General features: G+C 48.0%; 29 protein-coding genes, 1 rRNA gene and 1 pseudogene (2 of these 31 running past the window's edge). 1 reads left to right on the top strand and 30 read right to left on the bottom strand.

What is annotated here, in order from left to right; all coding sequences use genetic code 11:
* From DYE26_RS27270 to DYE26_RS27195, 17 genes are all read right to left on the bottom strand, one after another.
* A 16S ribosomal RNA gene (locus tag DYE26_RS27270) occupies positions 1-499 on the bottom strand; it reaches 1055 nt to the left of the window's first position.
* 731 nt (positions 500-1230) lie between these two features.
* The gene (locus DYE26_RS27265) at positions 1231-2637 is read right to left on the bottom strand and encodes an ABC transporter substrate-binding protein (protein ID WP_063836297.1); all 1407 of its coding nucleotides are present in this window, start codon (positions 2635-2637) and stop codon (positions 1231-1233) included.
* 66 nt (positions 2638-2703) lie between these two features.
* Positions 2704-4119, bottom strand: coding sequence for an ABC transporter substrate-binding protein (locus DYE26_RS27260; RefSeq protein ID WP_051985240.1), 1416 nt, complete (start codon positions 4117-4119; stop codon positions 2704-2706).
* A 42-nt stretch (positions 4120-4161) separates the two neighbouring features.
* Positions 4162-5580, bottom strand: coding sequence for an ABC transporter substrate-binding protein (locus tag DYE26_RS27255; protein WP_051985239.1), 1419 nt, complete (start codon positions 5578-5580; stop codon positions 4162-4164).
* A 221-nt stretch (positions 5581-5801) separates the two neighbouring features.
* On the bottom strand, positions 5802-7154 hold the full coding sequence (locus DYE26_RS27250; protein ID WP_036619454.1) for a radical SAM/SPASM domain-containing protein: 1353 nt from the start codon (positions 7152-7154) through the stop codon (positions 5802-5804).
* Positions 7155-7266: 112 nt separating this feature from the next.
* Entirely contained in the window at positions 7267-7812 is a 546-nt protein-coding gene (locus tag DYE26_RS27245; protein WP_051985238.1) for a PadR family transcriptional regulator, read from the bottom strand.
* Positions 7813-7959: 147 nt separating this feature from the next.
* Entirely contained in the window at positions 7960-9465 is a 1506-nt protein-coding gene (locus DYE26_RS27240; protein WP_036619453.1) for an efflux RND transporter periplasmic adaptor subunit, read from the bottom strand.
* 28 nt (positions 9466-9493) lie between these two features.
* Positions 9494-11032 carry a DHA2 family efflux MFS transporter permease subunit gene (locus DYE26_RS27235; RefSeq protein ID WP_036619452.1) on the bottom strand — a complete coding sequence of 513 codons (1539 nt, stop codon included), beginning with the start codon at positions 11030-11032 and terminating at the stop codon, positions 9494-9496.
* A 12-nt stretch (positions 11033-11044) separates the two neighbouring features.
* Positions 11045-11698 carry an HlyD family secretion protein gene (locus tag DYE26_RS27230; RefSeq protein WP_036619451.1) on the bottom strand — a complete coding sequence of 218 codons (654 nt, stop codon included), beginning with the start codon at positions 11696-11698 and terminating at the stop codon, positions 11045-11047.
* A 313-nt stretch (positions 11699-12011) separates the two neighbouring features.
* The gene (ligA, locus tag DYE26_RS27225; protein WP_036619450.1) at positions 12012-14033 is read right to left on the bottom strand and encodes an NAD-dependent DNA ligase LigA; all 2022 of its coding nucleotides are present in this window, start codon (positions 14031-14033) and stop codon (positions 12012-12014) included.
* A gap of 773 nt (positions 14034-14806) precedes the next feature.
* The gene (locus tag DYE26_RS33655; RefSeq protein ID WP_155620331.1) at positions 14807-14962 is read right to left on the bottom strand and encodes a hypothetical protein; all 156 of its coding nucleotides are present in this window, start codon (positions 14960-14962) and stop codon (positions 14807-14809) included.
* 235 nt (positions 14963-15197) lie between these two features.
* Positions 15198-17579, bottom strand: a complete 2382-nt coding sequence (gene pcrA / locus DYE26_RS27220) for a DNA helicase PcrA (protein WP_036619449.1) — start codon at positions 17577-17579, stop codon at positions 15198-15200.
* 237 nt (positions 17580-17816) lie between these two features.
* Positions 17817-18512, bottom strand: coding sequence for a heptaprenylglyceryl phosphate synthase (pcrB, locus tag DYE26_RS27215; RefSeq protein ID WP_036619447.1), 696 nt, complete (start codon positions 18510-18512; stop codon positions 17817-17819).
* 558 nt (positions 18513-19070) lie between these two features.
* On the bottom strand, positions 19071-19949 hold the full coding sequence (locus tag DYE26_RS27210) for a phosphatidylinositol-specific phospholipase C/glycerophosphodiester phosphodiesterase family protein (RefSeq protein WP_051985237.1): 879 nt from the start codon (positions 19947-19949) through the stop codon (positions 19071-19073).
* A gap of 67 nt (positions 19950-20016) precedes the next feature.
* Positions 20017-21528 carry a sugar transferase gene (locus tag DYE26_RS27205; RefSeq protein ID WP_051985236.1) on the bottom strand — a complete coding sequence of 504 codons (1512 nt, stop codon included), beginning with the start codon at positions 21526-21528 and terminating at the stop codon, positions 20017-20019.
* A 69-nt stretch (positions 21529-21597) separates the two neighbouring features.
* Complete coding sequence (locus DYE26_RS27200) at positions 21598-22527, bottom strand: glycosyltransferase family 2 protein (protein WP_036619445.1); 930 nt, start codon at positions 22525-22527, stop codon at positions 21598-21600.
* A 335-nt stretch (positions 22528-22862) separates the two neighbouring features.
* Positions 22863-23819: a glycosyltransferase family 2 protein gene (locus DYE26_RS27195; protein WP_036619443.1), complete on the bottom strand. Its 957-nt coding sequence runs from the start codon at positions 23817-23819 to the stop codon at positions 22863-22865.
* Between the two features lie 336 nt (positions 23820-24155).
* Between DYE26_RS27195 and DYE26_RS27190 the strand changes: the two genes are divergently transcribed.
* Positions 24156-25280, top strand: a complete 1125-nt coding sequence (locus DYE26_RS27190) for an acyltransferase (RefSeq protein WP_036619441.1) — start codon at positions 24156-24158, stop codon at positions 25278-25280.
* A 141-nt stretch (positions 25281-25421) separates the two neighbouring features.
* Here the strand turns inward: DYE26_RS27190 and rfbD are convergent, their stop codons facing one another.
* The 13 genes and pseudogenes from rfbD to DYE26_RS27125 all read right to left on the bottom strand — a co-directional run.
* On the bottom strand, positions 25422-26303 hold the full coding sequence (gene rfbD / locus DYE26_RS27185; protein WP_036619440.1) for a dTDP-4-dehydrorhamnose reductase: 882 nt from the start codon (positions 26301-26303) through the stop codon (positions 25422-25424).
* Positions 26300-27322 carry a dTDP-glucose 4,6-dehydratase gene (gene rfbB, locus DYE26_RS27180; protein WP_036619438.1) on the bottom strand — a complete coding sequence of 341 codons (1023 nt, stop codon included), beginning with the start codon at positions 27320-27322 and terminating at the stop codon, positions 26300-26302. Before rfbB ends, rfbD begins: the two co-directional genes overlap by 4 nt.
* Before the next feature lie 21 nt (positions 27323-27343).
* Positions 27344-28282 carry a glycosyltransferase family 2 protein gene (locus DYE26_RS27175; RefSeq protein ID WP_051985235.1) on the bottom strand — a complete coding sequence of 313 codons (939 nt, stop codon included), beginning with the start codon at positions 28280-28282 and terminating at the stop codon, positions 27344-27346.
* 20 nt (positions 28283-28302) lie between these two features.
* Positions 28303-28848, bottom strand: coding sequence for a dTDP-4-dehydrorhamnose 3,5-epimerase (gene rfbC, locus DYE26_RS27170; protein WP_036619437.1), 546 nt, complete (start codon positions 28846-28848; stop codon positions 28303-28305).
* A gap of 435 nt (positions 28849-29283) precedes the next feature.
* Positions 29284-29643: pseudogene (locus tag DYE26_RS27165) on the bottom strand (GDP-mannose 4,6-dehydratase); the annotation flags it as partial.
* 207 nt (positions 29644-29850) lie between these two features.
* Positions 29851-30594, bottom strand: a complete 744-nt coding sequence (locus DYE26_RS27160) for a sugar phosphate nucleotidyltransferase (protein ID WP_036619435.1) — start codon at positions 30592-30594, stop codon at positions 29851-29853.
* Positions 30595-30962: 368 nt separating this feature from the next.
* On the bottom strand, positions 30963-32141 hold the full coding sequence (locus DYE26_RS27155) for a glycosyltransferase family 61 protein (RefSeq protein WP_036619434.1): 1179 nt from the start codon (positions 32139-32141) through the stop codon (positions 30963-30965).
* Positions 32142-32154: 13 nt separating this feature from the next.
* Positions 32155-33462 (bottom strand): ABC transporter ATP-binding protein, encoded by a 1308-nt coding sequence (locus DYE26_RS27150; RefSeq protein WP_036619433.1) that lies wholly within the window; start codon positions 33460-33462, stop codon positions 32155-32157.
* Positions 33463-33478: 16 nt separating this feature from the next.
* Positions 33479-34258 carry an ABC transporter permease gene (locus tag DYE26_RS27145; RefSeq protein ID WP_036619432.1) on the bottom strand — a complete coding sequence of 260 codons (780 nt, stop codon included), beginning with the start codon at positions 34256-34258 and terminating at the stop codon, positions 33479-33481.
* Positions 34259-34288: 30 nt separating this feature from the next.
* On the bottom strand, positions 34289-36175 hold the full coding sequence (locus DYE26_RS27140; protein ID WP_051985234.1) for a methyltransferase domain-containing protein: 1887 nt from the start codon (positions 36173-36175) through the stop codon (positions 34289-34291).
* A 14-nt stretch (positions 36176-36189) separates the two neighbouring features.
* Positions 36190-37800 (bottom strand): glycosyltransferase family 61 protein, encoded by a 1611-nt coding sequence (locus DYE26_RS27135; RefSeq protein ID WP_036619431.1) that lies wholly within the window; start codon positions 37798-37800, stop codon positions 36190-36192.
* 8 nt (positions 37801-37808) lie between these two features.
* Positions 37809-38753: an NAD-dependent epimerase/dehydratase family protein gene (locus DYE26_RS27130; protein WP_036619430.1), complete on the bottom strand. Its 945-nt coding sequence runs from the start codon at positions 38751-38753 to the stop codon at positions 37809-37811.
* Positions 38750-41374, bottom strand: the 3' portion of a protein-coding gene (locus DYE26_RS27125; protein WP_036619429.1) for a glycosyltransferase. It continues 408 nt past the right edge of the window; the window shows 2625 of its 3033 coding nt (coding positions 409-3033); its start codon lies beyond the right edge, outside the window — the gene reads right to left on this strand; it ends in the stop codon at positions 38750-38752. The genes DYE26_RS27130 and DYE26_RS27125 overlap by 4 nt, the downstream gene beginning before the upstream one ends.

Raw genomic sequence — 41374 nt, 5'->3', positions numbered from 1 at the left:
GGTACCGTCACTCTCCTGGCAGTTACTCCAGAAGACGTTCTTCCCTGGCAACAGAGCTTTACGATCCGAAAACCTTCATCACTCACGCGGCGTTGCTCCGTCAGACTTTCGTCCATTGCGGAAGATTCCCTACTGCTGCCTCCCGTAGGAGTCTGGGCCGTGTCTCAGTCCCAGTGTGGCCGTTCACCCTCTCAGGTCGGCTACGCATCGTCGCCTTGGTGAGCCGTTACCCCACCAACTAGCTAATGCGCCGCAGGCCCATCCGTAAGTGACAGATTGCTCCGCCTTTCCCAAGCCTCCCATGCGGAAGACTTGATTATCCGGTATTAGCTACCGTTTCCGGTAGTTATCCCGGTCTTACGGGCAGGTTGCCTACGTGTTACTCACCCGTCCGCCGCTAACCATCAGGAGTGCAAGCACTCCATCAGGTCCGCTCGACTTGCATGTATTAGGCACGCCGCCAGCGTTCGTCCTGAGCCAGGATCAAACTCTCCAATAAAGGTTGGATGAACGAATCACCCAAGTTTATTCGAAAGAGCGATTAGCTCAATCAGTTACTGACGATTTAAAAAAATCGTTCAAAGTTATTGACGCGTTCCATTTGTTCAGTTTTCAAAGAACTTGCTGTCCGGCATTTTCGATAACCATCATTTTTTGTCGAACAGTTGTTTATTATAGCCAATTCACTTTACTTTGTCAACCTCATTTTTCGACATTGTAGCAAGCCTTTCGACAAGCTGCCGTTCGAAGCGACAAGTAATAATTTATCACGATCGGGGAGCTTTTGCAATATGTATGTTTTTCCATTTTGAATTTACGAGAACCGTCCTAAACGGTTAATTTGCTCAGCATGGCGCGGAGGGAACCTGGACCTGGCTACGGGATGAAGACCGTACGTAAACGCCTGGTGTTCCGGTCCCGTAAATCGTCAAAAGCGACGCGCTCCGGCAACCGCCGGAACAAAAAATCCGATCCATGGGTCTAGCGGCTACTTTTGCTTTGCAGTCTCTTCCTCAACACGATGAAAAACGCTTTGCCGAAAAGCTTCATCCCATTCCCTTCTTTCAATGATTTTCATGCATAACAAAACTTACAGGTACACAAATGAAGACCAACCCCGAGCCAAAGCTGCAAAGGTTAGCCTTCAATAATTCCGCGGCCTAAAGGTGGCAGCTAATTGCCCTTGATAACCATACCGTAATCGCTGCCGGTGTCCACGTCCGCTTTATCTTATGAGCTGATATCGTCTTTTCCGTCCTTCTTCTTCTGTGCCTCTTCCTCTTGGTACGCTTTATCCAAGGCTACTTGTCCATCCGCCTGGATCTTTTCCAGCGCCTCGTCAAGCGACTTGCTTCCCTTCTGGACAAGATCCAGTTCCCGATCCTTGATTTGTTGGAATTGTCCGTAAAAGCTGTTAGGAGCGTCGCTGATCCCCATATATCCGTCGCTGCTATCTGCAGGTTTTAACTTATAAAAAGCGTCAAGGCTTTGTCCCTCGTAATCTTTCATCACGCCCATCCGGGACATGAGACCGTTATTCAACGTTCTTGATTTCACTTTGGCATATTCTTCGCTGTTGATGAATTTCAAAAACTCCCAGGCCGCATCGGCGTTTGGAGAATCGGACCGGATCGCGAAAATTTCATTATAGCTGACTTCCCGCGTGGAGTCAGGCAGCGCCGGGTCCACCGGACCGGCCACGATGCCGATTTGGAACGGCTTATAATCCCTTACGCTGTTTTTGGCATCCTTCAGATTTTGCAGCAGATTGGTGCCGTCGATCGTCATTGCCATACGTCCCATTAAGAAAGGCTGGCTCTTATAATATTCTTCCATCGTCCCGCTCTGGAATCCGTCTTCGCCCGGATCATAAATCGCCTTGGATTTTACGCCATCCAGAGCCAGTTGGAAAACCTTTTTCCAGGAATCCGAATTGATCGTCATTTTCTTCGTATCCGGATTCAGCACCTGCAACCCTTGTGTCATGGCGATCGAAGAGGCCAATTCATCAAAAGCTTTCCCGTAACGAGGACCGTATCCGTAAATCCGGCTGTCCTTATCCCCATCCGTGGGGAAACGGCGGGCGGTATCGATAATTTCCTGCCAGGTCATCCCGTCATGCGGCGGCTCAACTCCATATTTAGCAAACAGATCGGCATTATAATAAATTGCATTCACATTAAAAGATGAAGCCAGCCCGTACAGCTTCCCGCCGCCTTTTTCCTTTAGCAGGTCGATCAGCGCCGGATAAATCGTCGAGATATCGTATTTATCCTTGGCGATGAGCGTATCCAAATCCATTAATTTGCCTTCGGATGCGAATTTTTCGTAATTTTTGTTGGAGTTCAGCAGTATGATATCCGGCTGTTCCTTTTCCACGAATTTGGCAAACGCCTTGTCGTAGTCCTTTTCCTCGTCGTTATAAATGCTTTGCGTGTTAGCTACTTCAATTTCGATATTCGGATTCTTCATCGCAAACATGTCGCCATATTGGCTGAAAAAATAACTTTCGTCCCAGAACATGACCTTCAGCGTAGAAGTCTGCGCCTCCTGCTTGGCAGGGCCGCCGGCACACCCGGCGAACAGCAGTCCGCATATCATAACCAGCATAACCTTATATAATATTCCGTTCTTCATCTTAGCCTCCAAAAATTTTATAAAGCAATTCGCACAAAGCCCCTTTTCGGGGGCAACCAAGGCACGTTAGCCCGCCTGATCCGCTTCCGCGGCAGGCTTATTCTTCTTCCCGGCCGCTTCCTCCTTTACGGCCTTATCCAGCGCCGCCTGGCCTTCGTCCTGAATCACCTGCAGCGCCTCGCCGATGGATTTCTTTTTCTCCGCCATCAGCTTCATTTCCCGGTCAAAAATAGTACGGTATTGATCATGGAAGCTTTCCGGGATTTTATCATAGTTGTCGGAGTCGTTGTCCACTTTAGGCTTCAGCTTGTAGAAAACGTCGAGGTTTACGCCATGGAAATCCTTTTGCACTCCCATTCGGGACAACATGCCGCCGTTTAAAGTTCTGGACTTGACCTTGGCAAATTCATCGCCGTTCACGAATTTAATAAATTCCCAAGCCGCATCGGCATTTGCCGAGTTGGCCCGAATGGAAAAAATGTCGCTCACCGAGATGTTCCGCGATTTGTCGGGCTCCGCCGGATCTACCGGCCCTGCAACCGCACCGATTTGGAACGGCTTGTAGTCCTTAATCCGATCCTGGGCGTCCTTCAGGTTTTGCAGCATATAGGTGCTGTCGACCGTCATGGCCATCCGCCCCATCATAAATGGCTGGCTTTGGTAATACTCCTCCATGGTCCCTCCCTGGAACCCCTCGCCATCCGGATTGTAAACCGCTTTGGAGTCCAAGGCATCCATGGCCATCTTATAAACTTGCTTCCACGAATCGGTATTGAGAGTGAGCTTCATCGTATCGGTGTTGATGTAATTCAAACCTTGCGTATATGAGATACTCGAAGCCAAATTATCCAGCGACATGCCGTAATCCGAACCGAAACCGTAAACGCGGGTCTTTTCGTCCCCGTCCGTCGGGAAGCGGCGGGCCGTGTCGAGAATTTCCTGCCAGCTCATTCCGTCGTGCGGCGCCTCAATTCCGTATTTGGCAAACAAATCGGCGTTGTAGTAAATGACCGATCCATAGAAGGTCGGAGATAAACCGTACAGCTTGCCGCCGCCTTTCTCCTTCAGAATTTCCATGAGTCCCGGGAAAATCGTTTCGGTATCGTATTTATCCTTGGCGATCAGCGGATCAAGCTCCGTCAGCTTGCCTTCGGAAACGAGTTTTTCATACTCGTTCGCATCCAACAGCAGCACGTCCGGTTGTTCTTGTTCGATAAAGTCGGCAAACGCTTTGTCACGGTCGAAATCTTCCTGGTCGCTGTCCCGGTAAATCCGGTCCGTTGTGACGATTTCCACATCGATATTCGGATGTTTCATCGCAAACAAATCGCCGTACTCCCTGTAAAAGAAATTCTCGTCCCAAAACATCACCTTCAGGCTCGATACCTGTTTGGTCTCTTTGGCGGGCCCGCCGGTGCAACCGGCAAGCAGCAGCCCGCTTAAAAGCAGCAGCATAACCTTATTTAAAATTCCGTTCTTCATCATGACCTCCAAAAAAATGATAGGGCGATAAGCTAAGTGCCGTTAACCGGCCTGATCCGTTTCCGCGCCAGGCTTGTCCTTTTTGCCGGCCGCTTCATCTTGGACCGCTTTATCCAGGGCCGCCTGGCCTTCGTCTTGAACGGTCTGCAGCGCCTCGTCGATGGATTTCTTTTTATCCTGAACCAGCTTTATTTCCCGGCTAAAGAGGGAGTAGTACTTCTCATGGAAACTATCCGGGATTTTATCGTAGTTGTCGGAGTCGTTATCCAATTTAGGTTTCAGCTTATAAAACACATCAAGGCTTACGCCGTTGTATTCCCTTTGCACGCCCGTGCGGGACATCAAGCCGCCATTCAAGGTTCTGGACTTGATCTTCGCAAATTCTTCACCGTTTACAAACTTTAAAAATTCCCACGCCGCATCGGCATTCGGCGAGTTCGCCCGGATCGCCAAAATATCCCTCATGGAAATACTCCGCGATTTATCAGGCTCGGCCGGATCTACCGGCCCTGCAACCGCACCGATTTGGAACGGCTTATAGTCCTTAATCTGTCCCTGGGCATCCTTCAGATTTTGCAGCAGATTGGTGCCGTCGACCGTCATGGCCATACGCCCCATCAGGAACGGCTGGCTTTGGTAATACTCTTCCATGGTCCCCCCCTGGAACCCCTCGCCATCCGGATTGTAAACCGCTTTGGAGTCCAAGGCATCCATGGCCATCTTATAAACTTGCTTCCACGAATCGGTATTTAGAGTGAGTTTCATCGTGTCAGGGTTGATATAATTCAAGCCTTGGGTAGATGAGATGCTGGAAGCCAAATTTTCCAGCGACATGCCGTAATCCGAACCAAAACCGTAAACGCGGCTCTTTTCGTCCCCGTCCGTCGGGAAGCGGCGGGCCGTGTCGAGAATCTCCTGCCAGCTCATTCCGTCGTGCGGCGCCTCAATTCCGTATTTGGCAAACAAATCGGCATTATAGTACAAAACCGAGCCGTAAAAGGTCGGGGATAAACCGTACAGCTTCCCGCCGCCTTTTTCCTTCAGAATTTCCATAAGTCCCGGAAAAATCGTTTCGGTATCGTATTTATCCTTGGCGATCAGCGGATCAAGCTCCGTCAGCTTGCCTTCGGAAGCGAACTTTTCATACTGATTCGTATTCAACAGCAGCACGTCCGGCTGCTCTTCTTCGATAAATTTGGCAAACGCTTTGTCATAGTCAAAATCTTCCTGGTCGCTGTCCCGGTAAATCTTGTCCGTTGATGAGACGACTTCAATATCGATATTCGGATATTTCATCGCAAACAAATCGCCGTACTCCTGATAAAAATAACTCTCATCCCAAAACATCACCTTCAAGTTCGAGACCTGTTTGGTCTCTTTGGCGGGTCCGCCGGTGCAGCCGGCAAGCAGCAGCCCGCTAAACAGCACCAATATCGCCTTATGTATGAATCCGTTCTTCATCATGACCTCCTAAATGATTTTTTTTTTAATCTTCCCCATTACTTAGACGTAATCAGGCGCTAAATAGTTACCTATTTTCTCAAAAAAAGCCAACCCTTTTATATTTCCTTAAGGGTTGGCTTTCCCGGATATCTTATTCCATCAGCTCAGATTGCCCGGTACGGACTTGGATACCCGGCCGGTTTTAACCAATGCGGGCTGCGCCGCGGGACGGATAATTTTCATAGTATCACCTCCTCATCCCGCCGGGCCGCCATCCAAATCGTCCGCAGCGTCTTCTTGATTTGCCGCTTCTCGTAGGAGCAAGGGCGATTCCCCGTCCGCATACGGTACAGCGGGCAATGATTGCCCTGGCACGCGGGCCGGAAGAAGCAGGCCCGGCATTTCTCATCCGTTTCTTCGCCGGATGTCGTCCAGAGCGCCAGCTTGTCGTAATCCAGGTCCAGCGTCCCATCCTCATGAATCCGGCCCAGCCGGTTGTTGTCCTGCCCCAACGCGACGGAGCATTTATACAGCATGCCATCGGAGCCGGCGATCAGGGAATTCGGCTTGGCCGCATAACAAACCGCGCCGGTCGGCAGCAAAATATCCGAAATGAAGGAGCTAACCTGCAGCCCTTCGGCAATCGCCTGCTCGTTCAACTCCCAAATTGCGCGATCCTTTGTCCGCTCGTCACATACCGGGAGGTTCAGATCATTTTCACCGCCCATACATCCGACGGGACGGAAATATACTTTAAACCGCGGATCATCGGCAAACAACTCCCGGAGTACGGGAATAAACCGCGATACGGCCCCCAGGTTGCCGTTGTCGAAATTGACGCGCAGATTAATTTCAAACGGGCGGTCGACCTGCTTCAAGGACAGCAAATTATCCACGATCGTCCGGTACGTTCCTCCGCCTCCGTTCAGTCCTCTCCGGGAATCATGTGTTTCCCCTTCCCCGTCCAGCGTGACCATAAAGCGCCGGACATGCAGATCCAGCATTTGTTCGAGGCGGTCCCTGGTCAGGTAATAGCCGTTCGTCGACATCTCCGCGCCGTAGGCGGCGCCGTTTTGGCCGCAAGCTTCGATAAAGGAATTGGACAACCGTTCGATGATGTGGGGGACCAGCAAAGGCTCGCCGCCATGCCAGCTTACGGTAAGCTGCTTCAACGTCTTGGCCCGCTCGGCCATATAAGCTTCCAGACCGCGGATCACCTCCTCGCGCATCGAAGCGCGCGGAAACGATTCATAACAATAAGTGCAGCGAAAGTTGCAGGCTTCCGTCACAAGCAGCACCAAATGCATAGCGTCTTGAGCATGCATGGAGTGGTGCAAAAACATGGCGCGCCGCATTTCATCCACGTCCGAACGGACGAGGAATCCTTGCTCTATCAACCCGTCAACCAGCGGAGGCGCCGGCTCGGGAACAGGGGCGGCCGGTGCCAGCCACTCCAAAACATCATTCCGTTCCGCCGACGAGAAGGAAGCGATCGCCCCGGTATAGCTGTTGTACAGCATCAGGCCGCCGTCATCCGTCTCGCTTTGCGCATTAAAGCGCGAAGCCTTCCACTGTGACGCGTCAAAATTCATTTTGATCCATCCTTTATTTTGAAATAGGAAACATCGGGCAAAAACCCTTAAGTCCTATGATGAAAAAAAGGAGCATCCGCTTGCCGTGATTTGCGTCACCTTTTTCGGTAAATTACAACGTGGGGGAAGAAAGGCGAGTTTTTAAAACAAGCAAAAGCTTATTAAACATCTGGATTTCCAGCTTTATGCTTTCCGTGACCACTTCACCGATGAGCATTTTATAGTCCGGATTAACCGGATCAATCTCCGTTGCCAGCCCTTTTTCTTCAAATTCCTTCGCTCTTTTGTTAAGCCGTTCCAGGACGTCCTCCACGTAAAAAAACAGCTTTTTAGCGTCAACATACTCTAAAAACGGCAATACTGGAAGTAATGTTCTGATGGACTTGGCGTTTTTAAAGCTTTTGTAAATCTCTTCTTTAAAGGCTTCCCGGCCCTTTGGGGTAATGCTGTAGGTTATTTTGTCAGGACGGTTCTCCGCTTGGATAATTTGGGATTTTTGAATGAACTCCTTTTTAAGCAGCGCCTCAAAATTGTAATATAGATTACCATCTGTAACATTGACCGCATTATTCGTGCCTTGTAAAATTCTTTTCTTGACATCATAGGGATGATAGTCTCCTTTATGCAACAGACCGAGGATATATATTTGCAGTGACAAGGTTACTCCCCCCTTTAACTTGATATTAATTATTTTACACTATAACGTTAGGAGATGCCGAATCGCACGCTCGAAACAAAATAGGGGGAGCCAGCTTTCGCCCATATAAGGCGGCTGGTTCCCCCTTCTCTATCTGCTTTAATGCACTTAAGGCTGCGAAACGGTAATAGCCGCATGATCAGAAAGAAGCGCATGGTTGTTTATTATAATTTGCTCCCCATTTTCCAGGCCGTTGGCAACCAAGGCTTGCGTATCCGATTCTTCTCCTACGGTAATATCCTTGCGTAAAGCATGGCCATCAACAGCGATGTATACATAAGACTGGTCGCCGTCTTTCTCAATCGCCTTCGCCGGAATAATAATTCCTTCTTTAGCATTTGCATCCACAAAACTTACATCGGCCAGCATCCCGGATTTCAGTTTGCCGTCCGGATTGGCAACGGCTATCTTCACCGGAAAGCCGTTGCCATTGGCATCATCCGTTCCTATGCTTTTGACCTTGCCTGTTGTCAATATGCCTGAAGCGGCTACGCGAACCTGCACAGGATCACCCGCATTAATATCATTAATCCGTTCGGCAGGCACGTAAATCTCCAGATTAACGCTATCTAGATTATGGATCACAAGTGCCGGAGATGCGGCGGAAGCTATCTCACCGACTTCAATATTTTTGCTTCTGACAATCCCGGCTATAGGCGAAGTGATGACCGCATTATCCAACGAATTTTGGGCGATTTCAACGTTAAGCCGTGCTTGCTCCAGCTTTTGCCTGCTAGCATCAACCCCTGCTGTGCTCTGTGCCACTTCCAACTGACGCTGGGCATTTTTGTAGCCGTTATTGGCATTTTCATAGCTGTTTTTAGCATTTTCGTAGGCATCCTTGGCCGTGGTCAACGCTTTTTGGGCAGTGGCTAATGATCTTTCAGCGGCAGCCAGCTGTTCTTCAGCGTTGGATTTCGCATTTACCGCATTATCATAGGCCGCTTGAGCGCTAACTTGAGCAGCCTGTGCTTCTTCCAATTGCATTTGTGACGCCAGCGAGCTGGCGTAAAGAGACTCAGTGCGGGACAGGTTCTTTTTAGCATTCTCCAGCGCCTCCTGCGTCTGCTTTACCGTATTCTTGGCAGTAGAGACGGCTGTCCGGGCCTGCTTCAATCCGGTTTGAGCCTGGTCAACGGCCGCCTGTGCCTGATTGATCCCACCCTGTGCCTGCGTAATTGCGCTTTTGGCGGAGATGATGCTGTTCCGCGAGCTAACTACGCCTGAGTTCGCAGACACCATACCGGATTCATGCGAATCCTCCGCGGAGGCAATGGCTGCCTGCGCTGCCGCCACATCGGACTTGGCGATTTTTAATTTGTTCAGAAGATCATCGTCTTCAAGTTTGAACAACACCTGTCCCTTTTTCACCTTGCTCCCGACGTCGACGTTTACGGCAGCCACCTTGCCGGAAATTTTAGGAGTAATATTCACCGTTTCAGATGAGGTGATTTTCCCCGTGTATATCTCCCCTTCTCCAATTACTCCTTTTTGCGCCTGGCTGACCTTTACATTTATGCTTATCTCCTGAGCGGCCTGGCTGGCTTGCGAACAACCGGATAAAATACCGATTCCAAGCAGCAATACAGCAGTAGTCGCTTTCCACTCTTTCATCTATGCTCCGTCCCCTTTCTCTCCGTGCTTATGCTTGAATTTCCGCAGCCGCGTCTTTGGCTGCTTTTCGTTTTCTTCCGGTGGCAAACAGGAAAATCAGCGGTATCGAACAAAATAATGGTATGGATGATAACAGAAATGTATCCGCAATCCCCCGGGAATAGGCGTCCAGCGAAATTAATCCGGATACCGTAGAAGCCCACGAGCTCCCAAGCGTCGATTGTAAGATTTGCGCGCCTTCCGCGGTTACGGATTCGGCAATATGCTGCGTATGCAGAGCCGTACGGTTCTGCATGAGGAAGGTGAAAACTGCAATGGCCATGGAGCCGGCGAGCGTTCTTATCAGGTTGGACGCGGCCGAGGCTTTGCCCACCTTATTGTTCTCCACGGCGTTCATCCCGACTGTGGACAAAGGCATCATGCATAGTCCGATTCCTATTCCGCGCAGTGCGGTCACACCCTCAAACCACAAGTGCGATGTCTGTGGCGTCAACAAGTGAAGGTGGTAGGTCATCAGACTGGTTAAAGTCAGCCCCGCGAGTCCGATCGGCAAGATGCCTATCTTGTCTAACAGCTTGCCCGCGATCGGCATCATGAGAGCCATGCCTATAGCCTGCGGGAGTAAAATAATTCCTGTTTCGACAGGAGATACCGACTGAATATTTTGCAAAAATAACGGCGTCAAAAAGGTGCCTCCATACATCCCCATCATGACAAAACTGGAGGTAATTACACTAACGGTAAACTTATGATTTTTAAACAGTGAAATATCGATAACTGCATTATCCTTGCCCTTCTCGACAAAAATGAGAAACACCAGCGACCAGAAAGCGATAAAAAGCAGCGAAACAATTTTAAAGGATCCCCAGCCGTCGGACGGCCCGCTGGAAAGCGCGTAAAGCAATGTGCCCGCACAGGTCGCGGCTAATAAAAACCCTGGAACGTCAAACTTGATGGGCGCACCTTTTGGCGGTTCCTTGATCAATAGGACAACCATCAGAATGGCGAATAAGGCAAACGGAACGCAAGCAATAAACAGAAATCTCCAGTTGAACCATTCAATCAAATAACCGCTTAGTGTCGGACCGATGGCAGGCGCGGCCATGGAGGAAATTCCCCAGATCCCGATCGCCATTCCAATTTGTTCGCGCGGTATAATTTTATACACAATCGTCATGCTCAGCGGCATGATAACTCCGCCGCCAAGGCCGGCAATAATGCGGGCGGCAATCAACGACAGGTCATTCCAGGCAAATATGCACAAGGCCGTACCTATCGTAAATACGGAGAGAGCGCCGAGCAAAAACTTCTTATAGCCAACCCGCTGCTCCATAAACCCCGTGATCGGAACGATAATTCCTTGAGCCAGTGTATAGCCGGTAATTACCCACTGAATCCGCGAGGCGGTCGACCCTAAATCCGTAGTCAATTGCGGAATCGCCACGTTAATCAAACTGTTGTTCAAAACGGCTACAAAAGCTCCCACGACAATGGCAAAGAAAGCCAGCCAACGTTCTTTGGATGATGAATCAGCGGGAGGAGCAGCGGTTATCGGATTTGAATCCATGCCAATCCCCCTCTATGGAGTATGAATTCTGACTTCAACGTTTGTTCCTGGGATCAGCTCCATTCCCTCCGGAATATTCAAGGCAATTTTCACCGGAATGCGCTGCGTAACCTTATTGAAGTTGCCGCTCGTATTCGTTGCTGGAATTGCTGAAAATACGGAGTTGGTAGCCTGCCCGACATTGCTCACCTTCCCCTGAATGACCTGGCCCCCCGCAGCGTCCAGAGTGACATCGACGACTTCCCCCGGCTTGATCCGGCCAATGTCGGTCTCTTCGATGTTGGTTGAAACATACAGGCTGCTCATATCCACCATTACCGCTACCGCGGTGCTGGGCGACGCGATCTCTTGTTCATGGGAGTAAAGTTTAATCACCGTACCGTCAATGGGGGCACGCAGCACAGCTTTGCTGATGGAACTGGAGTCCAGGCCGGATACATCCTGGACGGCAATCATCTCATCCTTCTTGAGCGTATCGCCTTCTTCAACATAAATCTGATCCAGCTTGGCGGTGATTTGCGGCATCACTCGATACTGATCGGCAGCTATACGCGCATCATCGCTTTTCACATAATGAGCGCCTTGGTACCAGTAGTAGCAGCCTAACGCCCCGCCGCTTATTACAACCAAGGCAACTAGAATTAAATAAATTTTTTTCTTACTCACGCACTCCACCCCAGTAGGCTGAATTTTTTGGCAAACATCTTCAATACTCAATCCGATTATGATTGCATTTACCTTTTAGCTGCAGACCTTAGTAGACCTTGGTAGGCCTTGGTAGACCTTGGTAGATCTCAACAGATCTTTGGAAACACGCTCCTTTTTGTGTATTTTTAATACAAACATATTACTCTGTACAGAGTAATGCCGAAAAGAATAATAGCTAACTCCCGGCTGATTGTCAATATTAATCATCAACACCGGCAGAAAAATAAAAACCCCCGAAACCGGCGATTGTGCCGTTTTCAGGGGTTATGGGCTATCCGTTGCTTTCGTTTAACAGCCGGATAAATTCATCTTCGTCTTCGATCACGGGTATGCCGAGCTCCTGGGCTTTGGCCAGCTTGCTGCCGGCTTTCTCCCCGGCGATGACGAGGTCGGTTTTCTTCGACACGCTGCCGGTCACTTTGGCGCCAAGCGCCTCCAGCCGGGCGGTCGCCTCATCGCGGCCGAGCTGGTGCAGCGTACCGGTCAGGACGACGGTTTTGCCGGAGAAGAAGGAATCCGTCACCGGGGCCGCCGGTTTGTCCGGCGCCTTCGGTGCGACGCCCTGATCCAGCATCTTCTGAATGGCCGCCTGCTGGAACGGATCGGCGAAAAACGAGACGATGCTTTCGGCCACGATGCCGCCGATGTCCGGCAGGGTGATTAAGTCCTCCACCGTTGCCGACATCACCGCGGACAAACTGCCGTAATGGTCGGCAAGCACTTTGGTGGTCGATTTACCGGTGTTCGGAATGCCCAGCGCAAACAGGAAGGAAGCAAGGTCGCGGCCTTTGCTCTGCTCAATCGCCTCCAGCAGGTTGTTGGCTTTCTTTTCGCCGAAGCGGTCGAGCTTGATCAGATCATCGAATTTCAGCGTGTACAGGTCGGCCGGTTCATGAACGTTCAGCTCGTCATGCAGCTGCTCGGCGGTTTTTTCGCTGAACGTCTCGATGTCCATCGCATCGCGCGACGCGAAATGCGTAATGCGGGCGACGATCTGCGGTTTGCAGCCCAGCCGGTTGTTGCAGAACAGATGGGCGCCGCGCTGCTCCAGCGACGTGCCGCATGCCGGGCACACGGTCGGAAAGACGATCTCCCCGCCGTCCTGCTCATCCGTCACTTTGCCGAGAATTTCCGGGATGACGTCGTTGGAACGGCGGATGAAGACGCGGGTGCCAAGCGCAAACTTCAGGTTTTTCCGCTCGATGTCGCCAACGTTGTTAAGCGTGCAGTTCTGCACGGTGACGCCGGCCAACTCCACCGGCTCGACCTTGGCCAGGGGCGTGATTTTACCGGTGCGCCCGACGTTCCAGGACACGGACTCCAACACTGTGGTCGTTTCTTCCGCCTCAAATTTGAACGCCACCGCCCAGCGCGGGAATTTATCCGTGTAGCCGAGAATCTCGCGGGTGCGCATATCGGTAATTTTGACGACGGCTCCGTCGATCAAGTAATCGAGCGAAGCGCGGCGCTCCACGATCCGCTCCAGCTCGCGCACCACCTCATCGAAGCTGCTGTGGTAGGTCACGAACGGATTGACTTTAAAACGGTTCTCTTTGAGAAACTCCATCATCTCGCGATGGTCCCGGAACCGGACTTGATCGGAATACCCCACGTTGTAGAAAAAAGCGCTCAGCTTCCGCTCCGCCGTGACGCGCGGATTCAGGTTGCGCAGGGCGCCGGCCGCGGCGTTGCGGGCGTTTTTGAGCGGTTCGGCGGCCGTTTCGTTGTATTTGGCCAGTACGGACAAATTCATGATGCCTTCGCCCTGCACTTCGATCGTGCCCTCACGGTACGGGATGGTCAGCGGCACGGACTTGATCGTTTTCACCTGGGCCAAAATGCCTTCGCCCACAACGCCGTTCCCCCGGGTCGCCGCCTGCACCAGGTTGCCGTCCGTATAAGTCAAGTTCAGCGTCAGTCCATCGAACTTCAGCTCGACGACATACGTCGGCTCTGGGAGCGGATTTTCGGGATTTTTGGTGTTATAATCCGCGATCAGCTTGATTGCCCGGTTGTTCCAGTTTTGCAGTTGCTCCTCGTTTTGGGCCTTATCCAGGCTCCATAAAGGCGACAAATGCCGGTGAGGCTTGAATCCCTGCAGCAGCTCGCCGCCCACCCGCATCGTCGGCGAGTCCGGCAAGGTCACGCCCGTCTCCGCCTCCAAAGCGGTCAATTCGTCGTACAGTTGATCGTACTCCTTGTCACTGATCAACGGCTCATCCAGGGTGTAGTAATGATAGTTGTACTTGTTCAATTGCTCTACGAGCTGCTTCATTTTTTGCATAACATCCATGCAGGGACAACCCTCCTTATATATTATAGAAACGGAACATTCGGGGATCGGCCCGGGAATGGCTCCGCTTCAAAATTAACATTGGTGCGGCGGACCGGCTTATGGCCATATGCCGACATTGATGCTCGAGAGATTCTAACGGTTGCCACAGCCGCTATTTGTTCCAATAACGTTGATTTCAAATTGTAACGGTTGCCATAGCGCTTATTTCACTGAAACCCGGCTCATTTTGCTTAGATTCAGGCAAATAACGGCGCTCACAACCGTTACAATTTAGAAAGGGATCTTTTTCGGGAAATAGCGGCTGCTGCAACCGTTAGAGTTCCGGCAGGTAGTATCACTCAAAAACCTGAGCTTTTGCGGCAAATCCGAAAAGTATCAGGGCAACAAGTTGTCTTGTGCAAGAGTTAAAGCGACATTAGCGCATTAGCGAATTTAGTGACATTAGTGACATTAGTGACATTAGCGACATTAGTGATATTAGCGACATTAGCGACATTAGTGATATTAGCGGCCTTTTAGGGCGTTATTTGTCTTGGTTGGAGCGTTTTCGCTGGATTAAGGGAATTTTATGCCGCTATTTTTAGGCTGACACCGCGAAATGGCTGCAATTCGGGTCAATCTGGCCGGATAAGGACATTTTTTGCCGCTATTTATTTTCAGAAGACAAAGTTCGGACAGATAGCGACAAAAAATGCCGCTATTTCGGGCAGCCGGCACAGCCGGCAGAGAAAACCGGCAAAGAAAGCCGCCGGATAAACCGGTGTTTTCGGCTATTTCGGCCGGCCGACCTGACCGCCGGCATGCATTTTCTTAAGTGAATCGGCCTGAGCTTTGCCGCGGCCCTCCGCCAACAGCGCCGCACACGCATAATCTAACGCAAGCGCTTCTTCCGGCACTTCTCCCGGCGCTTCGCCCCCGTGCTGCACGGCAGATGGACAGCCCCTTGCTACCGGTCCTTGCTGCGATCTACTATCATCAGTTCCCCAGATCGGGGGAGATATACTTTGGAGACTACGGGAATGGTAAAGTTCTCCGTTTCTTTATCTTGCCACGTGCTAGGCATGGTAAGAGCTAGGCACGGTTCGACCCAGGCATGGTACGGCCCAGGCAGGGTTCGACCCAGACACGGTACGAGCCAAGGCAGCCCGGCCGCCCCCCCCCTCACTCGCCGTCGGTGACCTTGGTGATCGGGGCGAATCCGGCGAGCAGGCGTTTCACGCCGACCGGCGCCGGAAAAGCGATCTGCAGCTCCGTATCGTTGCCGGAGCCTTTGATCGAGACGACCGTGCCAACGCCCCACTTGGCATGGGAGACCTTGTCCCCGGCGCTGAAGTCGCCGGGGTTCGCCGCCTTGGCCGCCGCGGCTCCCGGCGCGCCGGTGGTCACGGTAACGTTATCCCGCCCCAGCAGAGGGATTACGTTACTGCGCCCGGCCGGTCCGCCCGGCGCTGCCGCGGACCGCGAACCCAGGCCGCCGCCGTCGGCAGGGCGGCCGAAGTTCCCGCCGCCGGCGTTGCCGAAGCCGCGGCCGCTGTAGGCGCCGCCGACGCCCGGCCCGCGGCGGTAGCGGTCGCGCGGCGCGCCCCCGCCGTCCTCCTTCAGTTCCTCGGGGATTTCATCGAGGAACCGGGACGGCGGGTTGGCCGTCGTGCGCCCGAACAGCGTGCGCATCTGCGCGCACGAGAGGAACAGCCGCTCCTCGGCGCGCGTGATGCCCACGTACGCCAGGCGGCGCTCCTCCTCCAGTTCCTCGTTGTCGAGGAACGCGCGGCTGTGCGGGAACACGCCTTCTTCCATGCCGATGATGAACACGACCGGGAACTCCAGGCCTTTGGCACTGTGCATCGTCATCAGCACGACGGCGTCGTCGGCCGGCTTGTCGGCGTCGCCGTTGTCGTTCATGCTGTCGATATCGGCGATCAGGGCCAGATCGGTCAGGAACGCGACGAGCGACTTGTCCTCGTTGTTGTTCTCGAATTCCATCGTCACCGACAGGAACTCATCGATATTTTCAAGGCGGGACCGCGATTCGATCGTGTTTTCGTTTTGCAGTTCAAGCCGGTAATGGGTCATTTCCAGCAATTTTTCCGTGAGTTCGGTAACCGACAGGTAATCAACCATCTGATGCAAGGCGGCAATCATGTCGTAAAACTCCACCAACGCGTTGCGCGTGCGTCCCGCCAGCCCGAGGTCGTCCACCGTTTCCAGCACCCTGTAGATCGATGTTCCGCGCTCTGCGGCGGCGTCCGCCAGCTTGGCCACCGTCGTGTCGCCGATGCCCCGCTTCGGCACATTGATCACCCGCGTCAGGCTGATGTCGTCGTCCGGGTTGGACAACAGCCGCAAATAAGCGAGCAGGTCCTTGATTTCCTTGCGGTCGTAGAACTTGATGCCGCCGACGATTTGATAAGGGATGTCCGACTTGATCAAAATTTCCTCGATCACCCGCGACTGCGCGTTGGTCCGGTACAAAATCGCGTGATCGCGGTAGCTGCGGCCATTTTTCACACTATTATGAATTTCGGAGGTAACAAAATACCCTTCATCATGCTCCGAATCGGCGCGGTAAACCTTAATCTTGTCGCCTTCGCCTTTATCGGTCCACAGGTTTTTCGGCTTGCGCCCCGTGTTTTGACCGATCACCGCGTTGGCGGCGTCCAGGATCGTCGAAGTGGAACGGTAGTTTTGCTCGAGCATAATCGTTTTGGCTTCGGGGTAGTCTTTTTCAAAATTCAGGATGTTGCTGATATCCGCCCCGCGCCAGCGGTAGATCGACTGGTCGCTGTCGCCGACCACGCAGATGCGATGGTGTTTGTCGGCCAGCAGCCGGCACAGCATGTACTGCGCGCGGTTGGTGTCCTGATATTCGTCAACGTGGATATATTGGAATTTTTTCTGGTAAAAATCAAGCACTTCCGGCGTTTCCTTAAACAGCTCGATCGTCTTCATGATCAGGTCGTCGAAATCGAGCGAGTTGTTGCTGCGCAACCGTTTTTGGTACATGACGTACACTTTGGCGACGATGCCTTCAAAATAATCCCCGACTTTCTGTTCGTACTGCTGCGGCGTGATCAGTTCGTTTTTGGCCGTGCTGATCATCGCCTGAACCGCCTTGGGCTCGAATTTCTTCGTGTCGATGTTCAGCTCTTTCATGCAGTTCCGGATTACCGATAGCTGGTCCGTCGAATCGAGAATGCTGAAGTTGGAGTTGAAGCCGATCCGCTCGATGTCCCGCCGCAAAATACGCACGCACATGGAGTGGAACGTGGACACCCAAATGTCCCGTCCTTCCGCGCCGCCGACAAGCAGGGATACCCGGTCCTGCATTTCGCGGGCGGCTTTGTTCGTAAACGTAATCGCCAAAATCGCCCAAGGCGGCGCTTTCCGGGTGGCGATGAGATAAGCGATGCGGTGCGTCAGCACGCGCGTCTTGCCGCTGCCCGCGCCGGCCATGATGAGCAGCGGCCCTTCCGTCGCCTCCACCGCTTGCTTTTGCTGCGGGTTCAGGCGGTTGACCGCCTCTTGTATGTTAACAGGTTGCATGTTCATGCACCTTCCTTTCTTAAAGGGGTAGTTCAAAAAATCATATTTTGAAGAGATAAGAAAGAATATGTTTCCAGGGCTTCCTGGGCGTGGCTTCCTTATAATCGGAAGAAAAACTTCCGCTAAACGCGGTCTGTCTTCCTGGAATGTGCGTCGATAGATGTTTGTCTTATCACGAAGCAGGCCAAGCAGCGGATTCAGCGTCGAACCGGCTTTTTGAACACGTACTTAAAAAAATTATCGCGTTCCCTTGACGGCCGCCACGGTTTCCAGCGCCTGCTCCAGGTCGGTGTATACCGCGTTGCCGACAACGACGGTATCGCATACCGCCGCCGCCCGTCGGGCCGACTCGGCATCGGTGATGCCGCCTCCGTAGAACAGGCGGGAGCGCTCCAGCGTCCGGCGCATCGCCGGCACCAGCTCCAGATCGCCCAGTTGGCCGCTGTACTCCGCATACACGATTGGCAGCCCAAGCAACTTGTCGGCGAACTGGGCGTAAGCGCCGGCCTGGGCGGCGTCGAGCCCGGCGTTCGCTGCGGTAACCTTGGCTACGGTCGCCTCCGGGTTCAGCACGATGTATCCTTCCGGGATCAACTGCTCCCATGGGATCATATAGCTGTACTTCTCGATCGCCCGGACATGCTGGCCGATAAGCCAGTCCGGATGACCGGCATTCAGCACGATCGGGATCATGTACAGATCGAAGCCCGGCACGACGGCTTCCAGATCGGACACTTCCAGCACGCAGGATACTTCATACCGGCGCACGCGCGAGAGCAAATCGACGGTATTGTCATACGTTACGCCGCTCGACCCGCCGACCATAATCGCGTCGGTCCCGGACAGGCACACGGCCTCCAAGGCCCGGTCATCCAGCGGGCGGTCCGGATCCAGCTTAAATACGTGCCGCCAGGATGCTATCATTTGATTCAAGCGAATTCCTCCAATAAATCGATGCCTACAGGATTCACCAGCGGGGATCGGGGAAGAAGGAGCCGGGGCTCCCAACCCGTCCCGCGCCCGCGAAAAACGGGGCCTATCCCGCTCCGCCCCGTTCTCGTCCGCTCAACGTAATCATCGTTGTTCGTCAAACCGTCTGAGAGACTCTTTTTCTCCCCGGTTTCTTATTCTTTTTCTAGTCTATGTTACCGTGGAATCCCTGTCAATGTTCGCATGGCAGGCGAACAAAAAAAGCGCCCTTAGGCGCCTATCCCGCATGATTCCTCAAACCGAAACGGCAAAGTCCGATTAATGTAAAATATACAATTATTAGCGGTGAAGTTGCTTCTCAGCTCTTTTTTAGTTGCATTTCATGCAGTTAGATTGGTGCTCATAAGGGCATCCGTGCTCGTTCGATATAATTAATTGCAGCTTTCGCAACTATTCGTCTCTTCAGGCGTTGATCTTGAAATCCAACTGTAGAAAATACAATTATTCAACTGCTCGGGACAATCTCCAAGACTGCAACCAACAATCTAGCCCTCCCCCGGTTTACCGCCCCAAAGCCAAAATCCATCCCGGCTTGGCCACATCGTCTTCGGTCAAAAAGTCGGTGTAAAAGCCGTAAGCCCCCATCATTTTGAACGCCGTCATCTTTTTCGGATCGTTTATGGTATGTACGTAAGAAACTACGCCGATCCGGTTCAGCGCCGAGATCAGCCGGGAATTCGCCCGCTGCTCGGACATCGTAATGGCGGTAATGCCCGCTTCCTTGGCAAACTGCACCACTTCCTCATCCGTGTCGGTCGTCTGGTACAACGTGAAAATCACCGACGGGAACGGATAAATTTCCTTCAGCGGCTCCAACATGGGACGATTGTAAATTTGCGGCACGATCCGATCCAGCAGCGCCGGGTCCTTCGCCTTCGCTTTGGCGACGATCTGGGTAAAAATGCGCTGGATCTCCTCCGGTTTGCTCTGCTTCGTATCCGTCACGAAATACACGTCCGGATAGAGCTCCATCAGCCCCAAAATGTCGTCCCAATCCAGCGGCTCGTATTGGCCCATGATTTTGGCCGCCTTAAATTCCTCGTGTGAAAAGATCGCACTATGACGGTCCGGCTCGAGTTCGTCCTGCTGGCCCATCATTTTGGTGAAGCTTTCGCCCCACTCATGGCGGGCGATGAGCTGATCGTCGCTGCTCAGCAGCAAATCCGCTTCGAAAATGCGGAAACCTTTTTCATAGTTTGCAATGAAAGCTTCATAGGTGTTCGTATACGTCATTCCATTAATTCCGCCGAGGGCGTGCGCGACCATCCGGTGGGCGGTAAATCCTTGCCCCTGCGGCTGCTGCCGGCCGGACAGGCTCGCCAGCAAAAGAACAAGACAAGCGATGATGATTGCTGCGTTATACCTCAGTTTGTTTTTCATGACAAGAAACTTCCTATCTTGGTTGTCTATCGTATTTTTACGATGTCCTATCTTATCTTCCTGCGCCTCAATAAGCCCCGGTGCCTTTGAGCACGATCGGGATTGTTTTGAAAATAATTTTCAGCTCCAGCCCCAGGCTCCAATGCTCAATATAATAGAGGTCAAGCTTGACCCACTCGTCAAACGGCAGATCGCTGCGCCCGTTAATTTGCCAAAGCCCCGTAATCCCGGGGCGGATGTCCAGGCGGCGCCATTCGTAATCGGTATACCGCTCCACTTCCTGGGGCAGCGGGGGCCGGGGGCCGACCAGGCTCATCTGGCCTAAAACGACATTGATCAGCTGCGGCAGCTCGTCAATCGAATACTTGCGGATAAACCGCCCCACCCGGGTAATCCGGGGATCGTTTTTCATTTTAAAAACAGGTCCATCCGCTTCGTTATGAGCGGCTAGCTGATGGATTAGCGATTCGGCGTTTTCCACCATCGATCTGAATTTGTACATGCCAAAAGGAGCGCCGTTTTTGCCGATGCGCCGCTGCTTGATCATAACCGGGCCCTTGGAGTCCAGCTTGATGCAGACCGCCACCACCGCCAGCAGCGGCGAGATGACGATCAGCCCCAGGCTCGCAAGCACGATATCGACGGCTCGTTTCAAAATCAGATTTAAACCGCGCAACGGGGTTTTAACGATCTCGATGCACGGATAATCGTAAGCCTGGTCAAACACAACGCCGGAGGTGACCATTTCGAACATTTCCGGGATGATTTTAATGCGGACGTCGTATTTGCGGATTTTCGTGATCAGCTCGTTAATGATTTTCCGCTCGGACGGGATCGTAATGTAAATTTCGTGAATCTGGTAGTGCTGCAGCAGTTTTTCAACCTGATCGATGCTGCCGATGACGTGGTTGTTCCCCGCTTTGTAATCGTCCAAAAAACCGACGAAACGATAGCCGTTCGTTTTGCTGGCAAACAGATTGTCCCGAATTTCCTCCCCTACGCGCCCCGCCCCGATGATCAGCACGTTTTTGCTGTATATATCGGTCCGTTTGAGGAGGAGCATGACACCCATCCGCAGCAGCCGGGACACAAAAGCGCACACAACGATCATGACCGCGAACGACAAGATGACGAGCCGGGAATACACTACCCCTGTTTGGAGAAAAAAGATAAGTCCCAACGCGATCAAAAAGGAAAAAAACACGGCTTTGCAGACAGTGAACGTGTCGTCGATGAGTTTGATGTCCCGGTCCCATTTATACAGGCCGTTGTGCGTGCTGTACAGCGCATAAATGGCGAAAATGACCGCCAGGAGGACTCCGTAGTCCCACGCGATGGGCAGATGCTCCAAGTTATGAAACAGCGTTGACCAGCTTCTCATGTTGTAAGCAGGCAGCACGCGGAGTGAAAACAACGCCAAAAAGCTGAGCACATACAGGATATATTCGAAGCCGATCAGGAAAAAATTGAGAATCCACTCCAGACGTACCGTCCTTTTTTTGTACGCCGTGATATTCTCCGCGATCAGCAGATTGGTCGTTTTGATTTTGCGATTGTTCATCGAAACGGACGAATTCATTTCTACACTCCCTAAATAAACTTCAAGCCCTTGGACGCCTGTCACTAACCGTGTTCTTGGAGCGGCAGCCTACCCGTTCATGCCGACGTCCCGGCCGGACCCTTGACTCTGTGCAGCGGCCGGCGCCGGCCGCTTTGCGGGTTTGGCCAATGCCGATTTCACCAAAGCCAGGGTAAATTGTACGGCGATCCCGGCGTAAATGGCCGCACTCACGAATATGTTGTAATTTTTCCGATAATGCTTGCGATAGAAAAGAATCATAGACCGATGAAACTCATAAATGATTTTTAGCGGACGGCGAGGCGCGCTGCCCCCTTTGTAATGTACGATCGTCGTGCGCGGATAATAGTAGTTAACCCATCCCGCCTGCTTGATCCGGTAACACCAGTCCGTGTCCTCCGCATACATAAAGTAATCCTCGTCCAACAAGCCGACCTGCTCGATCGTTTCCCGGCGGACCATCATAAACGCCCCGACCAGGCAGTCGATCGGATATTCCTCATCCGGATCCAGGTAGCCGAGCTGGTATTGATTGAACTTGGGATTGTTCGGGAACCGTTTGGAGAACCCAAAAGCATAATAAAATGAAGCCGAAGGCGTCGGAAACCCGCGCTTGCACGCTTTATCCAGCGATCCGTCCGGCAGAATCACCTTGCACCCGGAAGCTCCCACCTCAGGACGGCTGTCCATAAAGGAAAGCATGATGTCGAGCGTATCCTTTTGAATGACCGTATCCGAGTTCAGCAGCAGGACGTAACGGCCGGTTGATATTTTGATCGCCTGGTTGTTGGCGTACGAAAAACCCGTGTTTTGCCTGTTTTCAATCAACGTTGCCTGGGGAAATTCGCGGCGGATCGTCTCTACCGAATCGTCATGCGAATAATTGTCGACGACGATCACTTCATAGGTGTAGTCCGTTTCCGACGCGTAAACCGACCGCAGACAATCGACCGTTAAGCGGCATGTGTTGTAATTTACGATGACAATGCTTAAATCCACCGGGCAACGCTCCTGACAAATATAGTAATCTATCGACATTATATCATAGGTACCGCCTTAAATAGTTGTGTAAGAATTTTTCAATTTACTTTTTTTATGTGCTTCGTTGCTGTTATACTTAAAGTAAATCTCTTCCAATGCGAGGTGCCAAACCATGAAATGGAGCAGAACCAAAAGCGAGCGATTTGCTGACATCATGACCTTGACATTAGATATTTTACTGTATGTCCCGCGTCTTATGATTAGATGGTTTTCTTGAACGCGGACAACAATAGGGATCCGCTGACATTTTCGAGAGTAACGATTTCGAGAGTAACGATTTATAGATCCTCCGCTTATAGATCCGCCTTTGATAGATGTCTTTTCTCCAGAATCGCCCTTCGTTTCTCCTTTAATTGCGGGAGCTGCTTAAAAAATCCGCCCCACGCTCCGAGCACTTTCGGTTCCCTTAGCAAAATGTAACCGTGACTAGCCAGCTCATAGGCCAAGAGCTTCGGCAAATACTTTAGCCAGCGATAGCCGGTAAGATTTTTATAGATCATCTTATAGCGGTTAATATAGGAGTATCTGCGTACAAACAGCGGCTTCGAGCTGCGGCCGCCCTTTTTCCAGCCGCGGGCGTGGGTTGCCTTCGCATCCGCGCAATAGTACGCTTTCCAACCGAGCAACCCCGCCCGCCAGGCGACGTCGACATCTTCTTTATAGGCAAAAAAGCTCTCATCGAAAAATTCGCCTTGATGCGAAATCTCCCGGATCATCTCCCTCCGGTAGAGCGCCGCTGCGCCCGACACGCCAAACGCTTCGCCTGATTCCTTCCAGGCTGTCGCCGGCTCCCCGGCTCCCCGGTCAAAAGCACGCCAGATTCCGTTCATGGCGAGACCGGTGCTGTCCACCGTTCCGGGAGAATCCTTGAAAAGGAGCAGTCCTGTAGCGCTTCCGATCACCGGTTGCCGCTCCATCTCCCTGACAAGCCGCTCCACATATTCGTCCCCAAGCTCTACATCAGGATTAAGAACAAGTACGTAATCGCTTTCCGTCATGCGAATCGCCTGATTATGCGCAGGGGCAAAGCCGGTATTCGAGGGATTGGAAATGAGTTGAATGATACGGCTTTCCGTTCGTTCGATATAGTTACGTACGCGTTCCGCTGTACCGTCCACCGAGGCATTGTCGATAACGATAACTTTCTGAAGTTCGTACGTCTGCCGCAAAACGGCATTCAGACAAACTTCGATATCTTCAGCGCTGTTATAAGTTACAATGTGTACGGTAACCGTCGTGGATAATGACATGTTAAAGTTTCCTTTTCTTATAGAGGTAGTTCAAAAAGTCATCTTTTGATCACGAAGCAGGTCAAGTAGCTTAATCGACATCGAATCTTGAATTCAGCCGGGCCTTCCGGTGCTCACGTACCCAAAACGTACGCTCCGATCCTTACGTCCCTAGCTTCATCCAACCTTCTCGGTGCTGAAAACCTGACTTTTTGAACTCGAAATTATAATAATTCCTGCCGTATTTATGTGGCGAGTTCATTATACCAAACGTGACTTCCTACGTACACTTCGGTTGACGGGGCGGCACTTTTTCATTATGGTAATTTTATGACAAAAGCTTCTGGAGGAATTTCTTTGAGAAAAGCAAAATTGGAAGAGATAGAAATCTTGCGTGGGATTGCGTTTTTGGCGGTCGTCCTGCAGCATGTCATCGCCGGCGTCTTTTACCAACCGGATGTGAGCGCCCCATCCATCATCGCCGGGACGACGTTCCTCGGATTCATCCGCTTCGCGGTTCCGCTGTTCGTTTTTATCACGGGCGTGGTGTTATTTTATAATTATGACGGTAAACTGAACTATCTGAGCTTTTTGCGGAAAAGATTCCGGCAAATCATCCTGCCCTATTTGACCTGGACCGTTTTTTACTTTGTTTGGGTCAGCTTCTTAAGCGGCGTTCCGGCATCAACGACCTGGAATGAGCTGCTTAATCTGTTAGAAGCCGCTCTTACGGGGAAAGCCTCATATCATCTATGGTTTATGGTGATGATCATACCGTTTTACATTTTGTTCCCATGCTTTCGATTGCTGATGTCCAAAAAAAGAAAAACATGGCTCAATCTACTCGTCGCGGCCATTTTCTTTGTGGTGAATCTCATTTTGGTTTACGCTTTGTCCAAAGGCATGATCGCCTCGGACAATCCGCAGCTTGCTTTTATTTTTGACTATCTGGACCGGAACTTCCTGTTCTGGATGTTTTATTTTGTACTGGGCGGTTTGGCGGGGCTGTATTACGAAACGTGGAAGAAATTTGTCGCCAAAGCCAAGTATATAGCCATCGCGGCTCTGGCGGTTTGCTTTTACTTCATTATTGACGATATCGTTCGAATTGCCGGCAGTTCCACCGGCGATCTATATCTCTACAGCGCCAACGTAACGGCGCCGCTTAAACCGTTGATGATGATCGCCATCATCGCTTTGATCGTGCTCGTCTTCGCCGCCGCGATAAAGCTGGCCGGCAAACCAACGAAGTTTACCCAGCTTCTCGGGTTGTTTGGCAAATATTCCTTCGGCACCTATCTCATGCACGCTTTCGTCTTGAGTTTCACCAGCCGTTTGGCGATCGATTATTTGTATATGCTGGACGTATACTCGCAAACAGTGATTTCCTTTGTTCTGTGCGCCTCCATCAGTTTGTTCCTTACCGTTTGGCTCAGCCGGATGAAGATTTCGGTGGGGGAGATGTGGGTGGGAAAGGTTTGATACCATCTCAGAAAACATATAGCAATGGAGAAATCTTTTGATACAATGAGCCGAAGTAGGAGATACTGCAAATTCAAGGAAATAAAGAATCTTCTTCATAAAATAATCGCCGATGCTTTAGAGCACCGGCATTTTTTATGTTTATTTGATCTCCCCATTGCTCTCATAAAGCTCTCGCAAAAACGCCCTCAGTCCTTCCTTCCAAGGCGGTAAGTCTGCTAATCCATTCGTGCGGATCGACAAGTGATCCATCACCGAATTCCGCGGACGTGGAGCAGGACGCGGAAATTCCTCCGTCGTGCAAGGCTCTACCCGAACCGGATATTCTTCCCCCCAAACATTTTCAGCTTCCGCAAAAATCGCTTGGGCAAACTCAAACCAAGTGCATTCTCCTGTATTTGAAGCGTGGTAAATCCCGTACTTTTCCGTTTGTACCAGTTCCAGAAGGAAGGCTGCCAAATCGACCGTATAAGTAGGGGATCCTTTTTGGTCATCCACGACCTTAAGCAGCGGTTTTTCTTGGCCTAGTTTCAACATCGTTTTCACAAAATTATGGCCATGCAGCCCGTACACCCAAGAAGTGCGAACGATAAAAAACGCGGAAGACAAGCTTTGCACGAGCACTTCTCCCGCCCGCTTCGATTTGCCGTAAATGCTTTGAGGATCAGTATTATCGAATTCATGATAAGCCGAAGTTGCATTTCCATCGAAGACATAGTCCGTACTGATGTAACAAAATTTAGCCTGCACCTGTTCGGCTGCAACGACCATATTTCTAGTTCCTACTGCGTTTACTGCATAGGCACCATCAATATCGGTTTCCGCTTGATCGACGGCGGTATAAGCCGCACAGTGAATGATCGCATCCGGTTTGAAATCCTGCACGCGTTTTAGGCACACCTCGTAATCGGTTATGTCCAGCGAAGCTCGATCACACGGCAGAACCTCGTGTCCGGCTTGCTCAAAAAGCCCTACGACATCTTTTCCTAACTGTCCTCCGGCCCCGGTGACAAGCACTCTCATGGGCGCTCACCCAGACGGTCGCCGTACTGCTTGACGTAATACTCCTGGTATGCACCAGATTGAATGCGGGTCCACCATTCCTTATTATCCAAGTACCAACGAATCGTTTCTTTAATTCCGGTTTCAAAAGAATGCTTCGGCTTCCAACCGAGCTCTTGCATGGTCTTGGTAGGATCAATGCCATAGCGGCGGTCATGTCCAGGACGGTCCTGCACATGTTTGATCAAGGATTCCGGTTTACCAAGCTGCTCCAGTATCGTCCGCACAATATGCAAATTCGTCCGCTCGTTATTTCCCCCGATGTTATAAACTTCGCCATTTCGGCCATTGTGAATCACCAGATCTATCGCACTGCAGTGATCTTCTACGTATAACCAATCGCGTACATTCAACCCATCCCCATACACTGGAAGCACCTCATCAGCTAATGCCTTGGAAATCATGAGAGGAATCAACTTTTCCGGGAATTGATAAGGTCCGTAGTTGTTCGAGCAGCGTGTTATGTTCACTGGCAGCCCAAAGGTTTCGTGATACGCGCGTACAAGCAGATCCCCTCCGGCCTTACTTGCCGAATAGGGACTGTTAGGCGCGAGCGGCGTTTCCTCAGTAAACAACCCCGTTTCTCCCAAAGTCCCGTAAACTTCATCCGTAGAAACCTGTACGTATTTCTTAACGCCATGCTTTTTAGCCGCGTCAAGCAGCACCTGGGTCCCCAGCACATTCGTCTTCACAAAAACATCCGGCTCCAAAATACTCCGGTCCACATGCGACTCCGCCGCAAAGTTGACTACCACGTCAACGCCTTGACCGATCAGTTCATCCATCGTCTTTGCATCCGTAATATCCGCCTTCACGAAGATATGGTTTGGATTACCTTCTACCGATTTCAGGTTTTCCAGATTTCCCGCATAGGTCAGCGCATCCACATTTACGATTTGGTAATCCGGATGCTGGTTTAACATGTATAATACAAAGTTGCTGCCGATAAATCCGGCACCGCCTGTTACGAACAGTTTCATGAAAAAGGTCCTCCTGCTTTTTTATATCCGTCCTGCCATATATACTATTTTGAAAACGATATTGTCAATCCATGCTTGTCTATAAAAAGGTGTATTTAATATATAGAGGAATCGATTCACTATATTATTATGACGGCAAGCTAATAAACGTTCAATTTCTTGTTTTTGATTATGGCTCAGAATGTGGCAATAAGTTTGTATAAATTCGGAGGCTTGATTACTGATAATCGATTTATTTTTACCACTAATAAATCTAATGATTCTTCTACACCACTTTTTTAAAGTACCTGTTGATTGTCCTCCAAGAACATTATCCGTATGCTGGCGATACAGTAAATGTGCTTCATCATCAAAAATGACTTTCCCAAAAGTAGAAACGCATAGATAAACCCACCAATCATGCATTATCACGTTTGATACAGTTCGGGGGAATGAGCTTTTCAGTAAACGCATTGTTTTATGATTCATTACTAACGTGCATCCAACAGCAATATTCTCAATTAAGGCATTATACATACTCACAGGTCGCCGAGGTGGACTGGGCCATGTACCGATAAAATTCAACTTTTCGTCAACCATTGACGTAGCAGAACAGTACATGAGTGGTATTTCTTCAGACTGCTCATGGAGCAAGGTAACAGCCCGGAGTAGTTTATTACTTTCCCAAACATCATCCTGGTCACAAAAGGCATAGTAATCATAGTCTTCAGATGCTTCCTTTATCAATTCGAAGAAGCTACTCTGCACTCCTAAATTTGAGCCCTTTATAAATCTAATCTTGTTGGGATGGTCTTTAGAATAGCTCAAAAGAGATGCAGTTGTGTTATCAACTGAACCATCGTCCCTAATAAGCATGTTAATTTCCACCCCATCTTGGGAAAGAACACTTTTTAATAGTTCATCTAAATATTTTTCTCCGTTATAGGTTGAAAGCAATACTTGAACTTTTTTCTTCCCCAAGCCGTCATTCCCCTTTTCTTTCAATTATCGATTTCTGCCATCGAAAAAATCGGGTGATTTTTATCTTTTTCAGAAAGCAAGGGATCATTAACCGGCCAATCAATATTTAAAGCCGGATCATTCCATAGTATACCCCGATCATGCTCTGGGGAATAATATTCGTCCACTTTATACAAAACTTGGGTGTTTGGTACGAGAGTGCAGAAACCATGAGCAAATCCTTTAGGCACCAATAACTGACGTTTATTATATTCGCTGAGGATAACAGCGACCCATTGTCCAAATGTGCGAGAATCCCGACGAATATCAAGAATCACGTCATAGACAACACCTGAAAGTACTCTAATCAGTTTCGCTTGGGCCTTAGGATTTAACTGATAATGCAATCCACGTAATACTCCAGGCTCGACTGACAAAGATTGATTATCCTGAACAAAACTAGAACTAATACCAAGTTTTTGTAAAACGGCGTCATTGTAACTCTCCATAAAAAAACCCCGGTGATCCCCATGCACAACCGGATCAAGCAGCACGGCACCTTCCAACTTAAGCGGAGTAATCTTCATAACTAAGTATCCTCCCTAATTATATCTTAAAGCTTAAGCTTTACAACTCCTCACCAAACGGAGGCCTTTGATTATTTCATTCATATTATCTAATGCAGTAAATGTTCCCCCAACTTTCAGAGCCCGTTCAAAAAAGCACTATGCCAGTTTGTGAAGAGCAACGCAAGAAGCGAATTAGACTCTAATATTTAAAGTGAGATGTAGATGCCGTAAAAAACTGTTCAACTTCAAGACCGGCGCGATGAGGTTGAGCAGAGTTGCATCAAATAATTCGGCGCTCACTTTGGTCTGGAATTGGCTCAGGCTGCTGTGTTCCGGTGCATTTTCGTTTTTTACCGAATTTTATAAACTTTTCCCTCTTATTGTTTAGCCCCTCAGCCGTTCTCAGTATTGCTTTTCGTATTAAGTCTGGCTCCGGAACGAATTTAATTCGCACCAGCAGATCGTCTCGACAATCCCCGTTTCATAGATGAACTTCGGCTTTAGCCGATCTGTTCGTAAATTTTCGACGCTTCAATCGCATATCTGCGTTCATGACCCTGGCGGTCCTTCACAAAGGTGACCAGCGATTCCATCTTTCCAAGCTCCTTTAGAATCGCCTTGGCTACCTGAAGATTGGTGCGCTCGTTGGTGCCCCCGATAATATAATTCCCGCCATCCCCCCAGCCGATTACCAAGTTAACCGCATTGCAGTGATCCTCAACGTATAGCCAATCCCGTACGTTTGCCGTCGCCGCAAACTGGAAGCGACTCGTCCTCCAGGGCGTTCTGAATCGTGAGTGGAATCAATTTTTTAGTGGCCTCTGCTCAGAGGGTACCGTAGAACCTAATCCGTCGAATAATGAAACCTACACCCGGCTTCAGCCAACAAGGAGTAGTTATCATGTACAAATATATGTTCGATACTATGTTTGGCAAAAGTATGCTTATTATAAGTCACGCCAAAAAGTCTGGCGCCCGTTACCTCCATCTCGACTGTACCAGTTCTTTTCAGATTGCTAATTACATCTTCAATTTTCCAAACTCTTCTCCAAACAGAATGCCCTTCGCCAACTCGTTAGCTTTCATTAAGGAAGCATGAGTTCCTGCATCCGTCCACCAGCCCTTAAGAATGTCATACCCCAACTCATTCGCAGCGATATACGCATTGTTCACATCCGTAATCTCCAGTTCTCCACGGGTTGAAGGTTTCAGCGTCCGGATAATGTCAAATACCTGAGCATCAAACATATAAATGCCGGTAACCGCATAATTACTTTTTGGTTGCTGAGGCTTCTCCTCGATTGACACAATTTTGTCACCATTAAGTTCGGGCACACCATAACGCTTCGGATCCGGCACTTCTTGGATCAAGATCTTCGCCCCTTTTCCTTGCTGGCGGAAGCTTTGAACATAAGGTGCAATGCTATCGGAAAATACGTTGTCCCCCAAGATCACGACCATCGAATCATCGCCGACAAATTGCTCCGCAAGCCCGAGGGCCTGAGCAATGCCACCCGCCTCATCCTGTACTTTATACGTAAACGTAACGCCCATCTCTCGCCCGCTGCCGAGCAGATTGACAACGTCACCCATATGATCTTTGCCAGTAACGATTAGGATATCGGTGATGTCGGCTTCTTTTAGTTTTGCCACCGAGTGGAAGATCATCGGGTACTTGCCAACCGGCAGTAGGTGCTTGTTCGTAACTTTCGTGAGCGGATAAAGGCGGGAGCCCGTGCCCCCTGCTAGAATAATACCTTTCATTTTGTAAATTTCCCCTTTTAGGATAGAATATTCTTTACAATTCAATAATACTGGAGGTTCGGGTTATTAACAAAGAGCATTAATTACTTTTATAAGAATATCTTGACAAGATCACGCTTCCTGCCTTTCAATTAAATATTCCCATTTTCTGCTCCCTACTACATTATAGCAGAGATTGAGGACACTAAAGTGCCTGCCCCCTAAAGAATCTCCTATGTGGTTTCGACCAGTGACGTACTGACTAAAATTTTATGATAATCACTGCCACGCTGCCTTTAATCACACCAATACCTCTGGAACCATAAGTCAATGTAGATTGTACTTAGAGTGATATATAGAACATAACCTCTCTGGCATTTTACTTTTCTTTATTTGTTTTTTTGTTTTCTAACTGCACTTTGCTGTGAAAGCAACTCACTTCTGTTATGTTCATTAGCATAAATTCGAGCAAATTTTGCGAAGTACCACATATATTTCTTAATCGTCGCTTTTATATTTAATTGCAGATTCCGAGGAATCGTCATGCCTTTGTCCTTTACGAAATTTTTTAAGTTACGATTAATGCCTATCAGGAACGGTCCGAGGCCAAAACAAACAGGAAATATCTTCACGTAAACATCAACACAGGAGATTTTGACATCCATTATATTGTCAATCACCATTTGGTAACCGTTCATCAAGTCCATTTTATTGAGAATGATCACCTTTTGCCCCTCTTTGGCAAACAACAGGTTATGTGTGATACTGCCTGATATAGCCGCCATATAGTCACAGTTTCGCATATAATAAATCTGTTGACTTAGTGTCAACTGCTCAGGGGAAAGAATCTTGTATCCGTTCGCCGCAAATAATGATTCTATCTCGTCTTCCCCACGTTCCTTATTCAGCGCATCGGAAAATTTCCTACGTGTAAAGTATATATGCGAGTATGGTTCAAGGCCGGACACTTCGATATTTGATACAACAGTACGATAGATATTTTTGAATTCTTCGGTGTAGTATTCCCCTTGAATATAGGAGAACTCAGGAATGATGACTGAACGGAACCGCATCGGCTTCTTGACATCTATCAACTGCTCATCACTTAAGCCAAGCAAATGCATGAATTCCAGAAAGTTCCCCCACAAACTGGTCTGCTCGCCACCCCAATTCCAACCACAATACGCAATCCGGTACTTTTTTATATCCGGGAGAATATACCATAACCTTGATATCTGGTCACAGATAAAGTGCCCCCAATGGGACAGAAACGGCCCCATAAACACTACCGTTTCATCGCACTGTTGCACAGATTGCTTATCATATTCGTAAAAACCGCCGAAGACATGCTCATTCCTAGTATGTGATTCCTTGACGAATTGACCGTTTTCATCTAATACTCCTCCGAGCGCCCAAGAAACTGAGAGATCCCCCTTGGCCGGAAGAATAATACCGTTTTTCACCTCTTTAACATTCAAAGCTGCCTTCCTTAGATAGTCTTGTTTCTCATTTGCCCTGTACGCCTCAATGTTCTCTTTGCTAACATACAAATCGACATATTTCCCCATATCCCGCTCCCCACTACTTCTCAATGATTATTCCGTCGACATCCCATACGTGGCGCATGCTAACTACGCCCGATTCATTCATCTCTTCTCCCTTTATGGTTATAGCAATAATACTTCTGATAATGTCATGCTCCTCCCCATTGTTTCCATAGATATACACATTAAGAAAATACTTTCCGTTCAACAAATTGTTATTCAAAAAACGAAACTGAATGTGTCCCTCTTTTAAGGCTTGGAACTTCTTTTTTGAGTCACTTTCCGTAGACACCTCATAAACCGGTACACCATCATCCCTGACTAAACCAACAGTCACACTGATTGGCGTGCCGCTATTAATACTTCGATAGGCCATATTAATAGTAAACGGCTCTCCCTTATCAAAAACCTGCTTGGCATTTCCCTTATCATCTACTACTACAACATGCGAAATTTCCACATCGCCGTCACCGCTTCTACGAGAGTCAGGATCGTACTGCGGAGTAATATCGCGACAAGTAAGGTTACGATTCGCTTTCTTCGCATGCTCCACATCAACGCTACTGGAAATTAACCTTTGATACTCCATTTCCGCCCGTCGAATCCGCAGCTCTTCCATCGCCTCCAGATAATGAGAACAGACAACTCGTGGCGGTCCATCTTCCTTGATAATACCATTGTCAATCCAGATTGCCCGGTTACACAACTTTTCTACTTGGCCGGTTGAATGGGACACGATCACGATTGTCATCCCACTGTCCTTCATGGCCTTAATACGGTTAAAGCACTTTGTTTGGAAAGCAGCATCACCCACGCCCAAAATTTCGTCTACCAGAAGGACCTCCGGGTCAACACTGATAGCAACGGAAAAAGCAAGACGCATATACATGCCTGAGGAATACGTTCTTACTGGCGAATCAATAAAATCCTCTAACTCGGAAAATTTTATAATTTCATCCATCTTCGCGTCAATTTCCTTTTTGGTATAACCAAAAATGGACGCGTTCACATAAATATTCTCCCGTCCAGTCATATCTGGATGAAATCCCGCCCCTAATTCTATTAGGCTGGAAACTCTTCCTTTAATCGTTATTTCTCCTTCACTAGGCTTTAAGAGCTTGGAGAGCATTTTTAATGTTGTACTCTTACCGCAACCGTTCTTTCCGATAATACCAATAACCTCACCCTTTTTAACTTGAAAGCTGATTCCTTTGATAACCTCTCTTCGCTCAAATTTGGCCCGCTTGATATTGGAGAGGAGTCCTTTCAGCGTTTGACTCTTATCCGCAAAGATTTTGAACGATTTTTTCACATTTTTAACTTCAATCACTACATCTCCAGACATCATTAGCCTCCTGTATTTATATCTCTTCCGCAAAACCAGACTCAAGCTTCCGGAAAACAACTAAAGCAATTATCAACAGGACTACCGAAAAACCAGCTGCCATCCACAGACTTGGCATATCTGGGGATTCCTTATAGTAGAGAATTTGCCGGAACGCTGTGATCACCGGGGAGAGGGGATTTGCGGCCATAATAGATGCTAAAAAACCCTTCACCATACCTGGCTCAAACAAGACCGGCGTTACCCATACGCCCGCCATCAATAGCATCTGAACGATATACTGTACATCACGAAAGTAGACTGTAATTGCTGACAAAATAATGGTTATTCCCAACGCCATAATAAATTCGATCATAATCACTAGAGGAAGATACAACAACGCCTCCGGATTGAATCCTTGTCCACCGATAAAAATCAGCACAAATACAATGACAAAAGTCAGCAATAGATTAATAAATCGTGCGATTACTGTTGATATAGGGAGAATTTCATTAGGAAAATATATTTTACTAACAAGACTCGACTGTCCAACAATACTTCCCCCTCCCTGCTGCATGCATTCTGTGAAAGTAAGCCACGGCATCATCGCTACGACCAAGAACAAGTAATAATTTGGCACATCATGTTTAAAAACCTGAGAGAACACCAGGATATATACTAGTATTTGGGATAAGGGGAAAATCAAATTCCAGAAAAATCCAAAAACCGACCCCTTATACCTGCCTTTTAAATCTCTTTTGACAAGGCCAATAATGGTTCCTCTATATTGAATAATTTCCTTTAATCGATTAAACATAATATTCCTCCATATTATAAAGAAATCCCCTCAACCATTGCTCTGCCCTAAATCTTGAATCATCTTAACAACCCGGTTGTAGTTTGCACTCAAATGTGCCACTTGTTGATTTCGTTCCTCAAGAAGTTTCTCCAGTGTCCTAATACGTTCTACGACAATATTATAATTTTTACTCAAATCAGCAACCTGTTCATTTTTCTCCCGAAGCTCGGATTCGAGTTGTTTGACTTGTGTAACAACCCGATTGTAGTTCTCACTCAAGATCCCAACTTGCTTGTTCTGATGATTTAATTCAGCCTCCCAACCACTTCGGGGAGGTTGAGTAATCTCATATTGGCTGAGCTGATCGAATATCATAGATTTTTCTTCGTCCAGTACAGAATGCTTTTCTTTGAAAAAAATATCCGAGATTTTCTCAAGTACAGATACTTTATCTTGTGACAACCCAAATTCCTCCAAGAGACTCGTTAACGAGTAAAAGCTTTTCACAGTGGAACAAGTTGAGTATAAATATCCAATAGAGTTCATAATAGCATAATCTGTTGGGATTTGTCTGATTTCTTCCCATTCTTGATCGATAAGCGTGTATCCGACATCGTTCTGATAAAGAAGGTTACTTGCATTAAGATCCACAAGGCCATATCTTAAAACATATGTGGGTTCTGTGTACAGACCCTTTAGTTCATCAAGGACCGGCTGATCCAATACCACATGTTCGCTAATACTATAGAAATAATCTATAAGATTTTGAATTTCCTGACGAATGCCGTCTTTTCCGTTTTTCTCCCCCGCCAGGTCGACCAATTCAGAGATGGATTTTCCTTCAATATACTCCGCTTGCCATTCATCGTTTGATCTTTGAACCTTGCAAATTCTAATTCCATTTCCTGACATTTTCTCGTGAATCCTTTGATAATTTTCTAGATGCGCTTTGGCATTTGAACTTCTCGGACGCTTAACAAAACGTTTTCCTTCCCGTTCGATCGATATGATTTGATAGTCTTCAGTTCTTTTCGGCTGGAATTTGACAAATGTAATATCTGCAAAATGACTGTCATTTGTTCCGGCCTCAACCAAAAAACTGTTAGAAAAGAATCCAAACTGTCCATTTTTTATAATTCCTGACATTGCTTCCTGGATCGAAAAATTCACTGGATTACCATAGGTATAATTAGGTAATAGTGCAGCATCGGCGTAGGATAGCGGCTTATCGTCCGAATAGATCACAGATGGCAATTTGTAGTCCGGAAAAGGATAGTAAAACTTCGTCTTTGAAAAGCCGCAACTTCCCAGCAGTTCCTGCAGTTCCTGCTTTCCATATGTCCTAACATCCATTTTTGAATATCCAGTCAAAGACAGATATGGCTTCCCCAAGTGATCTTCATTTGCTCCCGCAAAGTACTTTATCCCATAGCGGTTCTCAATCGCTATAAGCAAAATACCATCTGGCTTAAGTAAATCCCGAATCATTTTTAAGAAAACTACGTCCTGTGGGTATTCCGAAAAAAATCGTCCTGCATACTCCAGAACGCCAATCAAAACTACATAATCAAATTTTTTTTCAAATGGAATATCAGCAATATTTCCAGCGTAGACTTCCAGATTATCTCTTTCCTTATGTCTTTCATACGTAATTCGTGCACGTTTTTGTGACTGATCAACAGAAACAACTCTTTTACTGGAATCACATAGCATACCTGTAATACATCCACATCCGGAACCAATCTCAAGTACTTCTTTGTTCTGAAATGGATACCATGATAAAATGTTTTCCCGCTCTTTTGTTGTTAAATAAAATAGACTATCTCTCGGGTGTTCAATCAGTTTTTCTCCGCGGTAATGAGCTAGAAGTAAATCTTCTTCCTTATCAACATACTGGTCGATCCCAGTAGAAAAACCTAAATGTAACGTTGCCACTTCATCCATCTCCTTTATAAAATACTTTTAGAGCTCTGGACAACCTGACGACCTTCATACTTCCCATGCTTCTCATAATGCCACAGAGGGTTAATCCCGCCTTCGCGAATATCAGGGTACAAGTTCAAATAACCACTTGTAGAAAACCGCGGGGACGGGTCGTTGCCTTCTTTAAATCCGACATACAGATAGTGTGCAGCAGGTTCGACACCTTTTACACGGGTCATATATTTCTTACGATACCAATGCTCATTGAAATAATAAGAATATCTGATGATATTCAAATCAGACAGTCTACTTTTATCCGTATTAACCATTTCATATATTCTTTTCAGTCCATGCTTATGAAGCCAAAGCAAATGACGGAGTTTTTTTCTCGTTATTGGTTTCTGAATCCCATGTTCATTTTTTATAAAAAATGAATAGACTTGTTCAATAAAGTCATTCATTTTAAAATAGTATTTATCCAGCGCAGTTGCGGCAAATGGGTTATTGCGGTATACCACACCCCATTTTTGTAAATATCTAACGATAATGTCTGTGGGAATATAAGACGAAAAGTTGTAAGGGAGCATTCCCGCAGAGACTTGAAAGTTGAACAAATGCTCATTTACTGTTACCAAAAACGGGCCATTACCATGAGTAGCCGGCATAAAAGTCGAATAAACATCAATATAAACTGCCTGAATATTTCTTGCCTGATGCACCAATTCCTGTGGATAGTTTGTGCTCTGCATTCGGTTGAGGATAATCACTTTACATCCATAACCTCCAAACAACAGATTATGGGTATTGGAGCCGCTTAGCCCAGCAACGACTTCAGCGTTCTTCAACAACGACACAAGCTTCGGTAGCGTCTCATTTTCCGGCGATACTATGTCAAATCCGTTTCTTCGGAAATTATCCTCTATCTCTTCCTCACCGATGGTATTGCCCATCTGCAGATTAGTACGGGTTAAATAGATCTTTTTGCTTGGACTCGTTGGAACGGAATTTTGGATTGCATCAAATGGAATTAAAAACTCTTGTGAATAGTAAAAATTCACCGTACGGGCCGTCGACAACATACAGGAAGGTCTAGGAACGATCACACGTCTAAACCTAGTCGGGCGATTCAGGAAAACAAGGTCATCCTGTCCGATTCCAAGCAAATCATGAAAAAGCCGAAAGTTACCATCCGGCTTATTATTGAGAAAAATACCAACAAGTCGGATCCCTTGAGCTTTACAATTCTCCCGCAAGTAATACCACAGCCGATTTGTCGATTCAAACAGGAAATGTCCCCAATGGTAAATAAAGCAACCATAATAGACCACTGTCTCGTCAATATATGTGCAATCATCCGGATTGACATCAGGACACTCCGCCATCGAAAGAGGTGCTTTTCCATAGTCCAAACCTTTATATAGTCCGGAAGATTTCACGAATCTCCCCTCTGCGTCCAACACGCCTCCACGATATCTATAGTTGCCAACCTCATCATAAAAAGCTTCCGCCGGAACGATGACGCCATTGTCAATCATTTCAACAGTCGGCTCCCAGTCTGGCCACAAAAAGTTATGTTCCATCATTTCCTGGTACTGGTCTGCTGTTTGCTCATTCAAAAACTGTAGATTATGTGTCATATAACAACCTATTCTATAGCTGAGAATGAGGGTCGTATTTTAGTTCTAGACTCTCGAATCACCAACTCAATCCCTTCCTCAATCCCAGTTTTCGGTTTCCACCCCGTACATTTCGTGATCCTTTCAATATTGAGAACATTTTTTCTAATATCACACTTACGACTTGAAGAATATTGAATGACCGGAGGCTTTTCCGGACTTAGCTTTTCGATTACCAAATTAAGAATCTCATTAATGGAATAACCAACCCCTGTGCCGACATTGAATATATTTTCGTCCCCTTCATAATTCAGGACTGCTGCAATTGCGTCAACAACATCATCAATGAAGATATAATCACGAATGTTTTCTCCGTCTCCCCATATAGTAATCGGTTCTCCATGCAAAACCCGATTCACTATGATTGGAATAAGTCCCTGCATACGGCCACTGTTGCTCATAAAGCCATAAGGATTACTCAAACGCACGGTCTGATAGCGAAGTCCATGCTGATTTTGGTATAACTCCAAAGTGTTTTCGATCATCATCTTGGTCAGAGCGTATCCACAAAAAGCATGTTTTGAGTCATCCTCCAACGCCGGGAATTCTCCTCCCTCCCCATACACCGTCCCCCCCGAAGATACGAAAAGAAGATTAACATTCCTACCTGCTATGTCTTCCAGAAGACGAATCGTTGAGAGAACATTGGCAGACACCTCGGGTGCAAGGTTTTCCGTACCGTCCTTAGCAAACAGTGTACTAACTAAGTGAATGATTGTATCGGCCCCATCTAAAAGCGGGGCAAAGCTCTCTTCTTCTGTAAAATTGAATTTCTTATAAGAAATATTATTCATTGCCTCAAATTCCGGGCTGTAAGTTCTATCCGCCACTAGCACATGATTATCTCTACTTAGCTTATTAACCAAATTCCTCCCAATAAAACCGTTTCCGCCCAAGACTACATATTTTTTCATCGATTATCCTCCGTAAAACGAATTATATTCTTCTCTACAACACTAACCAAATTTTTGGTGAATATTTCCTGAGAAAAATACTGCTTGTATGTCTTCCTACCCGACTTGCGAACATCATTCATTGTATCAAAGTTGCCAATAATGTACTCCAGTTTCTTTTCCAGCTCCGAAGCACTCTTACTACTAAATACAAATCCGTTTACACCGTCCTCAATATAGCGTGCCGTTCCCGTCATGTCAGAGCATAAGACAATCTTGGACATCATCATTGCCTCCGCCAAGACAACCGGCATGGGATCGTCAATAGATGGGACAACCACACAAGCAGTCTCACGGTAAATATCCATCAACTTGTCATAGGGAACTGGCTCGGATATTCTGACATTGGTTAGTTCTTTGGCTTTATTGTATACACTCCGATAGTAGAGTTCATCACCAACTTTGCCTATCAGCAGAAATTCGGCCTTTTCCGCAATAGCCTGTGGTAACATGCTTATTGCCTCCAACAATAACATCTGATTCTTTCTTATCTCAAAAGTAGCAGGAAATAGAAATAGTATTTTTTCCCGTCGAACGGTTATTTCTTTCAGGTCAGCCCAGTCTTTTACACCATATAAAAGCACTTCTGTATAATATTTCGGTCGATATTTCTCCAACATTTCCTGTGCATATCTACCGCCGCAATAGACGGAAATATTGCTCTTCAAATACCTAGGTAGATAGTTTTTGAGAAAATTATATCCCGTCCCACCATCATGGATCCACCATAGAAACGGAATATCCGAACCATTATAGCAGTTGATAAAGTTATGACTAACAATGGAGGCTACAAGCACAAGATCAAAGTTTTTCAACAAGTTGTCAATACCCGGTGATATGGACTTGGGTGTCTCGTTCGGGCGATAAGCTCTGTATTTTGATAGATCCTGATCAATAATAACCGGAATCTCTTCCGCCAAAATATCCTTCGACAAGGGGCCATCCTCCGGAGAAGCTACAACTGGAAAATATCCTTGATCCTTCAAGACTTTGGCAGCCTCAAATACAACCTGAGGGGAGCCAGTCCGGGACAACTCATGACTTACAAGCAGAATGTCTCCTTTCTCCCCCTTCAGCAGGTTTTCAGGGAGGAGCAGGCGATTCGGTAAGTTGTCACTGTCTGTACTGTATTGTAGCATGCTGTCTGTAAACAGGATGTCCCTTTTTAGAGCGGTGTGCCACTTTTTTATGATGTACAGATACGCCCTATCTCGCGGACTGGTATTTCTCTCGCCAATTCTTTCTTTATGAAGAAGAATACTTGTCGAAACAAATGCGCAGCGTAGGTTCTTGTTTTGGATTCTGAAACTAAAATCCAATCCGAAGTATCGATTCGGAGTGGATTTTTCATTTAATCCGCCAACCTGTAGAAAAACATCTTTTCGTACCGAAAAGCAGTACTGGCTCAGTACGCTAACTTCTCTGCTCATGTGAAGTGTTAGCGCACGGTCGTCTTTGCTATAAAATGATTGTCCCAAAAATGTACACTCATACAACTCACCGCCATGCTGACCGATCCGCCCCCCCATATAAACAGCTTTACCTTCCGAGTCGATCACAGCTGGGGAAACCGCTCCGATCCCCGGAAGATCCAAAACATCCAATAGGTGATTCAGCCAGTCCTGCTGCGCTATATACATATCGTCGCCTAGAAAAACAAGATATTCTCCCTTGGCTGCTTCCGCACCAAGATTGTATTTTTTTGAATAATTAAGAGGCCCATCATATGGGCAAAGAATCATCCGTTCTCCTAAGCCGGACATCGCTTCTCCGATTTCTTCCGATAATTCTGAGTTCGACACAATAACGATCTCAAAGTTAGGATACGCAGTATTCCGCAGCAGGTGTGGCAAACTACTCAGTATGGCAGAATGATCTGTTGCAATAATCACACTAACAAGTGGAATTTCACTCCGCCATTTGGATATAAAATTTTGTCCGTCTTGCTCAAAGATGAAAGCCGGATAGTTCATACGCCACATATGTTGGGATAATGCCTTTGCCCGACTAGATATCTCTCGTCGACGAGCTTCTGCTGTTTTTTCAACAGCGTATGTCGAATACAAAATCCGTTCAATGTGTCGAATTCCCCCCCCTCGCTTGGAGAGCCGTAGAGTCATTTCATAAAGTGCACAACTGTCAAATGCTTTTTCGAATTCTCCGCACTTCTGCAAAGTTGCTTTCCTGAACGCAGAGAAGTTCCCAGGGTAGGAAGACCTAATCATCAATAACGGTGACCAAGCTGGTTTGAAAAAGAAACTGAAATAATTGCCATTCTCGTCGACATAGCATTCATCCGAAAAAAGCAGGTCTACGTTGTCTCTTTCGTCTAAATTCTTTGCTGCCCAATACAGAGCGTCGGGCGTCAGTTGATCACCCATGTGCATAAAAATTATATAATCACCCAATGTTTTACTAAGAGCTTGATTGTATGCTTCCGCTCTACCTATTTTCTGCCCGTTTGACCCCAGCAGATGGAGGCGAGAGTCTTTTTCTGCTTCTCTACCAAAGAGATTTACCCCTCGCCTGTCCTTTGTTCCCAAATCAACCGCCCAAAGCTCCCAACGACCATAGATTTGGGA

It is taken from the genome of Paenibacillus macerans, assembly GCF_900454495.1.
Taxonomy (GTDB): Bacteria; Bacillota; Bacilli; order Paenibacillales; family Paenibacillaceae; genus Fontibacillus; species Fontibacillus macerans.
Note: the sequence above shows the minus strand (reverse complement) of the source record. Positions and strands in the feature narration are given on the sequence as shown.

Excerpts from the sequence above, each read along its gene's own strand:
- DYE26_RS27205 (WP_051985236.1), bottom strand. The coding sequence starts at position 21,528 with ATGAATTCGTCCGTTTCGATGAACAATCGCAAAATCAAAACGACCAAT.
- DYE26_RS27240 (WP_036619453.1), bottom strand. The coding sequence starts at position 9,465 with ATGAAAGAGTGGAAAGCGACTACTGCTGTATTGCTGCTTGGAATCGGT.
- ligA (WP_036619450.1), bottom strand. The coding sequence starts at position 14,033 with ATGGATGTTATGCAAAAAATGAAGCAGCTCGTAGAGCAATTGAACAAG.
- DYE26_RS27145 (WP_036619432.1), bottom strand. The coding sequence starts at position 34,258 with ATGTTTAATCGATTAAAGGAAATTATTCAATATAGAGGAACCATTATT.
- DYE26_RS27265 (WP_063836297.1), bottom strand. The coding sequence starts at position 2,637 with ATGAAGAACGGAATATTATATAAGGTTATGCTGGTTATGATATGCGGA.
- rfbB (WP_036619438.1), bottom strand. The coding sequence starts at position 27,322 with ATGAAACTGTTCGTAACAGGCGGTGCCGGATTTATCGGCAGCAACTTT.
- DYE26_RS27195 (WP_036619443.1), bottom strand. The coding sequence starts at position 23,819 with ATGTCATTATCCACGACGGTTACCGTACACATTGTAACTTATAACAGC.
- DYE26_RS27210 (WP_051985237.1), bottom strand. The coding sequence starts at position 19,949 with ATGAAAAACAAACTGAGGTATAACGCAGCAATCATCATCGCTTGTCTT.
- DYE26_RS27255 (WP_051985239.1), bottom strand. The coding sequence starts at position 5,580 with ATGAAGAACGGATTCATACATAAGGCGATATTGGTGCTGTTTAGCGGG.
- DYE26_RS27260 (WP_051985240.1), bottom strand. The coding sequence starts at position 4,119 with ATGAAGAACGGAATTTTAAATAAGGTTATGCTGCTGCTTTTAAGCGGG.
- rfbC (WP_036619437.1), bottom strand. The coding sequence starts at position 28,848 with ATGAAGATTACTCCGCTTAAGTTGGAAGGTGCCGTGCTGCTTGATCCG.
- DYE26_RS27160 (WP_036619435.1), bottom strand. The coding sequence starts at position 30,594 with ATGAAAGGTATTATTCTAGCAGGGGGCACGGGCTCCCGCCTTTATCCG.
- DYE26_RS27150 (WP_036619433.1), bottom strand. The coding sequence starts at position 33,462 with ATGTCTGGAGATGTAGTGATTGAAGTTAAAAATGTGAAAAAATCGTTC.
- DYE26_RS27235 (WP_036619452.1), bottom strand. The coding sequence starts at position 11,032 with ATGGATTCAAATCCGATAACCGCTGCTCCTCCCGCTGATTCATCATCC.
- DYE26_RS27250 (WP_036619454.1), bottom strand. The coding sequence starts at position 7,154 with ATGAATTTTGACGCGTCACAGTGGAAGGCTTCGCGCTTTAATGCGCAA.
- DYE26_RS27135 (WP_036619431.1), bottom strand. The coding sequence starts at position 37,800 with ATGACACATAATCTACAGTTTTTGAATGAGCAAACAGCAGACCAGTAC.
- DYE26_RS27155 (WP_036619434.1), bottom strand. The coding sequence starts at position 32,141 with ATGGGGAAATATGTCGATTTGTATGTTAGCAAAGAGAACATTGAGGCG.
- rfbD (WP_036619440.1), bottom strand. The coding sequence starts at position 26,303 with ATGAGAGTGCTTGTCACCGGGGCCGGAGGACAGTTAGGAAAAGATGTC.
- pcrA (WP_036619449.1), bottom strand. The coding sequence starts at position 17,579 with ATGCAACCTGTTAACATACAAGAGGCGGTCAACCGCCTGAACCCGCAG.
- DYE26_RS27130 (WP_036619430.1), bottom strand. The coding sequence starts at position 38,753 with ATGAAAAAATATGTAGTCTTGGGCGGAAACGGTTTTATTGGGAGGAAT.